Source organism: Mesorhizobium hunchu (genome assembly GCF_040081975.1).
GTDB classification, from domain to species: domain Bacteria; phylum Pseudomonadota; class Alphaproteobacteria; order Rhizobiales; family Rhizobiaceae; genus Mesorhizobium; species Mesorhizobium hunchu.
This window is the reverse complement of sequence record NZ_JBEBMG010000011.1, coordinates 55,804-111,496: the sequence shown is the minus strand read 5'-3', so window position 1 is coordinate 111,496 and position 55,693 is coordinate 55,804. Positions and strand designations below refer to the sequence as shown.

General features: G+C 65.1%; 54 protein-coding genes and 3 pseudogenes (2 of these 57 running past the window's edge). 25 read left to right on the top strand and 32 right to left on the bottom strand.

Annotation, left to right across the window (positions count from 1 at the left end; genetic code table 11):
• The 7 genes from ABMA46_RS17920 to ABMA46_RS17890 all read left to right on the top strand — a co-directional run.
• A protein-coding gene (locus tag ABMA46_RS17920; protein WP_349001359.1) for a HupE/UreJ family protein crosses the window boundary here: on the top strand, positions 1 to 50 show its end. 544 nt of this gene lie to the left of the window's left edge; only the last 50 of its 594 coding nucleotides appear in the window; its start codon lies beyond the left edge, outside the window; the stop codon is at positions 48 to 50.
• A gap of 9 nt (positions 51 to 59) precedes the next feature.
• Complete coding sequence (locus tag ABMA46_RS17915) at positions 60 to 365, top strand: urease subunit beta (protein ID WP_349001358.1); 306 nt, start codon at positions 60 to 62, stop codon at positions 363 to 365.
• Positions 365 to 2,074 carry an urease subunit alpha gene (gene ureC, locus ABMA46_RS17910; RefSeq protein WP_425475767.1) on the top strand — a complete coding sequence of 570 codons (1,710 nt, stop codon included), beginning with the start codon at positions 365 to 367 and terminating at the stop codon, positions 2,072 to 2,074. Before ABMA46_RS17915 ends, ureC begins: the two co-directional genes overlap by 1 nt.
• Positions 2,075 to 2,076: 2 nt before the next feature.
• A complete protein-coding gene (locus tag ABMA46_RS17905) occupies positions 2,077 to 2,574 on the top strand; it encodes an urease accessory protein UreE (protein WP_349001356.1) in 498 nt (165 codons plus the stop codon).
• A complete protein-coding gene (locus tag ABMA46_RS17900) occupies positions 2,567 to 3,232 on the top strand; it encodes an urease accessory protein UreF (protein ID WP_349001355.1) in 666 nt (221 codons plus the stop codon). Before ABMA46_RS17905 ends, ABMA46_RS17900 begins: the two co-directional genes overlap by 8 nt.
• Positions 3,229 to 3,849 carry an urease accessory protein UreG gene (ureG, locus tag ABMA46_RS17895; protein ID WP_349001354.1) on the top strand — a complete coding sequence of 207 codons (621 nt, stop codon included), beginning with the start codon at positions 3,229 to 3,231 and terminating at the stop codon, positions 3,847 to 3,849. Before ABMA46_RS17900 ends, ureG begins: the two co-directional genes overlap by 4 nt.
• A 269-nt stretch (positions 3,850 to 4,118) precedes the next feature.
• Positions 4,119 to 4,601 (top strand): hypothetical protein, encoded by a 483-nt coding sequence (locus tag ABMA46_RS17890; RefSeq protein WP_349001353.1) that lies wholly within the window; start codon positions 4,119 to 4,121, stop codon positions 4,599 to 4,601.
• Between the two features lie 604 nt (positions 4,602 to 5,205).
• On the opposite strand, the gene ABMA46_RS17885 is transcribed toward ABMA46_RS17890, so the two are convergent.
• The 3 genes from ABMA46_RS17885 to ABMA46_RS17875 form a co-directional block, all read right to left on the bottom strand.
• Entirely contained in the window at positions 5,206 to 5,805 is a 600-nt protein-coding gene (locus tag ABMA46_RS17885; protein ID WP_349001352.1) for an NADPH-dependent F420 reductase, read from the bottom strand.
• 28 nt (positions 5,806 to 5,833) lie between these two features.
• Entirely contained in the window at positions 5,834 to 6,601 is a 768-nt protein-coding gene (locus tag ABMA46_RS17880) for an SDR family NAD(P)-dependent oxidoreductase (protein ID WP_349001351.1), read from the bottom strand.
• Positions 6,602 to 6,666: 65 nt separating this feature from the next.
• Complete coding sequence (locus ABMA46_RS17875; RefSeq protein ID WP_349001378.1) at positions 6,667 to 7,401, bottom strand: SDR family NAD(P)-dependent oxidoreductase; 735 nt, start codon at positions 7,399 to 7,401, stop codon at positions 6,667 to 6,669.
• A 269-nt stretch (positions 7,402 to 7,670) separates the two neighbouring features.
• Between ABMA46_RS17875 and ABMA46_RS17870 the strand changes: the two genes are divergently transcribed.
• Entirely contained in the window at positions 7,671 to 8,567 is an 897-nt protein-coding gene (locus tag ABMA46_RS17870) for a LysR family transcriptional regulator (RefSeq protein ID WP_349001350.1), read from the top strand.
• Positions 8,568 to 9,362: 795 nt separating this feature from the next.
• Here ABMA46_RS17870 and ABMA46_RS17865 read toward each other — a convergent pair.
• The gene (locus tag ABMA46_RS17865; protein WP_349001349.1) at positions 9,363 to 9,965 is read right to left on the bottom strand and encodes a TetR/AcrR family transcriptional regulator C-terminal domain-containing protein; all 603 of its coding nucleotides are present in this window, start codon (positions 9,963 to 9,965) and stop codon (positions 9,363 to 9,365) included.
• A gap of 109 nt (positions 9,966 to 10,074) precedes the next feature.
• On the opposite strand from ABMA46_RS17865, the gene ABMA46_RS17860 reads away from it, so the two are divergent.
• Both ABMA46_RS17860 and ABMA46_RS17855 read left to right on the top strand, forming a co-directional pair.
• The gene (locus ABMA46_RS17860) at positions 10,075 to 11,106 is read left to right on the top strand and encodes an HlyD family secretion protein (RefSeq protein WP_349001348.1); all 1,032 of its coding nucleotides are present in this window, start codon (positions 10,075 to 10,077) and stop codon (positions 11,104 to 11,106) included.
• Positions 11,103 to 12,683 (top strand): MFS transporter, encoded by a 1,581-nt coding sequence (locus ABMA46_RS17855; RefSeq protein ID WP_349001347.1) that lies wholly within the window; start codon positions 11,103 to 11,105, stop codon positions 12,681 to 12,683. The genes ABMA46_RS17860 and ABMA46_RS17855 overlap by 4 nt, the downstream gene beginning before the upstream one ends.
• Before the next feature lie 20 nt (positions 12,684 to 12,703).
• Here the strand turns inward: ABMA46_RS17855 and ABMA46_RS17850 are convergent, their stop codons facing one another.
• From ABMA46_RS17850 to ABMA46_RS17790, 14 genes and pseudogenes are all read right to left on the bottom strand, one after another.
• Positions 12,704 to 13,390 (bottom strand): response regulator transcription factor, encoded by a 687-nt coding sequence (locus ABMA46_RS17850; RefSeq protein ID WP_349001346.1) that lies wholly within the window; start codon positions 13,388 to 13,390, stop codon positions 12,704 to 12,706.
• Positions 13,380 to 13,763 (bottom strand): response regulator, encoded by a 384-nt coding sequence (locus ABMA46_RS17845; RefSeq protein WP_349001345.1) that lies wholly within the window; start codon positions 13,761 to 13,763, stop codon positions 13,380 to 13,382. Before ABMA46_RS17845 ends, ABMA46_RS17850 begins: the two co-directional genes overlap by 11 nt.
• Entirely contained in the window at positions 13,753 to 14,403 is a 651-nt protein-coding gene (locus tag ABMA46_RS17840; protein ID WP_349001344.1) for a response regulator transcription factor, read from the bottom strand. Before ABMA46_RS17840 ends, ABMA46_RS17845 begins: the two co-directional genes overlap by 11 nt.
• Positions 14,400 to 16,133: pseudogene (locus ABMA46_RS17835) on the bottom strand (PAS domain-containing protein); the annotation flags it as partial. The pseudogene ABMA46_RS17835 and the gene ABMA46_RS17840, both read right to left, overlap by 4 nt.
• A 285-nt stretch (positions 16,134 to 16,418) precedes the next feature.
• A pseudogene (locus ABMA46_RS21400) lies at positions 16,419 to 17,021 on the bottom strand (PAS domain-containing protein); the annotation flags it as partial.
• A 343-nt stretch (positions 17,022 to 17,364) separates the two neighbouring features.
• Positions 17,365 to 17,802 carry a CBS domain-containing protein gene (locus ABMA46_RS17830; RefSeq protein WP_349001342.1) on the bottom strand — a complete coding sequence of 146 codons (438 nt, stop codon included), beginning with the start codon at positions 17,800 to 17,802 and terminating at the stop codon, positions 17,365 to 17,367.
• 72 nt (positions 17,803 to 17,874) lie between these two features.
• On the bottom strand, positions 17,875 to 18,276 hold the full coding sequence (locus ABMA46_RS17825; RefSeq protein ID WP_349001341.1) for a cupin domain-containing protein: 402 nt from the start codon (positions 18,274 to 18,276) through the stop codon (positions 17,875 to 17,877).
• Between the two features lie 50 nt (positions 18,277 to 18,326).
• Complete coding sequence (locus ABMA46_RS17820; RefSeq protein ID WP_349001340.1) at positions 18,327 to 19,082, bottom strand: SDR family oxidoreductase; 756 nt, start codon at positions 19,080 to 19,082, stop codon at positions 18,327 to 18,329.
• A gap of 65 nt (positions 19,083 to 19,147) precedes the next feature.
• A complete protein-coding gene (locus tag ABMA46_RS21395) occupies positions 19,148 to 19,402 on the bottom strand; it encodes a hypothetical protein (RefSeq protein ID WP_425475766.1) in 255 nt (84 codons plus the stop codon).
• A gap of 61 nt (positions 19,403 to 19,463) precedes the next feature.
• Positions 19,464 to 20,231 (bottom strand): alpha/beta fold hydrolase, encoded by a 768-nt coding sequence (locus ABMA46_RS17810; protein ID WP_425475768.1) that lies wholly within the window; start codon positions 20,229 to 20,231, stop codon positions 19,464 to 19,466.
• A gap of 148 nt (positions 20,232 to 20,379) precedes the next feature.
• Entirely contained in the window at positions 20,380 to 20,868 is a 489-nt protein-coding gene (locus tag ABMA46_RS17805) for a carboxymuconolactone decarboxylase family protein (protein ID WP_349001338.1), read from the bottom strand.
• Between the two features lie 193 nt (positions 20,869 to 21,061).
• Positions 21,062 to 21,358 carry a hypothetical protein gene (locus ABMA46_RS17800; protein ID WP_349001337.1) on the bottom strand — a complete coding sequence of 99 codons (297 nt, stop codon included), beginning with the start codon at positions 21,356 to 21,358 and terminating at the stop codon, positions 21,062 to 21,064.
• 255 nt (positions 21,359 to 21,613) lie between these two features.
• Positions 21,614 to 22,354, bottom strand: a complete 741-nt coding sequence (locus ABMA46_RS17795; protein WP_349001336.1) for a sensor histidine kinase — start codon at positions 22,352 to 22,354, stop codon at positions 21,614 to 21,616.
• A 145-nt stretch (positions 22,355 to 22,499) separates the two neighbouring features.
• Positions 22,500 to 23,120 carry a glutathione binding-like protein gene (locus ABMA46_RS17790; RefSeq protein ID WP_349001335.1) on the bottom strand — a complete coding sequence of 207 codons (621 nt, stop codon included), beginning with the start codon at positions 23,118 to 23,120 and terminating at the stop codon, positions 22,500 to 22,502.
• Positions 23,121 to 23,353: 233 nt separating this feature from the next.
• Between ABMA46_RS17790 and ABMA46_RS17785 the strand changes: the two genes are divergently transcribed.
• Positions 23,354 to 23,818, top strand: coding sequence for a carboxymuconolactone decarboxylase family protein (locus ABMA46_RS17785; protein WP_349001334.1), 465 nt, complete (start codon positions 23,354 to 23,356; stop codon positions 23,816 to 23,818).
• A gap of 143 nt (positions 23,819 to 23,961) precedes the next feature.
• Positions 23,962 to 25,215, top strand: a complete 1,254-nt coding sequence (locus ABMA46_RS17780; RefSeq protein ID WP_349001333.1) for a cytochrome b — start codon at positions 23,962 to 23,964, stop codon at positions 25,213 to 25,215.
• 81 nt (positions 25,216 to 25,296) lie between these two features.
• Here the strand turns inward: ABMA46_RS17780 and ABMA46_RS17775 are convergent, their stop codons facing one another.
• On the bottom strand, positions 25,297 to 26,016 hold the full coding sequence (locus ABMA46_RS17775) for a GNAT family N-acetyltransferase (protein ID WP_349001332.1): 720 nt from the start codon (positions 26,014 to 26,016) through the stop codon (positions 25,297 to 25,299).
• Between the two features lie 34 nt (positions 26,017 to 26,050).
• Between ABMA46_RS17775 and ABMA46_RS17770 the strand changes: the two genes are divergently transcribed.
• A complete protein-coding gene (locus ABMA46_RS17770) occupies positions 26,051 to 26,881 on the top strand; it encodes an alpha/beta fold hydrolase (protein ID WP_349001331.1) in 831 nt (276 codons plus the stop codon).
• A gap of 137 nt (positions 26,882 to 27,018) precedes the next feature.
• Entirely contained in the window at positions 27,019 to 27,771 is a 753-nt protein-coding gene (locus ABMA46_RS17765; protein ID WP_349001330.1) for an SDR family NAD(P)-dependent oxidoreductase, read from the top strand.
• 128 nt (positions 27,772 to 27,899) lie between these two features.
• Here ABMA46_RS17765 and ABMA46_RS17760 read toward each other — a convergent pair whose 3' ends face one another.
• Positions 27,900 to 28,184 carry a hypothetical protein gene (locus ABMA46_RS17760; protein ID WP_349001329.1) on the bottom strand — a complete coding sequence of 95 codons (285 nt, stop codon included), beginning with the start codon at positions 28,182 to 28,184 and terminating at the stop codon, positions 27,900 to 27,902.
• Between the two features lie 122 nt (positions 28,185 to 28,306).
• Positions 28,307 to 29,124: pseudogene (locus tag ABMA46_RS17755) on the bottom strand (tripartite tricarboxylate transporter substrate-binding protein); the annotation flags it as partial.
• 280 nt (positions 29,125 to 29,404) lie between these two features.
• Here ABMA46_RS17755 and ABMA46_RS17745 point away from each other — a divergent pair.
• The 3 genes from ABMA46_RS17745 (at position 29,405) to ABMA46_RS17735 (ending at position 35,209) form a co-directional block, all read left to right on the top strand.
• Positions 29,405 to 30,601 carry an efflux RND transporter periplasmic adaptor subunit gene (locus ABMA46_RS17745; protein WP_349001328.1) on the top strand — a complete coding sequence of 399 codons (1,197 nt, stop codon included), beginning with the start codon at positions 29,405 to 29,407 and terminating at the stop codon, positions 30,599 to 30,601.
• 23 nt (positions 30,602 to 30,624) lie between these two features.
• Complete coding sequence (locus ABMA46_RS17740; protein WP_349001377.1) at positions 30,625 to 33,741, top strand: efflux RND transporter permease subunit; 3,117 nt, start codon at positions 30,625 to 30,627, stop codon at positions 33,739 to 33,741.
• A gap of 130 nt (positions 33,742 to 33,871) precedes the next feature.
• Entirely contained in the window at positions 33,872 to 35,209 is a 1,338-nt protein-coding gene (locus ABMA46_RS17735) for an FAD-binding oxidoreductase (protein ID WP_349001327.1), read from the top strand.
• Between the two features lie 39 nt (positions 35,210 to 35,248).
• On the opposite strand, the gene ABMA46_RS17730 is transcribed toward ABMA46_RS17735, so the two are convergent.
• Genes ABMA46_RS17730 through ABMA46_RS17710 form a run of 5 tightly spaced genes read right to left on the bottom strand, consistent with a single transcriptional unit; the run spans position 35,249 to position 39,790 of the window.
• Complete coding sequence (locus ABMA46_RS17730; RefSeq protein WP_349001326.1) at positions 35,249 to 36,007, bottom strand: ABC transporter ATP-binding protein; 759 nt, start codon at positions 36,005 to 36,007, stop codon at positions 35,249 to 35,251.
• Positions 36,004 to 36,738: an ABC transporter ATP-binding protein gene (locus ABMA46_RS17725; RefSeq protein ID WP_349001325.1), complete on the bottom strand. Its 735-nt coding sequence runs from the start codon at positions 36,736 to 36,738 to the stop codon at positions 36,004 to 36,006. Before ABMA46_RS17725 ends, ABMA46_RS17730 begins: the two co-directional genes overlap by 4 nt.
• Entirely contained in the window at positions 36,735 to 37,682 is a 948-nt protein-coding gene (locus ABMA46_RS17720; protein WP_349001324.1) for a branched-chain amino acid ABC transporter permease, read from the bottom strand. Before ABMA46_RS17720 ends, ABMA46_RS17725 begins: the two co-directional genes overlap by 4 nt.
• Entirely contained in the window at positions 37,679 to 38,542 is an 864-nt protein-coding gene (locus ABMA46_RS17715; RefSeq protein ID WP_349001323.1) for a branched-chain amino acid ABC transporter permease, read from the bottom strand. The genes ABMA46_RS17720 and ABMA46_RS17715 overlap by 4 nt, the downstream gene beginning before the upstream one ends.
• A 39-nt stretch (positions 38,543 to 38,581) precedes the next feature.
• A complete protein-coding gene (locus ABMA46_RS17710; protein WP_349001322.1) occupies positions 38,582 to 39,790 on the bottom strand; it encodes an amino acid ABC transporter substrate-binding protein in 1,209 nt (402 codons plus the stop codon).
• 303 nt (positions 39,791 to 40,093) lie between these two features.
• On the opposite strand from ABMA46_RS17710, the gene ABMA46_RS17705 reads away from it, so the two are divergent.
• The 7 genes from ABMA46_RS17705 (at position 40,094) to ABMA46_RS17675 (ending at position 49,269) form a co-directional block, all read left to right on the top strand.
• Positions 40,094 to 40,339, top strand: a complete 246-nt coding sequence (locus ABMA46_RS17705; protein ID WP_349001321.1) for an acyl carrier protein — start codon at positions 40,094 to 40,096, stop codon at positions 40,337 to 40,339.
• Between the two features lie 4 nt (positions 40,340 to 40,343).
• Positions 40,344 to 41,549, top strand: coding sequence for an acyl-CoA dehydrogenase family protein (locus tag ABMA46_RS17700; RefSeq protein WP_425475765.1), 1,206 nt, complete (start codon positions 40,344 to 40,346; stop codon positions 41,547 to 41,549).
• Between the two features lies 1 nt (position 41,550).
• On the top strand, positions 41,551 to 42,474 hold the full coding sequence (locus ABMA46_RS17695) for an amino acid--[acyl-carrier-protein] ligase (protein WP_349001320.1): 924 nt from the start codon (positions 41,551 to 41,553) through the stop codon (positions 42,472 to 42,474).
• 1 nt (position 42,475) lies between these two features.
• The gene (locus tag ABMA46_RS17690) at positions 42,476 to 43,474 is read left to right on the top strand and encodes a DUF1839 family protein (protein WP_349001319.1); all 999 of its coding nucleotides are present in this window, start codon (positions 42,476 to 42,478) and stop codon (positions 43,472 to 43,474) included.
• A gap of 56 nt (positions 43,475 to 43,530) precedes the next feature.
• Positions 43,531 to 46,074, top strand: a complete 2,544-nt coding sequence (locus ABMA46_RS17685; protein WP_349001318.1) for a glycoside hydrolase family 2 protein — start codon at positions 43,531 to 43,533, stop codon at positions 46,072 to 46,074.
• The gene (locus ABMA46_RS17680) at positions 46,071 to 47,837 is read left to right on the top strand and encodes an alpha/beta fold hydrolase (RefSeq protein WP_349001317.1); all 1,767 of its coding nucleotides are present in this window, start codon (positions 46,071 to 46,073) and stop codon (positions 47,835 to 47,837) included. The genes ABMA46_RS17685 and ABMA46_RS17680 overlap by 4 nt, the downstream gene beginning before the upstream one ends.
• A 190-nt stretch (positions 47,838 to 48,027) precedes the next feature.
• Entirely contained in the window at positions 48,028 to 49,269 is a 1,242-nt protein-coding gene (locus ABMA46_RS17675) for an MFS transporter (RefSeq protein ID WP_349001316.1), read from the top strand.
• Here the strand turns inward: ABMA46_RS17675 and ABMA46_RS17670 are convergent.
• The 6 genes from ABMA46_RS17670 to hemC all read right to left on the bottom strand — a co-directional run bounded on the left by ABMA46_RS17670 (position 49,210) and on the right by hemC (position 55,468).
• On the bottom strand, positions 49,210 to 49,980 hold the full coding sequence (locus ABMA46_RS17670; protein WP_349001315.1) for a glutamine amidotransferase: 771 nt from the start codon (positions 49,978 to 49,980) through the stop codon (positions 49,210 to 49,212). The genes ABMA46_RS17675 and ABMA46_RS17670 overlap by 60 nt on opposite strands.
• Before the next feature lie 37 nt (positions 49,981 to 50,017).
• Entirely contained in the window at positions 50,018 to 50,500 is a 483-nt protein-coding gene (locus ABMA46_RS17665; RefSeq protein WP_349001314.1) for a tellurite resistance TerB family protein, read from the bottom strand.
• 42 nt (positions 50,501 to 50,542) lie between these two features.
• The gene (locus tag ABMA46_RS17660) at positions 50,543 to 52,204 is read right to left on the bottom strand and encodes a heme biosynthesis protein HemY (RefSeq protein WP_349001313.1); all 1,662 of its coding nucleotides are present in this window, start codon (positions 52,202 to 52,204) and stop codon (positions 50,543 to 50,545) included.
• 7 nt (positions 52,205 to 52,211) lie between these two features.
• Complete coding sequence (locus tag ABMA46_RS17655; protein WP_349001312.1) at positions 52,212 to 53,708, bottom strand: COG4223 family protein; 1,497 nt, start codon at positions 53,706 to 53,708, stop codon at positions 52,212 to 52,214.
• A gap of 119 nt (positions 53,709 to 53,827) precedes the next feature.
• On the bottom strand, positions 53,828 to 54,541 hold the full coding sequence (locus tag ABMA46_RS17650) for a uroporphyrinogen-III synthase (RefSeq protein ID WP_349001311.1): 714 nt from the start codon (positions 54,539 to 54,541) through the stop codon (positions 53,828 to 53,830).
• A complete protein-coding gene (hemC, locus tag ABMA46_RS17645; RefSeq protein WP_349001310.1) occupies positions 54,542 to 55,468 on the bottom strand; it encodes a hydroxymethylbilane synthase in 927 nt (308 codons plus the stop codon).
• A 102-nt stretch (positions 55,469 to 55,570) separates the two neighbouring features.
• On the opposite strand from hemC, the gene tsaD reads away from it, so the two are divergent.
• Positions 55,571 to 55,693: the beginning of a tRNA (adenosine(37)-N6)-threonylcarbamoyltransferase complex transferase subunit TsaD gene (tsaD, locus tag ABMA46_RS17640; protein ID WP_349001309.1), read on the top strand. It continues 981 nt past the right edge of the window; 123 of the gene's 1,104 nt are visible here — the first part of the coding sequence; it begins with the start codon at positions 55,571 to 55,573; the stop codon falls past the right edge of the window.

The window sequence follows — 55,693 nt, the reverse complement described above, 5'->3', positions numbered from 1 at the left end:
GCGCGCTCTGCGCCGCGATCGGCGTAGGCCTCGCGTTCGGCGCGTTCTGAGGCGCCGTCATGATCCCCGGAGAAATCATAACCGCCGATGGCGACATCGAACTGAACGCCGGCAAGGAAGCCTTCACGCTGATCGTCGCCAATCGCGGCGACCGACCGGTGCAGGTCGGCTCGCACTATCATTTCTTCGAGACCAACGCCGCGCTCGACTTCGACCGCGACGCGGCGCGCGGCATGCGGCTCGACATCGCCGCTGGCACCGCCGTGCGTTTCGAGCCCGGCCAGAAGCGGGAAGTGCGGCTGGTGCCTTATGGCGGGACCCGCAGGGTCTACGGCTTCAACGGCAAGGTGATGGGAGAGCTTTGATGGCAACACTGTCCCGCTCTTCCTATGCCCAGATGTACGGTCCGACTGTGGGCGACCGCGTCCGGCTTGCCGATACCGAGCTTTTCATCGAGGTTGAAAAGGACCTCACCGTTTATGGCGAGGAGGTCAAGTTCGGCGGCGGCAAGGTCATCCGCGACGGTATGGGGCAAAGCCAAGCCGCACGCAGCGAAGGCGCGATGGACACCGTCATCACCAATGCGCTCGTCCTCGATTCGACCGGCATCTACAAGGCCGATATCGGGCTGAAGGACGGCCGCATCGCCGCCATCGGCAAGGCCGGTAACCCGGACACCCAATCTGGGGTCGACATCCTCGTCGGACCGGGCACGGAGGCGATTGCCGGCGAAGGCAGGATCCTGACCGCCGGCGGCTTCGACGCGCATATCCATTTCATCTGCCCGCAGCAGATCGAGGAAGCGCTGATGTCGGGCATCACCACCATGCTCGGCGGCGGCACCGGCCCTGCGCACGGCACGCTGGCGACGACGTGCACGCCCGGCCCGTGGCATCTCGGCCGGATGATCCAGTCCTTCGACGCCTTTCCCATGAATATCGGCCTTTCCGGCAAGGGCAACGCCTCGCTGCCGGGCGCGCTGGTCGAAATGGTCAGAGGCGGCGCCTGCGCGCTGAAACTGCACGAGGATTGGGGAACGACCCCGGCGGCGATCGACAACTGCCTGTCCGTCGCCGACGAGTACGACGTGCAGGTCATGATCCATACCGACACTCTGAACGAAAGCGGTTTCGTCGAGGATACGGTCGCTGCCTTCAAAGGCCGCACCATCCATGCCTTCCATACCGAAGGCGCCGGCGGCGGCCATGCGCCCGACATCATCAAGGTCGCCGGCCTGCCGAACGTCATACCCTCCTCGACCAATCCGACCCGGCCCTACACCAGGAACACGATCGCCGAGCATCTCGACATGCTGATGGTCTGCCATCACCTGTCGCCGTCGATTCCCGAAGACATCGCCTTCGCCGAAAGCCGCATCCGCAAGGAGACCATCGCGGCGGAGGATATCCTCCACGACATGGGCGCATTCTCGATCATCTCCTCCGACAGCCAGGCGATGGGCCGCGTCGGCGAGGTGATCATCCGCACCTGGCAGACGGCCGACAAGATGAAGCGCCAGCGCGGTCGGCTTTCGGAAGAGAGGGGTGGGAACGACAATCTGCGCGTTCGCCGCTATGTCTCGAAATACACGATCAACCCGGCCATCGCCCACGGCCTCTCCAAGGAGATCGGTTCCATAGAGGTCGGCAAGCGCGCCGACCTCGTCCTGTGGAGCCCGGCCTTCTTCGGCGTGAAGCCGGACATGGTGCTGCTCGGCGGGTCGATCGCCGCAGCCCCGATGGGCGATCCCAACGCCTCGATTCCGACGCCGCAGCCGGTGCACTACCGGCCGATGTTCGGCGCCTACGGCAGGGCGGTCGCCAATTCCTCGGTGACCTTCGTGTCGAAGGCAGCGCTCGACGGCGGGCTGAAGGAGAAACTCGGCGTCGACAAGGAGATGCTCGCCGTGGAGAATACGCGCGGCGGCATCGGAAAAGCCTCCATGGTCCTCAACGACGCCACGCCGCATATCGAAGTCGACCCGGAAACCTATGAGGTGCGGGCCGATGGCGAGTTGCTGACCTGCGAGCCGGCGGAGATATTGCCCATGGCCCAACGCTATTTTCTGTTCTGATCATGCTGCGAGCCACATCCCACGCCCACCGCATCGAAGCGGAGCCGTTCGGCACGCTGACACTGGATTCCAATGACCGGCACCTGCGCCGCAAGCTGGTCACCACCGATCAGGATGTTCAGGTGATGGTCGATCTTCCGGCGCCAGTTCTGCTGGCCGACGGCGACGCGCTCATCCTCGAGGATGGCGGCGCCATTCGAATCCTCGCGGCGACGGAAGAACTCTACCAGGTCAGGCCGGGCAGGGTGCCGCTACGGCATCTGGCCTGGCATATCGGCAACCGTCATCTTGCCGCGCAGATCGACGAGGACCGGATCCTCGTCCGCCGCGACCATGTCATCCGCGACATGCTGGAAGGGCTGGGCGCCACCGTGGAGGAGGTGGCGGAGCGCTTCCAGCCCGTGCACGGCGCCTATCACAGTCACGACCATGGACACGCGCAGGGCCACGATCATGGACATTCGCATGCGCGCGGGGCGCATGGCCATCACCATGACTGAAGCATCCGGGCATACGCTGCTGCGGCTGATGACATGGCTGTCCCCGGCTTTCCCGGTCGGCGCCTTTTCCTACAGTCACGGGATCGAGCGCGCCATCGAGGAAGGCGTCATAGGAGACCGCGCCGGCCTGGTCGGCTGGCTTGGCGAACTGCTTGTGCGCGGGTCGGGCTGGAACGACGCCGTTCTCCTGGCGGAAAGCTGGCGGCAGGCGAAAGCCGGAGGCGCCAGTCAGGCAGCGGAACTGGCGGAGGCGCTGGTCGGTTCCCGCGAACGGCACATGGAAACCACGCTGCAGGGCGAAGCCTTCATCGCGGGCCTGGCTTCCTGGTCGAATAAAGCCCGCCCCGCCGTCCCGGAGGGCGCGCCTTATCCCGTTGCGGTTGGGGCGGCGGCGGCACAAAATGGTATTGCGGTGGAAGCGGCGCTTACCGCCTATCTTCACGCCTTCGACTCCAATCTGGTGCAGGCGGCGGTGCGTCTGGTGCCGCTCGGCCAGAAGGACGGGGTCGCCGCGCTGGCGGCGCTGGAGGAGACAGTGCTCGCAACCGCCGCGCGGGCCGCCGGTTCGACGCTTGACGATCTGGGGTCGTCCGCCTTCATGTCCGAGATCATGGCCATGCGGCACGAAACGCAATATTCGAGGGTTTTCCGCTCATGAGTTCTGCCAACGGACCGCTTCGCGTCGGCATCGGAGGGCCGGTCGGCGTCGGCAAGACGACGCTGACGGAGATGTTGTGCAAGGCGATGCGCGACCGCTATTCGGTCGCCGTCGTCACCAACGATATCTTCACGAAGGAAGACCAGATCATCCTGAACCGGGTGCAGGCGCTGCCGGAGGAGCGCATTCTCGGCGTCGAGACGGGCGGCTGCCCGCATACGGCAATTCGCGAGGACGCCTCGATCAATCTGGCCGCGATCGCCGAGATGCACCGCCGCTTTCCCGACCTCGACGTGATTTTCATCGAGTCGGGCGGCGACAATCTGGCCGCGACCTTCTCGCCGGATCTTGCCGACCTGACCATCTATATGATCGACGTCGCCGCCGGGGAGAAGATTCCGCGCAAGGGTGGCCCGGGCATCACGCGATCGGACCTCCTGGTCGTCAACAAGACGGACCTCGCGCCCTATGTCGGCGCCGATCTCGACGTGATGCGCTCCGATACCGAAAGGCAGCGCGGCGACAGACCGTTCGTATTCACCGATATGCGTCGCCGCCAGGGGCTCGACCGGATCATCGAGTTCATCGAGATGCATGGCGGCCTCAAGGCTGAGTAGGGGAATATTGCAACCGCATGACCTTTTGGGGCTAAAGAGTTGATGCGGCCCGTTTCCTTCAATGTGGTACGACGGCTGTCGTGCGGCGAAAATCGCAATCAGTTTTCAATGATAGGATGATCACCTTTTACACACCTGCCACCGCAGATAGGGCCACCGCCGATGTCTGCTTTTGGAAGGCCGCGAAGCAGGGTCTCTATGGCTGATTTGCGGGCGTGAAGCCGCCGTCGTGTCCTGTTGCGCGGCCTGCTTTCGGCCAGGGTCAAGGTTTGGCCAAACGTCTATTTTTAAGGCGCATAGCGGCCTTCCGCTTTATGGAGAATTTAGAGTTTCACGTCTTCCTGCGTCCACCTTTCAAGGGGCGCAGTGGTCCTGCATTCTCCGGCACATCACGGGCGCTGGCTGAGCAGGACAAGAACGGCGCGTGGTGGCTGGAGGCGAAGTACTACGACAAGGACGAGTTTCGCGATGCATGGCACCGGCTGTTGCCTGAGGTTGTAGGGGAGAAGGCGACACAGCGCGAGGGGAGGCCGATTCAGAACGGAGTGCGTCGGCCGAAGCCAGACAGTCTATGTGGCCGTGCCTGGGCGGTCTTCGACGAGTTGTCACAGGAGGGCGATGGCCGGGTATCGATCCGACAATCTCTGGAAATCGCGAAGACACGCGGCCTGAATGAAGGCAATGTGCGCTCCGAGTTCTACCTCTGGCGCAAGTTCAATGGGATCAGCGGGCGCTCAAAGCCGGCCCACTGACATTTCCTGCCGCCGGATACCGTCGAATATTGTTCCGGCTGACACTCGACTACCACCAGAACGCAGGTTCCCGGAATGAGAAGCCGGGCGGCGATAGGGCCGCGGCGGGCTCCGCTTCCATCGTCACTTTCGCCGCACGCTTCATCTCGGTCAACTCTGATAGCGTCCTTTAGGGATCCTGTGGGTTGGTATTGTCATGCTCCAACATGTCCGTCCCAGAGAGTAGCGCAGAGAACTCTACAAGAGACAAAATTGGTCAACGGTATCATTGACGGCGAGGCACCTATCGGATCTGGAACCATGATTGCCATACCTGCTCGATGCATGCGCTCACGCAAGTCACGAAGGTTTTGCATTAGCTCATTCGCGCCTTGCTCCGCCTCAATGTTTCTTGTTTCACTATATTCGCGAATTGCCTGTTCGATGAGCTCATCTACTTCTTTTTGTAATCGACCTATCGAGCTTTTCTTCTCGCCTGTGCGCCCAGAATAATTTTAAATGATCCTGAATCGCCTTTGGCTGCTTTTGACGTATGAAGCTTGGCGATCAATTCTCTTTTATTAAGCACTCTCCCGTCGTCGAGGTGGACACGGTCATACATTGTTCACGACGCCCTCTTGAACAGATCCTGGAAGATGAGAGGCGCCCAGCTATTTCCGCGCGCCTGGACCAGCAGCCCACCTTCCGAAAGCCCGCCAACATTGATCGGCGCGAAACCGAGCTTTTCCGCAAGCGCACCAATCTCCGCTGCGGCGGCGTCATTGTCGCTCGCCAGGAAGACGGCTCTCCTGCCGCCATGCACCGCTGGGTCCTGGTCTAGGACGGCAGCGACCAGATGGTTGAAGCCTTTCACCAGCTTGGCTCCGGTGAACGCCTTCGCGACGACGGCAGAGGACGGGAGACCGTCCAGTTCCTCAGGTGGGGCCTGTGTGTTCATCGCGTCGATGATGGTCTTTCCCTGCCAGGTGGGCAGCGCCCTCGCGACCTCCGGGTGCGACTCGAAACGAACAGCCAAAAAGATGATGTCCGCCTTGACCGCCTCCGCTAGAGTTCTGGGAATGATCGTGGGCCCGATCGCGGCTGCATCGGATGCAAAGCTCCCCGGGTCGCGCGTGGTTGCAACGGATACTTCGATGCCTTTGCGGGCGAACGCCTTGGCTAGGGCCCGGCCGATGTTACCGAAGCCGATGATTGCGTAGCTCATGATAGTCTCCTTTGGCTTTTCGGCGCGGTCAGAGCTTGTAGCCGCCGCTCGCCTCAATCGTCTGGCCGGTCACCCAGTGGCCGGCATCGGAAGCCAGGAACGCTACGACGGCGGCGATTTCCGAAGGCTGGCCAAAGCGTCCCAGTGCGATGTCGGCCTCGACCGCCTTTACGAGTTCGGGATTCTCCCGGAAGGCCGCGTTCGCGTCGGTTCGCGTGTAGCCCGGCGCTACAGCGTTCGCGGTAATTCCGCGCGACCCCAGCTCGGACGCAAGCGCATGGGTCAGGTTGTTGATGGCCGCTTTGGCCATCGAGTAGATCGGCGCGGCGGTCACTGGCTTCGTCGCTGCTGCGGAAGAGATGTTGATAATGCGTCCGCCATCGGCGAGACGATCCAGGGCGGCCTGAACGATGAAGAAGGGCGCGCGGGCGTAGACTGCGATCAGGGTGTCCCAACTGTCCGGCGTCGCGTCCCTGAAACCAACAAAGCCGAAATTGCCGGCGTTGTTGACCAGAATGTTGAGGGCTTTGCTTCCGTTTCGCTTGGTGAACTCGGCGTCCAGTTTCTCGAACAGGGTTGGGACGGTCGCCGGGTCAACGAGGTCCGCATGGATCGCGAACGCAGAGCCTCCAGCTTTCTCGATGGCCGCCATCGCCTCGTCTGCGCCGGATTTGCTGGCGTTGTAAGTCAGCGCGACCGTCGCTCCATCCTTTGCAAGACATTCGGCTATGGCACGGCCAATGCCCCGCGATGCACCGGTAACGAGAGCAGTTTTTCCTTTGAGAGGTTGTTCCATCTGATTTTCTTCCGTGAATGTGTGCATGATCGGATTGAGGGAGTGACTGGCCGTCCGTAGCGCGGTCAGATTTGCGCCAGGCCGCCGTCGACGGCGAGTTCGCTGGCGGTCATGAAGCTGCTGTCCGAAGATGCAAGAAAGGCCGCCGCTGCCCCGATCTCCACCGGATCGGCCATGCGCTGGAGCGGATTCATTGAGGCGAAGACCTTCTGGCCTTCCTCGCCCAGCGCTTCCTTCGCGAGTTCGGTAGCCGTCGGCCCGGGCGACAGCACGTTCACCCGGATGCCGGTGCCCTTGAGGTCTTCCGCCCAGGTCTTCGCGAGGTTGCGCACGGCCGCCTTGCTTGCGCTATAGGCGGTGAATCCCGCGGCACCCGTGGTGCCGGCGCTCGATCCGGTCAGGATGATCGAACCGCCTTCGCCCATCAGCGGGAGTGCCTTCTGGACCGTGAAGATCGTGCCCTTCACATTGGTGTCGAAGGTTTCGTCAATGTGCTCGGCGGTGATCTTCCCGAGCGGGAGCGGATTTCCAGCCCCGGCATTGGCGAAGACGATGTCCAGGGTTCCGCGCTCCGCCTTCACCGCCGCGTAGAGCCGGTCGAGGTCGGCCACATCGGACACCGAGCCCTTCACCGCTCGGGCATCGGGTCCGAGGTCGGCTACCGCCGCGTCGAGCGCTTCCTGCCGGCGGCCGAAGATGAAGACGAAGGCGCCTTCTTCGATGAAGCGCCTTGCCGCGGCGAGGCCGATGCCGGTGGCACCGCCTGTGATGACCGCAACTTTCCCCTCAAGCTTTCCCATGACTTTCCCTTTCGTGGTGTCGGGACAGCATCTGCCCCGAGAACCTCGAAATGGGCCCGTCGGCATCAGTTGTTCAGTGCGGAAAAGCGCATATCGGTGGTGCGAAATCGATCCGGCTAGACGATTGACGTCGGCCATGACGATCGGTGTCCGTCATTCGGGATTGGGTCGCGGTCGCCGGCATAGGCAAATGATACCCCGTCCGTATCGCTGTTCGATGTGTTAGACACAGGCTTGGGAAGGCGCACCGCGTGGTGCGGGATTGCACCATGATCGATTGGGACGACGTTCGCTATTTTCTTGCCGTCGCGCGCGGAGGTTCGGTCCGTGCCGCCGCCGAGCGCCTCGGCGTGAATCACTCGACCGTGCTGCGACGCATCGCCCAACTCGAGGAGCGGCTGGGGGCGCAGATGTTCGAAAGGCTGCCCTCGGGCTACCGCCTGACTTCTGCGGGAGAGGAGGTTCTCGAGTTCGCGGAGCAGATGGAGGCGTCGTCGCATCTGCTGGAGACGCGCGTCTTCGGTCGCGACCAGAGCGCGCGCGGGCTTTTGCGGGTGACGCTTCCACCGTTTCTCGCCACACACCTGCTCATGCCGGATCTCGCCGACTTCGCGCGCCTGCATCCGGATATCGAGATGGAAATCCAGTCCTCAGGCGAGGTGGCGAATCTGACCAACCGGGAGGCCGACGTCGCGATCCGCATCGTCGCCGACCGCAAGAACCTGCCGCTCAATCTTTATGGCGTGAAGGGACCGGAGCTGTTCAGCGGCGTCTACATCTCTCGTGAGCGACTGGCAGCGTGGCGTGCGGGTGCGACAGATCCCATCAGGTGGATCGTCATAGACAATCATGGCATTCCGGTCTGGGCGCGCGAGGGTGAGGTTCACACCACGGGGGTTCCGTTCAGGACCCCCGACGCCGAGACGCAGATCGCAGCGGCGCAGCAAGGAATCGGGATGACGAAACTGCCATGCTTCGTCGGAGATGCCGACCCCCTGCTGGCGAGAGTGCCGGGCACCGACCCGCCCATGCATGGAACGCTCTGGCTTCTGACGCAGGGGGAGACGCGCAAGACGAAGCGCGTGCGGCTCTTCACTGAGTTCGTCTCCCGCAGGCTCGCGGCGTACGCTCCGCTTCTTGCGGGACTGTCCGTATCGCGCGACTGATGCGCGGCAGTTTAGCCGGTGGCGCTTGCAGCGCATAAGAAATGACTTGCCTACAGTGCTCCACAAACAGGCCACTTGCTCCAATCGCAGAAGCCGACACAGAACTCACATTGGCATCGCCGTTGGCGAAAGTGCAGCCGTCGCCGGCCAGATGATCGGATGTCATTTTGCAGGAACAAGGAACCTCGGCTCGAATGACCGAATGGGGCGCGTTGCCGCCGAAGCCCGTTGACCAGATGAAGGACAGCTTTCCCAGCGTAGTCACTCGAAACTTGCCGGACCGCAAACCACCCCAATCCAGTCCTACGCGTCCGGTCGGTCCCCGGATCGGAAAGGATTCAACGAGGCTGTTTTGGAGCCGTTTGCAGTCTGACCGTGAAGCTTACCGTTCTCTAGCGCGACGGACACATTGACCGAGGCCGGAGGCGGCATAGAGCTTCCAGGGAATTTCACAGCCGATGCCCATTCCTCAACTGACTTCGGGCGGCAGGGCTCATCGAGCGTATAGGTATCCTGCACTTTTGTATCGCTTGATGAATTCTCGGGTCGAATAGTCAAGCGCAGGAGTTTTCTGCATCCTTCGTCGAGCTGGTGAATTCACCGCCGCGCAGTACGAAAGGAATGGGCATGACCTGCGAAGGATTGGGGTCGGTCAGTTTGACTATGTCTGAAGGCAGGATTGTTACCGATCTTCCTTCGGCAGCAAACCATGTCTTCGCTCCGTTAGGCTCGCTGGGATGCTCGCAAATTCCATCGGGCGGAATCCGACCCATGGAAAGTCGGATGCCCGATCTGCTATGTGTGTCGGCTGATCCGTACGCCGTTGAGAAACAAGTCGACAGCGGACCTGACCGCTTCGTCGGCCTCCTTCTCGGACGGCGGCGGCCGCAATCCGAGCACCACCTGCAGATGCAGATTGTCGCGGATCATGCCCATGAAGCGGTCGGCGAGGTGTCGGCAATCTCCCATCCGAATTTCGTCTCGCTTCTGCGCCTCCTCAAGGATCTGCGCCAGCCTGATTGTCGTGCGGCCGGGTCCCTGTTCGTAGAATGCCTTGGCAAGATCAGGAAAGCGATTGGCCTCCGTGACCGCAAGCCGATAGATGCCGATCACCGTCGGCGACATGTAGATGCGCAGAAGATGACGGCCGAAGACGGTCAGCGTTTCGGCGAGATCGCGCTTCTCGACGTTGTCGATCGGCAGGCTCGAGAGCGCCTTGTCGGCATTCCCCGTGACGATCGCTGCGAACAGACCCTGCTTGTTGCCGAATTCGCTGTAGATGTTTCGCTTCGATCCGCCGGCACGCTCGATGATCGCATCGATGCTTGCGGCCGCATAACCCTGCTCGAAGAAAACTTCGGCTGCAGCCTTGAGAAGGGATTCCCGGCGCCGGCTCATTCGTCCTGACCTGACACCGCCCATTGTATTCCATTCCTTCCAGACGCGCTTGACTGGTAACACTCATTACCATAAGCGTCAATGGTAACGACTATTACCGGAGGCCGTCATGGCGCAGTCTCGAAAGAAGAAGCTCTTCGGCCTGCTGTTGTGCCTGGGAGCCGTCGTCATAATGGCGGCAGGCTGGGCGGTGTTGCGCTTCGACGCGGAGACCTCCACGGACAACGCATATGTTCGCGGTAACGTCACCGCGATCGCCCCCAAGGTCGCGGGCTACGTCAACGCCGTGGCGATCGACGACAACCAGGTCGTGCGGGCAGGCGACATCCTGTTCAGGATCGACGACCGGGATTATCGCGCCAGGCTCGCGCAGGCCGCAGCCACCGTCGCGGCCGCGCTGGCCCGGCTGACCAATGTGGATGCGCAGATCGAGCTTCAGCATGCCTTGGTAAGGCAGGCTCAGGCGCAGAAACTGTCGGCCATGGCTGAACTGACGCTGGCGTCGAAGGCTTACGACCGGCGCCGCGAGCTTGTACGCAGCCGGACGATTAGCCAGGCCGAGGTCGATGAAAGCGACGCCGCGAGATCGCGGGCGGAAGCCGCTGTGGCCGCTGCGGTGGCGGCGACCGATGCCCAGCAGGAGCGCATCGCCGTCCTATCCACCGAGCGCGAAGCGGCCGTAGCCGCCGTCGATCAGGCGCGGGCGGCCCACGACCTGGCACAGATCGACCTCGATAATACCGTGGTCCGTGCCCCGGTCGACGGCGTTGTCGGAAACCGCCAGATCCGCGTCGGCCGGCTGGTAGCGCCAGGCGCTGCGCTGCTTGATCTCGTTCCTGTCGACGACGTCTGGATCGTCGCCAATTTCAAAGAGACTCAAGTCGGGCGTATCCGACCCGGCCAGCGTGTGCGTATCACGGTCGATGCCTATCCGGACGAAACGCTCGAGGGCGAAGTCGACAGTTTTGCGCCCGGCAGCGGCTCCGCCTTCAGCCTGCTCCCGGCGGACAACGCGACTGGAAACTTCGTCCGCGTCGTTCAGCGGGTTCCGGTCAAAATACGGTTCGTCGACAACCCCTTGCCCGGCCGCCTCGTACCCGGCCTTTCGGCACGCGTCGAGGTTGACGGTGGCAGTTCATGACCACCGCCCTCGTCAGCGCGCCGGGCCACGATCGCTCCGAGGCGGGGACTTTTCTGTTGGCGGGCATTGTGCTCGCCACTCTGACCGAGGCGATCGCCAGCACGGTCCTGTCGCTTGGGCGCGGCGACATTATCGGTGACACTTACGCGACGCCGGACGAATTCGCCTGGCTCGACATCAGCTATACATCGCTGAAACTGATGGCGTTCCTGGCCGCGCCCTGGCTGATTGGCCGCTTCGATCCACGCCGCCTGATCGTTGGATCGACCCTTGTCATGGGCGCCACATGCGCGCTTGCCGCGATCACGACGCGGCTGGACCTGCTGATTGCGCTTCGTGCCGTGCAAGGCCTATCTGGCGGCATTCTGCTTGTCGGCGGCCAGGCGCTTATCTTTCTCACTTGGCCGCGCCGTCGCCAGCCGCTTCTTCAGGCGCTGTTCGCGATGGGCTCGGTCGTGGCCCCGGCCACAATCGCTCCGGCTCTTCAGGGCTGGCTGCTCGACAGCAAATCCTGGACCTGGATATTCTTCAGCGTCGTTCCGTTGGCGCTGGCGGCAACCGGCCTCATGCTGCTCGCCGATGCCCCCGCGTCCGTCAGGACCGCACGCCGTGCGTTCGACTGGATCAGCTTTTCGCTCGTTTCCACGGCGCTGTTCTGCTTCACCTATGTCCTGAGCCAAGGCAGCCGGTGGGACTGGTTCGAGGAACCGCGCATCGTGTGGCTGACATTGGCAGGCACGGTTTCCTTGATGGCATTCGCCGGCCGGGAGACGAGCGCTGGGCGCCACGGCCTGCTCGATCTCAGCGTGTTCCTGTCGGCCGACTTCTCCTTTGCCTTCATCGTCAGCTTCGTCGCTGGCGCGGCCTTGTTCGGCAGCGCCTATCTGATTCCCTCGTTCGCCGTGTCGGTCCTTATGTTCACGCCGACAGACGCCGGGCTGCTTCTGTTGCCGAGCGGCGGACTTTTCGTCGCCTCGCTCCTGGTTTGTGCCTTCCTCATGCAGGCGCGCCGCGTTCCGCCGATCGCCACTGTGCCATTCGGGATACTGATGATCATGGTTTCAATGTGGATGCTCTCTGGCTCGACCAGCGAAAGCGGCGCGGACAACATGATGGCGGCCATCCTGTTGCGTGGCTTCAGCCTCGGCTTTCTCTTCCTATCGATCATTCTGATCGCCTTCGACAAGCTCGATAGCCGCGACCTCGCGTCCGGCATCGGTCTCTTCAATGCGGGCCGCCAGCTTGGTGGGCTGATGGGAGTGGCGGCTCTCCAGACACTGATCCAGGACAATGTCGCCACCAACGCGACGGTGCTCACCGCCCACGTCACAGGCGGCATCCCCGCGGTCGTCGAGCGGCTTGCAGCGATGGCTGCCGCGCTCGCTGCAAAGGGAATGGACGCCGCGGAGGCCAACCGGACGGCGTTTAGCTTGCTGGGCAAAGCCGTGATCGGCCAGTCCACGGTGATCGCCTTTGACACCGCGTTCAACGCAGTCGCCCTGCTGTTTATCGCCGCCGCGCCGGTGCTGATCACGATCAGGATCGTGCTGGCCAGACTGGCCAAGGCGCGCGCCTGATCACGGTCGCATAGCGGTCGTCACGTAGGTTGGCGCATCGACTCCGGCAGCGTTTCCCACATGCGGATAAGCTCGCCGATGGAGGCAGCCTGCATCTTGCGCATGACGTTGCCGCGATGCAGTTTCACCGTCACCTCGCTGATGCCGAGGTCGTAGGCGATCTGCTTGTTGAGTCTCCCCCGCGCCACTTCATGCAACACCTCGCGCTCGCGCGGGGTGAGTGTCTCCAGACGCTTGACGTTGCGCCCGACCACTTCGGCGTCGGCTCTGCGTCGGGCGTCGGCAGCGATGGCTGCGATCACCGCGTCGAGCAATGTCTGGTCGCGCACCGGCTTGGTCAGGAAGTCGATGGCGCCGGCCTTCATCGCCTGCACGGTCATGGGGATGTCGCCATGCCCGGTCAGGAAGATGATCGGTTTTGGATTGCCGTTCCGCGCCAGATAGTGCTGGAGGTCGAGCCCGCTGACGCCAGGCATGCGCACATCCAGGATCAGGCATCCGGGCCGATCGATCACATCCGCCTCGAGAAGCTCCTTGGTCGATGCGAAAGACGCCGGCTGGAAGCCGGCCGAAAGGATGAGTTCGTAGAGCCCCTCGCGCACGGCTTCGTCGTCATCCACGACAATGACGAGCGGTTTGTCCGATTCACCCTTCCCTTGCAGGTATTGCGGTGCCGATCTCCGCATGAGCGGCTGTTCAAGTCTCATCTTCACCCTCTTGGTTATGTAACGCTTCAGCCACTGCCGCGAGCAGTCCTTGAGCGTCGAAAGGCTTGCGGAAGAAGCCGCTGTTGTCCCTGGTACGGCCCTGATCCGCGATCTCGTGGCGGCCCGTTATCAGAAACACGGGCAGATCGGGGCGCTCTTTCGTCACCATGTCTCGAAGCTCGAAACCATCCGTTCCCGGCATGCCGATATCGGTGATGAGCAGGTCCAGATCCAGGAGTCCGCCGGCGAGCAGCGTACCTGCCGAAGAGAAAGTACGCGCCTCGTAGCCGGCGGATTCCAGCAGGTCCGCCAGCGACTCCAGCAGCCTCGGGTCGTCATCGACAATGGCAATGGTATTTCTTCTATTCGACACTAGAACCTCCGGCGCGGCGCGAATGGGTGACCGGAATCTCCAGCCGCTCGGCGATGCGCACGAGATCGGCGAGAGAAGCGGCTGCCATCTTCTGCATGACGTTGCGCCTGTGGAGTTGCAGCGTGACTTCGCTGATACCTAGTTCAGCAGCCGCCTGCTTGTTCAGAAGCCCGCTGACGACGAGGGGCATGACCTCGCGTTCACGGGGCGTCAGCCGGGCGTAGCGCTGCCTGAGCAGGTCGAGGTCGGCCCGCTGCGAGCGCTTCTGCCGATCCTGGTCAAGGGCGACGCGGATCGCCTCCATCAATTCGTCGTCGCTGAACGGCTTGGTCAGGAAATCAACCGCGCCCTGCTTGATGGCGCTGACAGAGGACGGAATGTCTCCATGGCCTGTTATGAACACGATGGGTGGATGATCGCCTTTGGCGATCTGGCGCTGGAGGTCGAGGCCGTTGATGTCGGGGAGTTCGATGTCGAGGACGAGGCAGGAGGCGACGTCCGGCTTTTCGGCGTCGATGTATTCGCCTGCCGATCCGAAGACGACGGCATGGATGCCGTGGGAAGCCAGCAGTTCCTCGAGCGCTTCCTGGATGCGGATATCGTCGTCGATAACGAATACGATGTGGTCGTGCACGATCATGGCGTCGCGTCCGGCTCGATCGGCAAGGTGAAGACGAACTTCGCCCCCCGCGGCTCATTCTTCTCCGCCCAAAGCCGCCCGCCATGCGATTCGACAATGGAGCGGCAGATCGCCAGCCCCATGCCCATTCCGTCTCCTTTCGTGGTGAAGAACGGCTCGAATATTCTTTCGGGAAACGCCACACCCGGGCCCCGGTCGCAAATCTCGATGCGGATCATCCGGTCCGATCGGCGCGCTCGGATGCTGACGATCCTGGGGCTGGCCGAGGAATTCATGGCGTCCAGGCCGTTGCGGATCAGATTGACCAGAACCTGCTGGATCTGGACGCGGTCGAGTTGAACCGCGGGCAGACCGCTCGCAACGGTCACGTCGATGCGGACGCCCCGCCGCGACGCCTCTTCGGCCAGGACCTCGTGGGCTTCTGCAATGACGCCGGTAATCGAGGCGTCCGTGCGGGCTTCGGCCGATTGCCTGAACAGAGCGCGGATACGATTGACCACATCGGCCGCGGAATTCGCGTCGCGCGTGATGCGCTCGACCGTCTTCTGCGCCCGTTCAAGGTTTGGCGGCTCTGCGTTCAGCCAGCGCTGGCAGGCGTGCGAGTTGGCGACAACGGCTGCCAATGGCTGGTTCACCTCGTGGGCGATGGAGGCAGACAGTTCCGCGAGGCTCGCCGCCTGGCTGGCCCGCGCAAGCCTCTCCTGGGCAAGGCGCAACTCTTCCTGCGCCTGCACCTGATCCTCGATGTCGAAACAGACGCCGTTCCACTGCACGATTGCGCCTTCGGCGTTGCGCATCGCCGCGGTCCGCGTCTCGACCCAGCGATATTCGCCGTCGGAACGGCGCAGGCGATGCCGCATGGCGTAGGGTTCGCCGGTGTCGAGGGAGTGGCCGTACCGCTCCTTTACAACCGTCAGATCATCGGGGTGGATGATCGCATCCAGCGTGCCGACCAGCCGCGACCTTGCCCCTTGGTCCTTGTCTTCCAGGTTGAAACCGAGGAATTCGCGAAGCTGTTGACTGCGATAGATCGGCTTGCCATCGGGGGCGGCGCAGTAGATCAGGGCGGGCAGCGTTTCTATGAGTTGGCGGAGCGAGCGTTCGCTTTCCCGCAACGCGTCCTCGGCATGTACCTGATCGTCAATGTCGTGGCACAGGCCATACCATTGAACGATCCGACCCTCCTCGTTGCGCAACGGTTCCGCACGGCTCGACATCCAGTGATAGACACCGTCGGCGCGCCGCAAGCGATAGCGCATGGCAAACCGTTCGCCACCGGCGAGAGAACGGTTGAGAGCATTGCGGAATTCGGCAGCATCGTCCGGATGAATCGTTGCGATGAGCCTGTCCAGCCGGCTCATGCCGGGGCTGTCCATGTCCGCCACATCCATGCCGAGAAAATCGGCCATGCGCTTGTTGAAGAAGGTCGGCTCGCCATCCGGACTCAACCGCCACAGATGGCTGGGCACCATGTCGATGAGCTGAGAGAGCTCCCGTTCTCTCTCGCGTAGCGCCGCCTCTGTCTTCTTGTAGACGTCGATGTCTATGCCGACGCCGTACCATCCGGTGATGCGTCCCTGGGTATCGTAAGTCGGCCGGACGGCGAACCGATGCCAGACCCATTGACCTGTGGTGCGCAGCACGCGCCATTCATGATGGAACTGTTCGCCTGTGCGCAAGCAGCGGCGCAAGGCAACGGCGGCATCTTCATAGTCGTCAGGATGCACGCTCCTTTTCCAGCCGAGATCGCCCCCATCGAGGAAGCTGCTTGCGCTCAGCGGCTCGTTGAGGTCCTCCAGAGTGAGAGAGATGGAAGTCTGTGCGATCGGCGTGGTGTAGGTGAAGATACCGGACGTGTCGAACGCGAAGGCAGCGCCGAACAGACCCTCGACAGCCTTGGCCGCGCGCACGGCCTCGACCGTTTCGCCGAGCGTAGTGGACTTGGTCCATCTTTCGGTTGGCTGCGACACCATGGGGTCGACATCGACGCTGACTGCGTATCCCGGCTCGGCGCGCAGTTCCGCCCAGCGATAGCTGCCGTCAGCCTGGCGCCGCCGGTAGCTGACAACCTGGGGAATGCCGTGCCAGAACGCGCGCGCCATCGCCTGTTCCGTGGCAGGCCTGTCGTGGGGATGGATGAGGTTGAGCGGCGGATTTTCGGAAGCGGCGTCGTGCACTGGGACATCGAGAGCCTGGGGTGACGGCCGGTCATCAGCGCTCGTCGAAACGCCACCGTCGATCACCGTGCCGTACCATCCCAATGTCCGTCCTTCACTGTCATACAGAGGCTGGCCCGTGCTTCGGCCCCAGCCGTATGTGCCGTTCGCACGCATCATTCGATGCTCGACATTGTAGGAATCGCCGGTGCGAAGGCTGTGACGCCACGCCACCGCCGCATCCTCGTAATCTTCCGGATGGATCACCCGCTTCCATCCCAGGGATCCTTCTTCCGGAGGGGTGTTGAGATCGTCCAGGGTCAGGTTCAGGAACGTGAGAGCGTCGGGCGTCACATAGATGAATCTGCCGTCGGCGTCGGTCGCCCAGGCGTTGCCGACGACGCTTTCGACGATTTTCGCGGCCCGCAGGATTTCGGCGGCCGATCCGGACGCTGTCGTCATTGGCTGGTCCTCCTTGCGGCCGTGCCAGACGGCGGCCGCGTCAGGATCCAGCGTATCATTTCTCGCCGGTTTCAGGTTTTGCCAGTTCATCGTCGTAGGCTACAGCCGATACCGCGTCAGGACATCCTATGGAAATCCATGTATCCGCCTAGCCGACCATGGCAGGGTCGGGAGCGAGCCGGACAGGTTGGATGCTCGCCTGCCTCTTCGTCGGCCGTGGGGAGAAACCGGAAAAACCCCCACGTTCATCATCCCTGTCGCGTCCGGTTAACACGGCCCGCCCGTTCAATTTCGCGTCTTTCGCCACCACGCACATCTGTCCTCGGGAATAGGACGGACGAGCTTATTGGTAGCCTATTCCGGCGATGTAGTTTGCCAGAAGCTTCTCCTGGAGCTCCTCCTGCTCGAACAGCGCTTTCATCGCATCGCGGATATCGAGCACCCCGATAGGTCTTGCGCTCGTATCAAGCACAGGCACGTTCTGGAGGCTCCGCGCAGACATGGTTTCCCAAATGGCGTGGAGATCGTCGTCGGGCGTGCAGGAGAAGAAGGGGCTGCTCATCAATGCCGATACATTGGCCAGGCCGACCTGCGCGGCAGCCATATGGCGCACGAGATCCGACTTGCTCAGAACGCCGGCAGCCAAACCGTTTCCACGGCAGGCGACGACCAGTCCGATGCCGGGTTTCAGGAAGGAGACCGCCGCCTCGTGCAGCGGTGCGTCGACACCGACGACCGTCAGGCGAACCGACGTCTTTGGGCTGAGTTGTCCGACAAGCATGGAAACCTCCTCGATAGGGGATGAGCGGCGCCGCATGGCGACGCCGCCCGCTTCGCAACGACCAATCGCGGATCACCGCGCGTAGGTCGTCAATTCCGTTTCATCCGTGTCGACCACGAAGACGGCGAGCAGGCGCGCGCGTTCGGTCTTGCTGGCATTCTCGCTCACGCCATGGCGGTCGCCGGGAAACTCCGAAAAGTTTTCACCTGCATGATAGGTGATGACGGGACCGTCATTGACCTGGCTGCGGATCGCTCCTTCCAGGACGGTGGCGTAGATGAAGGCGGAGTCAGGATGGGTATGGGCCGGCGATGAGCCGCCGGGCTCATACTCGACGATCACGCCCTTCATGCTCTTGCCGGGAACGTTGGGCAGCGGTTGGTCGTAGACGACGGCAACCTTGTCGTCATGAGCCGATGCCGGCGTGGCCGCCATGGCCGCCAGCAGCGGCAGGGCAAGCAATTTCCTGATCATAGCTTTTTCCTTCGTTTGGGAAGACTGCGCATCTGGCGGCGTCTCCGCCGTCACGGCTTGCGGGCGGAAGTCCGAAGCCAGTCGTCGAAGCGGATCTGGCCGATGCGCGGGTTGACGCCCGGCACCAGCGAACCGTCGTCGAGTTCGACACCGAAATAGAGAGCGTGCGGATCAGCAATCACTTCGCGCGGGTCGTCGAACTTCTTCAGGTAGCGTTGCACGAGTTCATTGAGCGGAACGCGCTCCGGCCCGGCGATTTCCATCATGCCATTCAGCGGATCCGATACGGCGACCTGCGCCATCACGTCGGCGACATCGTCCGAAGCGATCGGCTGCACGAAGGCCGTGGAGACGAGCGCTTTGCCGCCAACCGTCCCGGACTGGGCGATCGAACCCATGAACTCGAAGAACTGGGTGGAATGGACGATGGTGTAGGCAATGCCGGACCCACGGATCAGGTCTTCCTGAGCCTTCTTGGCGCGGAAATAGCCGCTACCCTGCAACCGCTCCGTGCCGACCACGGAAAGTGCGATGTGATGTTTCACGCCAGCCGTCTTTTCGGCGCCCAGCAGGTTGCGTCCGGACGTCTGGAAGAAGTCCATCACCGCCTTGTCCTCGAAGGACGGCGAATTGGCCAGATCAACGACAACCTGCGCTCCGGCGAGTGCCTCGGCCAACCCTTCGCCGGTGATGGTGTTGACGCCGGAATTGGGCGAGGCGGCAACAACCTCGTGCCCCTTGGCGCGCAGCCTTTCGACTGTCTTTGAACCGATAAGGCCGGTTCCGCCTATGACGACGATCTTCATGACTATCTCCTGTTCTGCTTTGGAATTGTTCGATCGGTAGGTGCCTTCGCCGGCGTGGCGTGTGGCTAGCGGCGCGCCCGGCGGTCTCCGGCCTCAAGCCGCTGCAGGTTGACCCACAGATCGCTCAGCAGCGCGAAGGCTCTCTCCAGGACGTGCCTCAGATGCCGGCCTGCATAGCCAGGATCACGAGGCGCTTCGGTGTGCGAGCCGACATGGCGCCTTGGTGGCGATGCCGGCATCGCTTCATGCCCCTTTTCGCGCAACCTCTCGACGGTTTGCGAGCGGATGCTGGCGGTCGCGCCGATGACCAGGATTTTCATGCTGAATATCCCTGCACTTGTGGAAGGACCCGGACGTACGAAGCCGAAGGGTGTCGGCGCCTTATTGTCTCGTCGCAGCCGTCTCGATGAGGTCGGCGACGTCGTGAGGGTGGGAAACCATCAGGGCGTGCGAGGCGCCGTCGATCACGACCGTCTTCACCGAACGGGCGCGCTCGGCCATGAAGCGCATCACCGCCGGCGGGATGTTGCGATCCTGTGAACCGTAGATCCAATACGATGGCAGCTTGCGCCATGCAGGCTCACCAGACGGCTCCGCCAGTGCGGTCTCCGTCACCGGTCGCTGGGTTGCCGCCATCAGGTCGGCCTGTTCCTTCGGAACGTCCGCAGCAAACTGCGCATGGAACTTGCTGCGCTCGATGAAGAGATCGCGTACGCCATCAGGGCGCTCAACCGGGACGATTGCATTCCCCAGCGTGCTTCCGGGAAACTTCGCCGAAAGCGAAAGGCTGGACTCGCCGCGATCGGGAGCGAAGGCCGCGACATAAACCAACGCTTTTACGTTGGAGTTGCCGTTGGCGGCTTCGGTGACGACCGGCCCGCCATAGGAATGGCCGACCAGGACGACCGGGCCGGGTATAGAGCGGACGACGGCAGCGACGGCGGCGGCGTCGGAGGCGACGCTGCGAAGCGGGTTGGCGGCGGCGACGGCCGCATAGCCGTCCCGCTCCAGTTCGGCGATGACGCCGTTCCAGCTCGAGGATTCGGCGAAGGCGCCATGGACCAGAACGATGGTCGGTTTGGGCTGTGCGGCGGAGGGCTGCGCCGTGATGCTGGCCGATGCCGCGATGGCTGTGGCCAGCGCCAGGATTTTTGTGATCTTCTTCATCGGTATCTCCGTGAGTGAGCGACGGTTGCCACGACGGAGAATGCGCCAGCCCGCATCTTGCTGCTATCGAACCTACGGATCGCCGGTGCCGTACCAAGGTCTAGGGTCGATAAGACCCAGTATGTCGGACTCAAGCCGGAAGAGGCAGCGCTGCTATCAATCGCAGCCGGCTGCACAAGTTGACCGAGGCGATGACGAGACTCAGATCGGAGATGTCTTTCGAGGAGAGCCCGGCATCGATCAAATTATCGACCAGTTCCGGGGTGATCGACGCTGGTGGTATTGCCATGCTCTCGGCCCATTCGAAAACGGCGCGTTCGCGCGGGCCGAACAGGTTTGAATCGCGCCAGGCCGTGAGATGGCAGAGCCGCATCGGATGCTCGCCCTGAAACTTCGCCAGTTCGACATGTGTAGCAAGGCTAAGGGCGCAACGGTTCAATTGCGCGGCTCGTGCCGCCGCGAGATTCAGCATCGGATCGCCAGCGGCGAGTGAGCGAAGCGCGATCAGCAGGGTCTTGATCGCTGCATGGACATCAGGATCTCGCCCGGAGAATCCGCCACATTGAAAGTCCTGGCATCCAGGTGTCGGAAGAACTTGCGACGAGACTGCGGTTCTCATGTTCGATACTCCCGGACGGACGATCGATCCCAGACGTTTCCGGCGACAGCCATTGCAAGCGTTCGGCAACTGGCGGCCCGCTGCTTTCGATCAATGCGTCGACAATTGCCAGGGTCCGGCCTCGATCTTGGCTGCGAAGGCAGAGCTTTCGACCGGCTCTGCCTTCGTATAGGCATCTTCGATCGGGCGGTAATCAGTTCACGCCGCTGATGCCTGTCGCCTTCAGTTCGAAGATCGTCTTGCGAGGCCCGATTCTGACTGAACCGGGATTTTGCGTATCCCATGTGATCTTGACCACTTGGCCGACGCTGAAACTCGAGAGATCGACGTCGGTCGGAAGCCTGAACGAGTCGCCGTTGACCAGGCGTACTGTGTTCGCCCTGGAATTCAGGTTCTCGATCTTGCCGTACGTGGTGAAACCGGCAGCGAACGTAGCTGCTGGCATCGTCATGATGGAAGATACTATGGTTGCAAGGATCAGGTTGCGCATTTTTTCAGCTCCAATTTTTTTGAACTTGTCGACATAATTGCAATATCAAATAAAATGTTGTCTTCGATATTGCTGTATCTATATTTAAATTATTGACGAATACGATAAACTGTACAAACAGATATGATATGATATATTAAGGTAAGAAAACCTATATTGATGATCATAGGGAATTCGTCCCTGTGGCGCCGCTCCGCAAACCGGGCGGTGCGACAGGAAGGGCAGGTCTTTACCGAAGCGAATCGTATGGGGCCGCTATCGACGAACTGCCGGCAGGAAGAGCGTCACGGTAGTGCCGGCGCCCGGCATGCTGGACAGCCTGATCTGGCCGCCCGCGCCCTCGACGAAACGCTTCACCATGGGCAGGCCGACACCGCCGAGCCCACCGCTCTTGGTCGTGAAGAATGGATCGAAGGCACGCTTCATGGTTTCGTCGGTCATGCCGATTCCGCAGTCCGCGACACTCAGTTCGACCAGCGTCTTGTCGTCATCCGGAAAAAGCATGGCCGCCGTGATCGTGATGGTGCCCCCGTTCGGCATCGAATCGCGCGCGTTGAGCGCCAGATTCAGAATCGCGCTCTGTAACCCGAGAGGCTCGCATTTCACCGCGGGCAGAACAGCGCCAACGTCCAAAGCGATACGATGCGTCGGCGCCCATGTGGGCCGGATCAGATCCGCGATCTCTGCAACGGCCTGTGCGACATCGATATGCCCGACATCGGAAGGGTCGCGCTCTGCACGATGGAGGGACTGCCTGACGAGGATGCCAGCGCGTTCGAGAGAGGTTCTTGCGCCCGAAATCACCGGCTCCAGCGTCGGCGTCACGTCGAACCGCGAGCTGCGCGCAATGATGTTCACCGCAGACGAGGCGATCTGGATCAGATTGCCCAGTTCGTGAGCCACGGCGGCGCTCTCCAGAAGACTGCGGCGCTTCAAGGCAGTCGCCTCTTCGGCATAGGCTGAGAGAAATGGTTTGGTCGGTTCCAGTTGTGGCATGGCGCAGTCCTTGTTCCTTCGTTTGCCTGGCATGCAGGTGATGCAGCAAAACGCTACGGGTGAGCGGAACCATGGTCGATTGGATCAAGGGGTCGGGTCTGCCATACCGCAGTACAGGTCGTCGCGACGGCCGCATGGATGGAATTCACCCGGCATCCGCCCGGCTGGCTTCTCTCAGGGACTGGAAAAGCCCTTCGTGCTCCATAGCCGCACGCACGGCCGGCCGGGTTGCAATTTTAATCCGGAGCGCTTCGAGCGGCTTGGGAATGGAAACGCGGAAGCGCCTGGCCCACAGGAGCATGACGAAAAGGTAGAAATCCGCGACGCCGGGCGCGTCGCCGAACAGGTAGTCGGTCTCCAGGTCGGCGGCGAACAGGCCCAGCAATACGGCGATAGAACGGCTCGCCTTGGCTTTGTCCTCTTCCGTACCTTGATGCCACATGGGTTTGAAGGCTCGATGGATCTCGGTGGAAATATAGGTCAGGGCCTCGAGCGTCCGCGTACGGCCGAGCGGGCCGTCTGCGCGCAGAGCGGGATATTGCGAGGCAATCCAGTCGAGGATGGCTATGTTCTCCGTCAGGATTTCGCCGCCGTCCAGCACAAGGGCCGGCACGTATCCCTTGCGCGTGATGGTGGCGAAGTCGGCTCCGGACGCCGTGTGCTTGGTCTTGAGGTCGACCGCCTCGCGCTCGAACGGAACACCGGCTTCCAGAAGCGCGATGTGGTCTGCCAGGCTGCATGCCAGGGGGCTGTAGTAGAGTTTCATGGAATATCTCCTCACTTCCTACGGACAGTGGATCAGACGCGATATGCGCGTCGCTTCTGATTCTGCATGGGAGGCGCAACGAACCATGTGGCTTGGGGGCGAACCGCCCTGCGCTGTCGGTGGAGATCGTCCTGAACCAAGGTATGGGGGAAGGCAGCCTCGGGCACGATAGCGGGCGCCCGGAGAAGGCGGACATAGTCGGTCCGTCTTCACTCCAACCAAGGAACCAGCAAATGACGCCTCGTTTCGCTCCCTTCAAGATCGCCCCCGACCTCGCCAAGACCCTGCTCGACGTCGAGAAGGCGCTCGGCGCCGGCGGGATCGAGCACGGCCTTGGCGAACTTGTCCGGCTGCGCGCGTCGCAGATCAACGGCTGCGCCATGTGCATCCACATGCACGCGAGCGATGCCCGCAAGAACGGCGAAAGCGACATGCGCATCATCATGCTCGACGCTTGGCGAGAATCGCCGCTCTATACCGACCGTGAACGTGCAGCGCTCGCCTGGACGGAATCGCTCACGAACATCAAGGAGACCGGTGCCGCAGATGCCGATTACGAACTGGTCAGGAGCCAGTTCAACGAGGCCGAGATCGTCAACCTGACGGTCATGGTCGGCGCGATCAATCTCTGGAACCGGCTGCAGATCGCGGCCCGCGCCGTCCACCCGGTACAGCAGACAGACAGAGCGGCCGCCTGATTTGCCGCCTCAGGCCCGAAACGGCCCGTCCTCCCCCGTTTCGTGCCGCTCTGCTTGCGGGCCGCCCCGTTTGCCCCCCAACGAGGGCGGCCCGTAATGCTTCCCTGCATGAACGGAAGAGCGTTTCAACGAGGAACGATCCGATGAGCGGTGTCCATTCACCCTATACGCCGAAGGCCGCATGGGAACGCTGGCTCGATCAGCGGCTGCCGCTGCCGAGATTCGTGCACGGCTCCTTCATCGCCTATCCCGTCCCGCGCAACCTGAACTACGCCTATACGTTCGGCGGCATCCTCACCATGATGCTGGCGGCTCAGATCGTCACCGGCGTCGCCATGGCCATGCACTATGCGCCGGATACCGCGCTCGCCTTCCTGTCCGTCGAAAAGATCATGCGCGACGTCAATCACGGCTGGCTGTTGCGCTATCTGCATTCCAACGGCGCCTCGTTCTTCTTCATCGCCGTCTACATCCACATGGCACGCGGCCTCTATTACGGCTCCTACAAGGCGCCGCGCGAGCTGCTGTGGGTACTCGGCTGCATCAATTTCCTGCTGCTGATGGCGATCGGCTTCATGGGCTACGTGCTGCCCTGGGGGCAGATGTCGTTCTGGGGCGCCACGGTCATCACCGGCTTCTTCTCGGCCATTCCACTGGTCGGCGACTGGATCCAGCAGCTTCTGCTCGGCGGCTTCGCGGTGGACAATCCGACGCTGAACCGCTTCTTCGCTCTGCACTACCTGCTGCCGTTCATGCTCACGGGTGTGGTTGCGTTGCACATATGGACGCTGCATGTGGTGGGCCAGAACAATCCGACCGGCATCGAGGTGAAATCGAAGACCGACGTGGTGCCGTTCACGCCGCACGCCACTGTGAAGGATCTGTTCGGCGCTTCCGCCTTCCTCGTCGTGTTCGCCTATTTCGTCTTCTACATCCCGAATTATCTCGGCCATCCGGACAACTACACGGTCGCCAACCCGCTGAAGACTCCGGCGCATATCGTGCCTGAATGGTACTTCCTGCCGTTCTACGCGATCCTGCGCGCCATCACCTTCAATGTCGGGCCGATCAATTCCAAGCTGGGCGGCGTGCTGTGCATGTTCGGCGCCATCGTCATGCTGTTCCTGGTGCCCTGGCTCGACACCTCCAAGGTCCGTTCGGCCGTCTACCGGCCGTGGTACAAGCTGTTCTTCTGGCTGTTCGCCGCCGACTGCATCCTGCTGGGCTGGCTTGGCTCGCAGCCGGCGGAAGGATCGTTCGTGCTGATGGCGCAGATTGCGACGCTGTTCTATTTCGCCTTCTTCCTGATCGTCATGCCGGTTCTCGGCCTGATCGAGACGCCGCGCCGCCTGCCCAATTCGATCACCGAAGCGGTGCTTGGCGAGAAACATGGATAGGGTGTCTGGGCTCAGGTGAAGAGACGCAGATCGTGTTCATCGGTTACGTCTGACCGCAGGTTGCGAATGTGTCATGGGCGGCTACCCGGCGATCACGTCCAGATAGTCCAGGTGGTTGGCAAGGAACCGGCTCATAAAGGGGCATCTCAGGACCGCCTTACGCCCGGACGCGCGAAGCAGGTCGAAGATGTCACGCGCCAGGCGCGAGCCGATGCCCAAACCAGCGAATTCCGAGGGAACTTCCGTATGGAACAACACGATGCTGTTGCCTTCCAGGCGATAGTAGGCGGCGGCGACCAGCCCGTGTGAGATCGGCAACTCGAAACGATGAAGTTGCCTGTTTTCCCGAACCTTCGCGTCCATTCCCGGCCTCGCTTTCCTGACGTCCCGGCCGCCGGCGATCAGCCAATGCCGGGCGGATTGTGCTGTCGAGGACGCTAGAACCGCATGGATGCGCGCGCGACTGGACGGAAGATCAGGGCGAACCGGACAATTGGAGTGTCCTCCTGACCCCTCCAAAGCCAGGTCATAGACCTTCGCATTATCCGACAGATACCTGCGACGAATGGTTTGACGGGCGCCCTCGGCGCATCCTTTCGCCGTCGGCCGTTGAACAGACCGATGGGCGTCGGCCAATCCAGCCTTTCGCCCCGCGCCATCCAGGACAAGGACCAGGTCAATGCGAAACAACGTCTTTTCGTCCGTCCGCCCGTCGCGCCGCGATGTTCTGGTCGGCGCGGTCACGACGACGCTGGCAGGCGTGATGCCCACACTCGCCCAACCGCGAAGCGAACGAACCATCTCCTCTCACGAGCCAAACCAGGGATCGACATCCATGAGCACCATCACCACCAAGGACGGCACCGAGATCTTCTACAAGGACTGGGGACCGAAGGACGCCCAGCCGATCGTCTTCCACCACGGTTGGCCGCTGTGCGGCGATGACTGGGACGCGCAGATGCTGTTCTTCCTCGGCAAGGGCTACCGCGTCATCGCGCACGACCGTCGCGGCCATGGCCGCTCGGCACAGGTCAGCGACGGCCACGACATGGACCACTACGCCGCCGATGTCGCAGCCGTGATCGAGCACCTCGACCTCAGGAACACCATCCATGTCGGGCATTCCACCGGCGGCGGCGAAGCCGTCCGCTACGTGGCCCGCCACGGCAGGGAGCGAGCTGCCAGGCTCGTCATAATCGGCGCCGTGCCGCCGATCATGGTGAAAACGCCCGCCAACCCCGGCGGGCTGCCGATCGAGGTGCTGGACGGGCTGCGCCAATCTCTCGCGACGAACCGCGCGCAGTTCTACATCGATTTTCCCTCGGGTCCTTTCTACGGCTTCAACCGGCCGGGGGCGGAAGCGGTGCCCGGCATCATCCGCAACTGGTGGCGGCAAGGCATGATGGGCAGCGCCAAGGCCCATTACGAAGGCATCAAGGCGTTCTCGGAAACCGATTTCACCGAGGATCTCAAGCTCATCGAAACGCCAACGCTGGTCATGCACAGCAAGGACGACCAGATCGTGCCCTTCGCCGATTCAGGCCCGCTTTCGGCCGGGTTGCTGAAGAACGGAACGCTCAAGGTGTATGAAGACCTGCCGCATGGCATGTGTACCACGCACGCCGAACTGGTGAACCGCGATATCCTTGCCTTCATCCGCCCCTAGGCTGCCGGCGCTTTCCCTGAGCCCGGTCGCCAGCCGCCCTGCTTCTTCGGCTGGCGACCGCCCCAATTCTCGAATTTCGGACGATCCGGTCGCCCCATCCGCTCCTCGATCGCGCCGAGCAAATCAAGGAACACGTCATGTCGACATTCAAGGACAGGGTCGCTCTCGTTACGGGCGCAGGTTCGGGTATCGGACGCGCCGTGGCGCTGGCCCTGGCCGATCAGGGGGCGCGAGTCGTCATTACCGGGCGCCGCTCCGAGCCGCTGGAGCGCGTGGCCGCGGGTCAGGAAAATATCGTCGGGCTGGTTGCCGACGTCGCCGAACCGAAGGATGCGGCCAAGAGCGTGGCCCTGGCCGTGGAGACCTGGGGCCGCCTCGACGTCCTCGTCAACAATGCCGGAGCCGGCGCGCTGGCGCCGCTGGCCGATGCCAGCGCCGAGCAGATCAGGGAAATCCTCGCCGTCAATGTCGTGGGGCCGAGCCTTCTTGCCCGGGAAGCCCTGCCGCACCTTTCCAAAACGGCGGGGACGATCGTCAACGTGTCGAGCACCTTCGGCCACAAACCGGGGGCGGACCTGTCCCACTATGCCGCGAGCAAGGCTGCCCTGGAGCACCTGACCCGCTGCTGGGCGCTCGAACTGGCATCGCAAGGTATCCGCGTCAATGCCGTCGCCGCGGGTCCGACCGCGTCGGGAGCGCTGACCGGCATGATGGGGCTTTCACCCGAGCAGGCCGCGCTTGTCGAGGAAGCGGAGCGCGAACAGATTCCTCTCAAGCGACGCGGCATGCCCGACGACATCGCGCGCTGGATCGTCCACCTCTCGGACCCGGCTTCGAACTGGATCACCGGACAGGTGATCGCGGTCGATGGAGGCCTCGGCCTGACGTGAGCGAAGGACGGGCTGCGCCGGCTTGCCGTGCCGCACGGACCTTCAGGGCAGCGGCAGTTGCAGCAGCCTGGCGAAGACGAAATAGGCGATCGCCCAGAAGCCGACACCGGTCGCCACGGCGCGCAGGATCAGCTTTCGCCGTGGAACAGAAGCGTGGCCAGGTCGGCGGCGAGGCCGAGCGACGGCGCCAGGCCGATCCAGGCGGCACTCGCAGCAGCAACCGTGAAGACCGCGACCAGACCGGCGACGCGCGGCACTTCGAAGGCGCCGTCGGTGCCTTCCAGGCCGACGCCGCGCAGCGCCTGCACCAGATAGATGACTGAGACCACGAGGCCCAGCGCCGCGATTTCGAGCGGCACCATGCCGGGGCCGACATCGCCGCGCGAATGGCCCGCCGGCAGTTCAAGGCTCATGACCAGGAAGGTCGCGTTTCAGGCGGTGCAGACGAGGCCGGCGACGACGTTCTTCCACAGATGCGGCCTGGCCCCTCCCGTCGGGAGAGGCTCGACCACCGGTTCCGTCGCGGCGGAACTGGTCATTTGAGATAGCCGGCGGCTTTCAGGAACTCGGTCTGCTGGTCGAGGTCGGCCTGAGCGCGCCTGGTGAATTCCTCCTCCTTCCAGTCCGGGCCGTCCTGGAACTGGTCGGCCTGGAACTTCTTCCAGTCGGCGGAAGCGGTCACCTTGTCGATCGCCGCTTGGATGTTGTTGACGGGCGTGCCTGCCTTGACGGCGATGCCGCGCCACACCGCACCCTCGACGTCATAGTCCTGCTCCTTGAAGGTCGGAACGTCCGGCAGGAATTCGCTGCGCTTGTCCATGGAGATGCCGAGCAACTTGATCTCGCCGCTCTTGACCTGCGCCAGGTCGGTCGAGGGCGTCATCATGGCCGCGTCGAGATGCTTGCCGAGAAGGCCAAGCGCCACCTTGCCGGAGGCGTCGTGCGGGATCCAGCCACTCTCGAAACCACCGGCCTTCATGAACTGATAGAGCATGTACTGGTGGAAGCCGCCCGGCGCGTGGCCGCCGACCTTGAGGCCGTTCGGGTGCTCCTTCATGTATTTCACGAAGTCGTCGACAGTTTTGAACTGGCTGTCGGCCAACACGGCCAGCGACGAGGGCTCGGACTGCATAGCCCTCAGCAGGCGCAGATCCGGCGATTTGAAGGGGATCAGGCCTTGCGCAATGCCGAGGTGATCGTTCCGGTCAGCACCAGTAGGGCGGAGCCTGTCCGGGCTTTGTCCCGAAGGCCTCCAGGTTCATGCCAAGCCGGTTCAGCCGTTCTGCAGCCTCGGCCGCCGCCTCTCCAGCCACTAGGATCGGAACCTTCTCGGCATAGGGCGGCACCCGCGCCATCACCGCGCCTTCGACGAAACGGCCGGTGCCGCCGGCAATCTCTTGTGCCGCGAGCGCCTTCGTTTCCGGCCCAACCGAATTGAGGTCGAGATAGATGGGCAGCCGGCGTGATGGCGACGAGGCCGACGACTATTTGCTGGTGGCCGTTTGGCGGCATGGCGACTGAGCCTCGCCTTCGCGTGGGCGAGGCGCTTTCGGTGCCTTGGCGCAACGCAGGCTTGCGTTTTTTCGAACCCATGCCGATGCTGTCCATCCCTTCATCAATACAGGCATCGAAGATGAGATACTGCCGTCTCGCAGCGACACTGCTGCTCCTCGCGCTTGCGGCATGCAACGATCGGAGTGACCAGGCAGGCCCGCCGCCGTCGGCCGGTCCGGTCGAGGTCGGTGTGATCGCTCTCAAGCGCCAGGACGTGCCGCGCAGCATCGAGCTGCCGGGGCGGGTCGTCGCCTATGCCACGGCCGAGGTCCGTCCGCAGGTCGACGGCATCATCCGCAGGATCGCCTTCAAGGAGACGCGCGCCGTTGCCGCGGGCGACGTTCTCTACGAGCTGGACAACCGCAAGTATCAGGCCGCCCTGGACGCTGCCGCCGCGGCCGTCAAGAAGGCGGAAGCAGCGACCGCCAGCGCCCAAGCCAGCTATGATCGCACCGCCAGGCTGGCGCAGACGAACGCCGTCAGCGCGCAGGCGCTGGACGACGCCCAGTCAACCTTGCTGCAAGCCAAGGCGAGCGAGGAAGCGGCGCGCGCCGATCTCGAAAGCGCTCAGATCAACCTGGACGACACGACCATCAAAGCGCCCATCGCCGGGACGATCGGCGTCTCGGCCGTCAGCGTCGGCGCGCTCGTCACGGCCAACCAGACCGATGCGCTGGCCACCATCCGCCAGACCGATCCGATCTATGTGGATCTGGTCGATTCCAGCACCAACCTGCTGCGCATCGGCGAGGAGGTCAAATCAGGGAAGCTGGGGCGTCAGCCGGGCATCGCGGCGGATGTCGCGCTGACGCTCGACGACGACAAGGCCTACGCCCAGCAGGGCAAGCTGACCCTGGCCGAGATGGTCGTCAGCCAGACCAGCGGAACCTTCTCCTTGCGCTCCACCTTCCCGAACCCGAACCGGATGCTGATCCCGGGCATGTTCGTGCGGGCGAAGGTCGACCTCGGCACCATGCCGAACGCGTTCCTCATCCCGCAGCGGGCGGTCACGCGCGACAATTCGGGCGCAGCCACACTCTATGTCGTTTCCTCCGACGGCAAGGCAGAGCTGCGCAAGATCACCACTTCCGGCTCGCAAGGCAACGACTGGATCGTCGTCGACGGCGTTGCCGACGGCGACAGGCTGATTGTGGACGGTTTCCAGAAAATATCCGACGGAACGGCGGTAAAACCCGTGGAGGCCACCATCGACGAAGACGGCGTGGTCAAGCAGGCCATTTCCGCAGTGCAGGCCGAAGGCAAGGCAAAGCCATGAGCGCCGCAGCTCCGCGCAACGCCATCGCGAATTTCTTCATCGCTCGGCCGGTCTTCGCCATCGTGCTCGCCATCGCGACGCTGCTCGCCGGCGTGATGGGCATCTATTCGCTGTCGATCTCGCAATATCCCGACATCGCGCCGACGACGATCCGCATCGGCGCCACCTACAGCGGCGCGACGGCGGATGCGGTGGAGAACTCCGTCACCAGGAAGATCGAGAGCGCCATGACCGGCCTCGAAGGCCTGCTCTACATGGAATCGACGTCCAGCACCGGCTCGGCCTCGATCTCGCTGACCTTCGAGAACGGCACGGACCCTGAGCTCGCCCAGGTCCAGGTCCAGAACAAGCTGTCGCGGGTGCAGTCGCAACTGCCGGAATCGGTGCAGAGCCAGGGCGTCACCGTGAACCGTTCGCCGTCCGGGATCCTGATGATCGGCAACATCGTCTCGCGCGACGGCCGCTACACGTCCGACGAGCTGTCCGACATCATGTCGAGCCAGATCGAGGACCGCATCGAGCGGCTCGACGGCGTCGGTTCCGTGCAATCGTTCGGTTCAGGCTACGCCATGCGCATCTGGCTCGACCCGGCGCTGATGCAGAAATACCAGCTCGTGCCGAGCGACGTGACTTCGGCGATCGGCGCGCAGAACGTGCAGGTGGCCGCGGGATCGATCGGCGCGACGCCGGTGGTCAGGGGCCAGCAACTGCGCGCCTCGATCGTCGCGCGCACGCAGATGACGTCTGCCGACGAGTTCAAGCGCATCATCCTCAAGACCGCCAGCGACGGCTCGACGGTGCGGCTCGCCGATGTCGCGCGCGTCGAGATAGGGCTGGAGAAATACGGCCAGCGCTCGACCTACAACGGCATGCCGGCGGCGGGCTTCGGCGTGCAACTCGCGTCGGGGGCGAACGCCATCACCACGGCCCAACTGGTGCATGCCGAGCTCGACGGACTGGCAAACTCCCTGCCTGCCGGCGTCGAGATCGCCTATTCCTACGAGACGACGCCGTTCGTGCAGCTCTCGATCCAGAAGGTGATCGAGACGCTGATCGAGGCGATCGTGCTCGTCTTCGTCGTGCTGCTGCTGTTCCTGCAGAATCTGCGCGCCACGCTGATCCCGATGATTGCGGTCCCGGTCGTGCTTCTGGGCACTTTCGGCGTGCTGGCCGCGCTCGGCTACTCCATCAACATGCTCACCATGTTCGCCATGGTGCTGGCCATCGGCCTGCTGGTCGACGACGCCATCGTCGTGGTGGAGAACGTCGAGCGCATCATGCGCACCGAAAACCTGCCGGCGCGCGAGGCGACGGAGAAATCCATGGGCGAGATCACCGGCGCGCTGCTCGGCATCGCCTTGGTGCTGACGGCGGTCTTCATCCCCATGGCGTTCTTCTCGGGGTCCGTCGGGGTCATCTACCGGCAGTTCTCCGTCACCATCGCCAGCGCCATGCTGCTCTCGGTGCTGGTCGCGGTGGTGCTGACGCCGGCGCTGTGCGCGCTCATGCTCAAGCCCTCGCATGGCGGCCCGCTGGCGCGCTGGCTGGGCTGGTTCGAACGCGGGCTGGAAAGGATGACGGGCCGCTACGGCGACGCGGTCCACGGCCTGGTGCTGCGACCGCTGCGCTTCCTGCTGATCTTCGCCGTGCTGGTTGTCGGCGCCTACGGCCTGTTCACGCGACTGCCTTCCTCTTTTCTTCCCGAGGAGGACCAGGGCGTGCTGATGACGCAGATCACGCTGCCGGCCGGCGCCAACGCCGCGCGGACCCAGGCCGCCATAGATACTGTCCAGAATTACTACCTGACCCAGGAGAAGGATGCCGTTCAGAGCGTGTTCATGACGCTCGGCTTCGGTTTCAGCGGAAGCGGCGAGAACGCCGCGATGGGATTCGTGAGGCTCAAGGACTTCGACCAGCGCACCGACGCGAAGCTTTCGGCATCCGCCGTGGCGCAGCGCGCCTCGGCCTATTTCCGCCAGATCCGCGACGCCGAGGTCTTCGTGCTGGCGCCGCCGGCGATCCAGGGTCTCGGCCAATCCAGCGGCTTCTCCATGTATCTGGAGGATACCGCCAACAAGGGGCGCGAGGCGCTGAACGCCGCCAGCAACACGCTTGCCGATGAAGCCGGCGGCAGCTCCGTCATCCAGAACATTCGCGGCAACACGAAAACCCTGGAGGCGCAGCTCAAGATCGACATCGACGAGGAAAAGGCGGGCGCCTTCGGCATCGATCTTTCGGCGATCAACAATCTGATCACGACGGCCTTCTCCGGCACGAACGTCAACGATTTCGTCTACAAGGGCGAGATCAAGCCTGTCTATGTCGAGGCTGACGCGCCCTTTCGCATGCAGCCGGACGACATCAACCGCTGGTATGCGCGCAACGACAGCGGCGAGATGGTGCCGTTCTCGGCCTTTGCGTCGACGAAATGGGTGCAGGGCACGCCGACCCTGGCGCGCTTCAACGGAACGGCGGCCATCGCCATCAACGGCTCGGCGGCGCCCGGCTCCAGTTCCGGCGAGGCGATGACCGAGGCCGAACGGCTGGTCGCCGAATTGCCGGGCGGCTACAGCGCCGCCTGGTCCGGGCTTTCCTACCAGGAGCGTCTGGCCGGCTCGCAGGCGATGCTGCTCTATGCGGTTTCGCTTTTGGTCGTGTTCCTGTGCCTGGCGGCGCTTTACGAAAGCTGGTCCATCCCTTTCTCGGTCATTCTCGCTGTGCCCGTCGGCGTGTTCGGCGCGCTATCGGCGGCCGGGCTGTTCGACCAGTCCAACGACGTCTATTTCAAGGTCGGCCTGCTCACCACGATCGGCCTGACAGCGAAGAACGCCATCCTCATCGTCGAGTTCGCACGCGAACTGATGGCCCAAGGTCGCAACGCGGTCGATGCTGTCGTCGAGGCATGCAGGCAGCGTCTTCGTCCCATTCTGATGACCTCGCTTGCCTTCATTCTCGGCGTGCTGCCGCTGGCGCGGGCGACAGGCGCCGGTTCGGCCGCGCAGAACGCCATCGGTATTGGCGTCATGGGCGGCATGATCGCGGCGACCGTGCTCGGCGTGTTCTTCGTGCCGCTCTTCTTTACCGGCATTGCCAGAATGAGCAGAAAGCGCAACCACCACGACGAGGTTTCAGGCGCCTGATCCGGAGTTTCGATCTCGCGCGAGCTTTCTTTCGTCTCGCACACGACGTTCGCCGCGTGGTTGCCTTGCGCCGCGCGAAAGCGTGGCTTAGCGATGGCCCGACCGCTGACTCGATCATGGGAGCGCCGGAATGGACGCCGTCTCCGAACTGCAGGCCGCTCTCGGTCCACAAACCGTGCTGACAGGCGCTGCGCTGGCGGGGGTCGCCCAGCGCTCGGATGCGAGCGGCACGGGCCGCGACCTGCCGCTCGCCCTGCTGCGGCCGGGCTCGGTCGCCGACGTGTCGACGGCGCTTTCCATCTGCCATCGCCATCGGCAGCCGGTGGTGCCGCAGGGCGGCATGACCGGGCTTGCCGGCGGCGCCAATTGCCGGCCCGGCGACATCGCCCTGTCGCTGGCGCGGCTGCAGGGCGTGGAGGAGATCGATCCGGTCGCCGGGGCGATGGTGGTCAGGGCCGGAACGGTGCTGGAAACGGCGCAGAACGCCGCCGAGGCAGCCGGCTTCCTGCTGCCCGTCGATCTCGGCGCGCGCGGGTCCTGCCAGATCGGCGGCAACATCGCCACCAACGCCGGCGGGCTGCGGGTGATCCGCTACGGCACGGTGCGCGAGAATCTTTTGGGGTTGGAGGCGGTGCAGGCGGACGGCACGGTGCTATCGCATCTTTCGCGCATGCAGAAAGACAACACCGGCTACGATTTACGCAACCTCATCGCCGGTTCGGAAGGAACGCTCGCCGTCGTCACCCGCGCGGTGCTGCGGTTGAGGCCGCTGCCCGAAGGGATCGAGACGGCTGTCTGCGCGCTGGACAGCTACGCCGCTGTGCTGGCGCTCATGGCCTTGGCGCGCAAGCGCGTGATGCTTTCGGCGTTCGAGGTGATGTGGGCCGACTATTTCGAGGTCTGCGGCGGGCGCCGCCTGTTTGCCGACATCCCGCCCTTCGCCGTGATCGTGGAGACGGAGGGCGGGCAACTGGAACCTTTCCTGGAAACGGCGCTGGAGGAAGGCATCGTTTCGGACGCGCTGGTTGCACAGTCGCGCGCCGACGCACGGCGGTTCTGGGAGGTGCGCGAGGGCGCGCTGCCCGAGGCGCAACTGCCCGACATCGCCAATTTCGATCTCAGCCTGCCGGTGGCGCTGACCGACGACTATGTGCGCGCCTGCCGCGCGCGCATCGCGGCGGCCCTGCCGTCGGCGCGCAGCTTCTTCTTCGGCCATGTCGGCGACAGCAACCTGCACATCATGGTGGAACTGCCCGGCCTGCCGGAAGCGGACGTCCATGCGCTGGACCGCATCGCCTACGATCTTGTGCGCGACATGGGCGGCGTCGTTTCGGCTGAGCACGGGATCGGCACGCTGAAGCGCGACTGGCTCGGCCACAGCCGCAGCACAGGCGAGCTTGCCGCCATGCGGGCCATCAAGGCGGCGCTGGACCCCGCCGGGATCCTCAACCCAGGCAAGGTCCTGTGAGGCGTCCGCCGCGCGGCCAGCGGCCCGGCCGGCGGGGCCTCAGAAGCCGAGATAGGCGCGGCGCACTTCCGGATCGTCGATGAGGTCGGCGGCCGCGCCTTCGTGGACAATGCGGCCGGTTTCCATGACATAGCCGCGGTCGGCGCCCGACAGCGCCAAGTGCACGTCCTGCTCCACCAGAAGCACGGTCACGCCCTCGTCGCGGATGGCGCCGAGCACCTGCATGAGTTGGTCGACCACGACGGGGGCGAGGCCGAGGCTCATCTCGTCGATCATCAGCAGGACGGGTTTCGCCATCAGCCCGCGCGCCATGGCGCACATCTGCTGCTCGCCTCCGGACATGGAGCCGGCCAGCTGGCGGCGACGCTCGCCGAGGCGCGGGAACATCGCATACATGCGCTCTAGGTCGCGCGCGACCTCGCCCTTGTCGTTGCGGCGGAAGGCGCCCATCAGAAGGTTGTCCTCGACCGTCATGCGGTCGAAGAGCTGGCGGCCTTCGGGAACCTGGACCAGGCCGATGCCGAACACGTCCTCCGGCGACATGGCGCTGGTGGTCCTGCCGTCGAAGGTCACCGTGCCCGTCGAGCCGATGACGCGCGAGAGCGCCCTGAGCGTCGTCGTCTTGCCGGCGCCGTTCGAGCCGACGAGCGCCACGATCTCGGCGCGGCGCACCTCGAAGGAAATCTCACGCAGCACCTGCTCGCCGCCGTAGCCGGCCGACAGATTCTCGACCGTCATGAGCGGTTTTCCGGCGTTCCCGGTCTTTCCCTTGCCCTGCATCTTCGCGTCCGCGCTCATGCCCGCCTCTTGCCGAGATAGGCTTCGACCACGCGGCTGTCGGACAGCACGGCGTCGGGCAGGTCGTCGGCGATCTTCTCGCCGTGATGGATGACCAGCAGCCGGTCCGACAGGCTCTTGATCGCCTTGATGACGTGCTCGATCACCAGAACGGTGATGCCGGCGTCGCGCACCTTGCGGATGACCTCGATCACCTCGTCGATCTCGACATGGTTGAGGCCGGCCATCACCTCGTCGCATAAAAGCAATTTGGGCTGCATGGCCAGCGCCTTGGCGAGCTCCAGCCGCTTACGGCCGGGGCCGCCGAGTTCGTCGGCGCGCTGGTCGGCGAAGCGGCCGAGGCCGACGAAATCGAGCTGCGCGCGCGCCTTCTCGCGCGCTTTTGCAAGGTCGGCCTCGCCGTCGCCGTGGCCGAACAGCGCGCCGACGGCGACGTTGTCCAGCACCGACAGGCCGGGGAAGGGGCGCATGATCTGGAAGGTGCGACCGATGCCGAGTCGGGCGCGCCGGAAGGCGGGCAGGGCGGCGATCGACTTGCCCTCGAACAGGATGTCGCCGGAACTCGGCGCCAGCGTACCGCTGATCAGGCTGATCAGCGTCGTCTTGCCGGCGCCGTTGGGGCCGATGATGCCGAGGATCTCGCCCTGCCTGATCGAGAAGGAAACGTCGTTGACGGCCACGAGGCCGGCGAAGCGGCGTGTCAGGTTGACGGTTTCGAGCAGCGCGCTCATAGCTTGTGCGCCCTGATGTTCTCGGCGAAATAGTGCCAGCCGCTCTTGCGGAAGCGGCGCACCACGTCGGCCAGCCCGCGCGGCATCAGCACGACGGCCGCGACCACCACGACGCCGAAGAACAGGCTCGCCACCGAGGTGATCTCACTCGACAGCACCTCGGAGATGGCCGACAGCACGAAGGCGCCGACGATCGGTCCGAGCACCGTGCCGGGGCCGCCGAACACGGTCATGATGATCATCTTGACGTTGAGGCTGATGTCGAAGGCGCTGGCCGGGTCGAGGAAGGTGATCCAGTAGGCCTGGATGCCGCCGGCAAGTGCCGAGAAAAGACCGGACAGCGCAAAGGCCAGAACCTTGTAGGCCGTCGTGTTGACGCCCATGACGGCCGCGCCTTCCTCGTTCTCGCGGATGGCGATCAGACCGAAGCCGAAGCGGCTTCGTGTCAGCCACCAGACGGTGAGCGTGGCGGCCACCAGAAGCGCCAGCGCCATCTCGTAGAACATGGCGTCGTTGTTGAGCGGCGGCAGCACCAGCCCGATGTTCTCGCCGAACAGCGGGATGTTGGAGACGATCGCGGCCACGACCTGCGCCAGCGCCAGGGTGGCGATGGCGAAATAGTGACCTTTCAGCCGCAGCACCGGCAGGCCGAGCAGGATGGCGAAGGCCACCGCCATCACCGCGCCGAAGACCATGCCGACCCAGAAGGGCATGTTCCACTGCACCATGGCGATGGCGACGCCGTAGGCGCCGAGGCCGAAGAAGGTGGAGTTGCCGAAGGAGGCGTAGCCGGCGTAACCGCCGATGATGTTCCAGCCCTGCGCCAGCACGGCCAACAGCAGGGTGGAGATGCCGAACTGAACGACGACGTCGGAGCCGAACCAGGGCACGCACGCCAGCACGGCGACGGCGATGACGGCGAGGATCCAGCGCATGCCGTTCATGTCGTTTTCCCCAGCAGGCCGCTCGGTCTCAGGATGAGGACGAGAACCAGCACGCCGAAGCTCGCCACGTCGCCGAAGGTCGCGCCGACATAGAGGATGGCCAGCGATTCGATGAGGCCGAGCACGATGCCGCCGACGATGACGCCGAGCGGGCTGTCGAGGCCGCCGATGATGGCGATGGCGAAGCACTTCGCCGTCAGCGTCGCGCCGATATAGGGGTTGATCTGCGAGACGGTGCCGTAGAGGCCGCCCGCGACGCCGGCCAGGCCGATGCCGATGCCGAAGGTCACGGCATAGAGGTGGCGCGGATCGACGCCGTAGAGGCGCGCCGCCACCAGGTTCTGCGCGGTGGCGCGGATGGCGCGGCCGAGCCGCGTCCTGAGCAGGAAGATCCACATGGCCACGGTGAGCAGGATGGCGATGCCGAAGGCCATCAGGCGCGCCTGCGGAATCACGATCGGGCCGAAGGGGATGGAATTGCCCGCATAGGAGGGGTTGATGGTGCGGAAGTCGGCCGAGAAGGCGAGCTGTGCCAGATAGGTCAGCACGACCTCGAGGCCGAAGGTGATCAACAGCGTGTTGAACATCGGCCCGCGCACGACGAAGTTCAGCAGGCCGCGCTGGACGGCGTAGCCGAGGCAGAACATGAGCACCGCCGTGATCGGCAGGCCGAGGAACGGGTCGATGCCGGCCCAGCTGTAGAGATACCAGGACAGGTAGGCGCCCAGCATGATGAAGGCGCCGTGGGACAGGTTGACGATGTTCAGCACGCCCCAGACGAGGGCGAGCCCGAGCGCCATGATGGCGTAGAGCCCGCCCAGCAGGATGCCGTTGATGAGGATTTGCGCGAGCAGATCCAAGCCGTCCCCCTCTCCCTGTCCGCTGCCGGGCCGCTCAGGTCAGCGCGCGTTCCAGGCGGGCATCGGATATTTCGGCTTGTTGATCACGCCGTTGGCCCCGTAGACGTCGACGACCTTGCCGTCCTGGACCTGGATCACCGTCTGGGGCAGGTCGATCTGGCCGTTCTCGGCGAAGGCGATCTTGCCGTAGAGGCTGTCGAAGGAGAGCTTGGCGATGGCGTCGCGCACCTTGGCGGGATCGGTGCCGCCGGCGTCCTCGATCGCCTGGGCGAAGGCCTCGACATCGGCCGCGCCGGAGGCCGCGTGGTAATCCGGATCATAGCCGAACTTCTTCTTGTAGGCGTCGGCGAACTGGGCAGCATCGCCGAACCATTTGTCCTTGTTGTCGGCCGAAGGCAGCCAGGCGGTCATGCCGTATGCGTAGTCGGCGTCGGCGCCGAGCGCCTTGCGGAAGTCCTCGGACGGCACGCCGACGGTGAAGGAATACATCTTCGGCGCGACGGCGAGGCTCTTGGCCTGGCGCACGAAGTTGAGGATTTCGGTCTCGTGGCCCGCGACCAGCACCGCTTCGGCGCCGTTGCTCTTGATCTGCGACAGCAGCGAGTTGAAGTCGCTGGCGTTGGAGCTGTACTTCTCGTCCATGACGGTCTTGAGACCGGCGTCGTCGAGCAGCTTGCGGGTGCCGTCCGCCACCGACACGTCGAAGGCGTCGTCGGCATAAAGCAGCGCGACCGATTGCGGCGCCGGATCCAGCCCCTTCAGCATCTCGACGGTCGAGCCAAAATAGTTGCTGGCAGGCGCGAGCGTGCCGAATATGTATTTGAAGTTGCGCGAGAAGATCTGGTCGGACGCGCCGCCGCCCTGGATCATCGGGATCTGGTACTTCTCCGAGATGGCCGAATCGGCCAGCGCGAAGTTGGAGGCGAACGGCCCGAGCAGGAAGTCGACCTTGTCCTGCGAGACGAGCTGCGTGTACTGGCGCACGCTCAGGTTCACGTCGGACTGGTTGTCATAGATCTTGAGGGCGAGCTTGACCTGCTCGCCACCGACCTTGACGCCGCCGGCCTCATTGATCTTCTCGACCGCGAACTCGTAGGCGTCCTTGTAGTAGCGTCCGGTATTGGCGGACGAGCCGGTGAGCTGGACCGAGGCGCCGAGCACTATGTCCTTGGCCGAAGCCGGCGTGATGGCGAGCGCCAGAGCCACGCCGGCCAGCAGGCCGGAAAAGGAGATCGCTTTGCTTGGCATGAATTATCCTCCCTGAGCATGTCTTCGATCGCGGGTTGCCGCGTCGATTTTGTTTTACGCTGGCCCGCGCGGCCGTGGTTGTCAACGTTCGCGGGTTCGGCGGAGCCTAGTCACTTCGTCGAGTAATGGCTCGTAGTGGCTGACCGGCCGGGAGTCCAGTTGTCTTTGCTTAAACTTTCGGTATTCGCGCTTACCGATCATTAGCCTTCGCCGAAACTGCCTTTCCGCCGTTAACGCCGCGGTTGCCATGCCTCGGCGATAGTGCCCGCCTGAACAAGCATGACAACGCCAGGGTGGGCTTCCATGATCGACCGTATCCGTACGCTGCTCGCGCAGCATCCTATGATTCCGCTGGACTTCAGCGCCATCGCCGACGACGAAAACCTCTACGACGCGGGCCTGACCTCCTTCGCTTCGGTGCAGATGATGCTGGCGCTCGAGGAGGAGTTCGACATCGAGTTCCCCGAGGCGATGCTGACGCGGCGCACCTTCTCCTCGCTCGAGAACGTCGCCGAGGCGGTGTCGCAGCTTACGCGGCAGGCGGCCTGAGATCATGAACGTCGTCAGCAAGATCGAAGCCGGGTCGGAGACAGTCGACCGGACGCCGGCGGAGCGCATGAAGCGCGTGGCGGAGGTCGCCGCCCAGCATGTCGATACGGTCGACAGAGAAGGCCGCTTTCCGGCCGAAACCATCGAAGCCCTGAAGCGCGAGCGCTTGCTCGGCATCGCGATCCCGGCCGAACACGGCGGCGAGGGACTCGGCACGATGCAGATCGCCGACCTGATCGTCCAGCTCGCCCAGGCCTGCGGCTCCAGCGCGATGATCTACGCGATGCACCAGATCAAGACGTCGAGCTTCGTCACCCATGGCGGCGCGAGCGACTGGCACCTGGCCTATATGCGCCGTATCGCCGCCGAGCAGCTCCTGATGGCCTCCGCCACGACGGAAGCCGGCATCGGCGGCAATCTGCGCAACTCGATCTGCGCGGTCGAGGTGGCGGACGGCCGTTTCGCGCTGACCAAGGAAGCCACCGTCATCTCCTACGGCAACTATGCCGACGCCATCCTCGCCACGGCGCGGCGGGCGCCCGACGCGGCAAGCTCGGATCAGGTGATGGTGGTGATCCCGGCAGACGAAAACCGCACGATCGAGCGCACCTCCGTCTGGGACACGCTCGGCATGCGCGGCACTTGTTCGGACGGATTCCATCTGGTCGCCAAGGGCGACGCGGCGCAGATCTTCCCGAAGCCGTTCTCGGAGATCGCGGCGCAGTCGATGCTGGCGTCGTCGCACATCTTCTGGGCGGCGACCTGGTTCGGCATCGCCGCCGACGCCTTCAACCGGGCGCAGGCCTTCGTCAAGGCGGCGGCGCGCAAGCAGGCCGATGGTTCCCTGCCGCCCGGCGCGCTGCGGCTCGCAGAGGGCGCGGCGCTGCTGCAGGAGATGAAGGGCCACCTCACCGCCGCCATCCACCGCTTCGATGCGGCGAAGGGCGACGACGACGCGCTGTCTTCGATCGGCTTCGCCGCCGAGATCAACGCGCTCAAGGTCGCGGCCAGCGAGAAGGCAGGCGCGGTGGTGCGCATCGCCATGCTGGTCAACGGCATCCTCGGCTACAAGAACGGCACCCCGTTCTCGGTCGGGCGGCACCTGCGCGACGTGACGTCGGCGCCGGTGATGATCTCCAACGACCGCATCCTTTCCAACACCGCGACGCTCATGCTGATGAGCCGCTTCGACACCGGCCTGGGAGGCTGAGATGGACGCAAAGACTTTCGACGCAAAGAGCCTGCTCGACAATCTGTTCGACAACGGCATCCTGTTCGAGACCGGCGTGGACGGCCTCTACGGCCGCTCCGGCGTCTTCGAGGAGGTGATCGAGCGTTTCGAGAAGCTGGTGACGCGCCTCGGCGCGCCGGACAAGGCGACCCGCATCCATTTCCCGCCGGGCATGAGCCGCGCGACGCTGGAAAAGAGCGGCTACATGAAGAGCTTCCCGCAGCTTGCCGGCTGCGTGCATTCCTTCATGGGCGGCGAGCGCGAGCACGCGCAGCTTCTCGGCATGATGGCGGACGGCGGCGACTGGACCGAATTGCAGAAGGCGACGAACGTCGCGCTGACGCCGGCGGCCTGCTATCCGCTCTATCCGACCGTGGCGGCGCGCGGCCCGGTGCAGCCGGAGGGCGAACTGTTCGAGCTGTCCTCCTACTGCTTCCGCCACGAGCCGTCCAAGGACCCGGCGCGCATGCAGCTTTTCCGTATGCGCGAATTCGTGCGCATCGGCACGGCCGATCAGGTGCGCGCCTTCCGCCAGAGCTGGCTCGATCGCGGCAAGGCGATGATCGAATCGCTCGACCTGCCCTGCGAGGTCGATCTCGCCAACGACCCGTTCTTTGGGCGCGGCGGCAAGATGATGGCCAACAACCAGCGCGACCAGGGGCTGAAGTTCGAGCTGCTGATCCCGGTGACCAGCATCGAGAAGCCGACGGCCTGCTTGTCCTTCAACTATCACCAGGACCATTTCGGCCAGACCTGGGGCCTGCAGTTCGCCGACGGCGAGCTTTGCCATTCGGCCTGCGTCGGCTTCGGGCTGGAGCGCGTGGCGCTGGCGCTGTTCCGCCATCACGGTCCCGACGTCGAGGCATGGCCGGCCTCGGTGCGGAACGTGCTGTGGGGCGATTGAGATGAAGTGCGCCATCGCCGGGCTCGACCCGGCAGCCTATCGCCCGCACCGGCTGCATCATCCGGAGCGGCGCTGGCCGCAGACCAATTGCTATGTCGATCTGCTGATCGAGGTGCTGCACGCGACGGGGCACGATCCCGTCGCGGCGCTCGGCTTCACGGTGGCGCAGGATTTCGAGGGCGACCAGTTCACCTTCTTCAAGCTCCCGACGGCCGATCTCCAGCAACTGGCCGGGCTGGACATCCAGGAGCTGGCGGTGTTCGACCGGCTGGATGTGCATGTCGCCGCCCAGATCGAACGCGGCCGGCTGCCGTTGATCGAGATCGACTCATTCTACCTGCCCGACACGAAGGGCATCACCTACCGCAGCGGCCATTCCAAGACGACGGTCGGCATCAACATGCTCGATCCGGCGTCGCGCCGGATGGCCTACTTCCACAATGACGGCTATTTCGCGCTGGACGGCGAGGATTACGACGGCATCTTCGGCCAATGGGACGGCGTGCCGGCCGGCGGCCTGCCGCTGTTTCCCTATTCCGAATTCGTCAAGTTCGACGCCACGCGCCCGGTCCACGATCCGGTCGCGACGGCGGTGGGGTTGCTTTCGCATCATCTCGGTCGGCGGCCGCAGCGCAATCCGCTGGAGGCCTATGCCGCCGTTTTCGCCAGCCATGCCGAAGCCCTGGCTCAGCGGTCGCCGGACTATTTCCATACCTACGCCTTCAATACGCTCAGGCAGGTCGGCGCGAATTTCGAGCTTCTCGCTAGCCATCTCGATTGGCTGGGCGAGAGCGGCGTCACCGCGCTGGGCGAAGCCGTCGAGGCGGCGGAAGCGATCGCCGAGGGCGCCAAGGTCATGCAGTTCAAGCTGGCGCGCGCCATGGCCCGCCGGCGCTTCGACGGCCTGGCCGACGCCATCGCGCCAATGGCCGGTGCCTGGAAAACGGTGATGGACGTGCTGGACGACCGCATGGCGGGCGTCGCGTCCAGGGCGGCGTAGGCCGCCTCAAGATGCTTCAACGTGAGCGCGTTGCGCGCATGAGCATGGGTGGGTGAATGGACGCCACGGTGTCGATGGCCGACAGTGTGGAACTGCTGGACCGGGGCTGGCGCATGGCCGTCTGCGAGGCCGGCGCGTGGGCCTCCCCGTCGGCCCTGGACGGAGATGGCGAATGGCTGGAGGCGGCATGCCCCGGCACGGCGGCCGCGACGCTGGAAGCGCATGGCCGCTGGGATCGCAGCGATCCGATGCCGCTGCACGACCGCGATGTCTGGTATCGCTGCCGGCTCGACGCCGCCGGGCCGGTGCGGCTGGTGTTCGAGGGGCTGGCGACGGTCGCCGAAGTCTGGCTGGACGACAGGCTGTTGTTTTCCTCAACCTCGATGTTCGAACGCCACGAGGCGAGCGTGACGCTTGCAGGCGGCGAGCAACTGGCCATCGCCTTCCGCAGCCTCGACCGTCATCTGGAAACCGTGACCGGCCAGCGCGCGCGCTGGAAGCCGCGCATGATCGACGACCAGCGGCTGAGACTGGTGCGCACCACGCTGATCGGCCACATGCCGGGCTGGTGTCCGCGCTTCGACGTCGTCGGCCCGTGGCGGCCGGTGAAACTGATCCGCGACAGCGGCGGGCAGCGCGTGATCGATGCCGCCTTGCGCGCCGACCTCGACGGCACGACGGGGCGTCTTTCGGTCGCGGTCACGCTGGCCGAGCCGTTGGAGGGGCCGGCCATCGTCTCGTGCGCTGGCGCAAGCGCCGGCCTGACGGCCGAGACGCCGACGCGTCTGATGGCCGAGACGCCGACGCGTCTGACGGCCGAACTGGACATCGCCGATGTCGCGCCCTGGTGGCCGAACAGCCACGGCGAACCGGCGCTGCACGACGTGTTCTTGACACTGGGCGCGGTGCGGACCCGGCTCGGCCGCGTCGGCTTCCGCCGCATCGAGGCGGATCGCGGCGCCGACGGGCGCGATTTCCGGCTGCTGGTCAACGGCGTGCCGGTGTTCTGCCGCGGCGCGGTGTGGACGCCGTCTGATCCGGTGCGGCTGCCGTGCGCGCGCGGCGATATCGAGCGGGATCTGGAGCAGGTCCGGCGGGCCGGCGTCAACATGCTGCGCGTCGGCGGCACGTTCGTCTATGAGGGCGACGCCTTCCACGACCTCTGCGACGAGATGGGCATCCTGGTCTGGCAGGACCTGATGCTGGCCAATTTCGATTATCCGGCGAAGGACGAGGCGTGGCGCGCCTCGCTGGCGCGTGAGGTCGAGGGCCTGCTCGGGCGGCTGCGGCATTCGCCGTCGCTGGCCGTGCTGTGCGGCGGCTCGGAAGTGGCGCAGCAGGCGGCGATGATGGGCATGCCCGTGTCGATGGACGCCACGCCTTGGTTCGATACGGTGGTGCGGCCGGCGGCGGAGGCGGTGCGGCCCGATCTCGTCCTCGTCCCGTCGTCGCCGTCCGGCGGCAGCCTGCCCTTCGCGGCGGATGGCGGGCCGACGCATTATTATGGCGTCGGCGCCTATTGCCGACCGCTGGAGGACGCACGCCGCGCCGAGGTGAGCTTCGCCAGTGAGTGCCTCGCCTTCGCCAACGTGCCGGAGCAGGCGACGCTGGACGCGCATCTGCCGGTTCCGCCGGTGCACGATCCGCGCTGGAAGGCGGGCGTGCCGCGCGACGCCGGCGTGTCGTGGGATTTCGAGGACGTGCGCGAGCACTATCTGGAGGCGCTGTTTTCTGTCGACGCGCGCCGGCTGCGCACCGAGGATCCGACGCGCTATCTCGACCTGTCGCGCGCCGTCACGGCCGAGGTGGTGGAGCGCACGATCGACGAATGGCGCAGGCCGGGTTCGCCGACTGCCGGTGCGCTGATGTTCTTCTGGAAGGATATCAGGCCCGGCGCCGGCTGGGGCGCGGTCGATTCCACCGGAAGGCCGAAATCGGTCTGGCATGCGATGAAGCGCGCCTTCGCGCCGCTCAGGCTCGTCCTGTCGGACGAGGGCGTCAACGGGCTGGACGTGCATGTCGTCAACGATACGCCGAACACGGTTGAGGCAACGCTGTCGCTGACCTGCCTGCGCGATGGCGTCACCCCGGTCGTGGCGGCGCGCCGGCCGGTTAGCGTCGCCGCGCATGGCGGCTTGTCGCTGTCGGCCTTCTCGCTGCTCGGCGCCTTCTTCGACATTTCCTACGCCTACCGCTTCGGGCCGGCGGGGCATGAGGTGAGCGTGGCGCGGCTGGAAGGCGGCGACGGCGAGATCCTGGCCGAGGCTTTCCACGTGCTGCCCGGCGCGATCACGGCGCGACGCGACATCGGCCTGACGGCAGAGCCGGTGCGCCGCCGTGACGGCTGGCACCTTCGGCTGTCCTGCAAGCGCGCGGCGTACCATGTGTCCGTCCGGGACGACCGGTTCGCTCCGGAGGAGACCAATTTCCACCTGATGCCGGGCACCGGAAAGGAAATCCGCCTTTCCGGCCCGCTGTCGGCGCGGCCTTCCGGCGTGGTGACGGCGCTGAACGGTGACCGCGATGCGGTCTACGAGGCGCGGCAGGTGGAGGAAGCGGAAGGCGCGCAGGTATTAGACCCTGTTGGGAGCGTGGCATGAAGCCCGTCGTCTTCGCTGATACGATCGGCTGGCTGAACGAAGCGGTCGGCAAGCGCGGCGTCGTCATCGCCGGCGCGCATGGCCACGAGGATCTGTGCAGCCGCCGCTTCCTGCGGCTGCTGTCGGACCGGGCGGCCGCGGCGGGCCTGCCGGCCCTGCTGTTCGACTATCCGGGTTGCGGCAACGCCGCCGGCGATCATTCGACGACGGGCCAGGTTGAGAGCTGGATCGCCAGCATCGGCGCGGCGATCGACCGGCTGAAGCGGGACAGCGGCGTGGCCGATGTCGTGCTCGTCGGCTTCCGGCTGGGCGCGCTGCTGGCGCCTCTGGCCGCCGCAGGGCGCAATGACGTTGCGGGCCTGGCGCTGCTGGCGCCGCCCGCTTCCGGCAAGGCCTATGTGCGCGAGATGACGGTGATGTCGCGGATGATCGATGCACCGCTTGTCAGCGGTGAAACGGGTTTCGCCGAGGGGCGCGAGGTCGCCGGTTTCCGCCTGTCGGACGAGACGCTGGCCGACCTGGCGGCGCTGGACCGGCGGCAGTCGATCGCAGCCCTGCCGTCCCTGCCGATGCTGGTGGCAACGAACGGCAAGCCTTTGATGGTCGCCGAAATCAGGGGCGACGGCGCCGGGGAGGTGAGCGTCACGGCGTTCCAGGACTATCACCTGCTGATGTGCGACCCGACCGCCAATCGCATCCCGGTGGCCATGCTCGAACGCTGCGCCGGCTGGCTGTCGACCCTGTCGATCGCCGGCGCCGGCGGAACCACGCTCGGCAACGGCCGGCGCGAAGCCCTGTGCGGTCCGCACTACATCGAGGAGCCCGTGGCGATCGGCCCGGCGCCGCTCATCTGCGGGGTCCTGTGCCGGCCGCTCGGCCGCACCGGCGCGGCCGACCCCGTGATCTTACTCAATGCCGGCGGCGTGCCGCATGTCGGGTGGGCGCGCGGCACGGTGGAGGCGGCGCGCGAACTGGCGGCCGCAGGCGTGGCTTCGCTGCGCATCGACCTGCCGGGACTGGGTCTCAGCGGCGATCCGCAGGAAGAGCGTCTTTTTCTCTACGACATGCGCGCCGGGGCCGATATCATCCGCGCGATCGACTGGATGGAGAAGGCCGGGTTCCCGTCGGTCGGCCTCGTCGGCACCTGTTCCGGCGCCTTCCAGGCTTTCCATGCCGCGCGCGCGGATCGGCGCGTGTGCAGGCTGACGATGATCAACCCGCTCTGCTTCGCCTGGAACAGTTCCTATGCGCTGGAGCTTGCGGTCTGGAAGGCTTACGGGACCTCCAGGGCCGGCATGGGCAGGAACCGGCAGGCCGATGGCGCGGAGGGGACCGCCGCAGAGACTGACTGGGGTTGGAAATCGCTCGCGGCGCGGGGTGCCAGAGCGCTGGTTCGGCGCGCACTGGAGGCCGTGAAGTCGGCGCTGTCGCTGCTCAATCCGGCGTCTCTTTCCGGTCGTGGCAGGGTCGAACGCTGGATGCGCGACCTGTGCGGCCGCGGCGTGCCTGTGCTCATGGTGACGTCGGAAGGCGATCTGAGCCTTGAGGAAATCGCCCGCCATTTCGGCCCGGATGGCGCGCGGCTTGCCGCCATGCCCGGCGTGACGCGGGTCATGCTGCCGAATGCGGATCACACGCTCACGTCCCATCATGCCAGGCGCACCGTCATCGCGCGGCTGATCGAGCATGGCGGCGGGAGGGGAGGCGCGGCTCGTCGCGGCGCGGCGCGGGCGACTGCAAAGCCGTCGCTGCTTGCCTCGTGATCGGCTCGCCGTCGGCGGGACGGGCGCTTCGCCCGCCGTTCCGTGACCCGTCCACCGACGTCCGAGGCCGAAAATGATTGCACCAGCGGATTTTTTGCAAGCGCGACGCGAGAATATGCGCTAAGGCCTGCCTCGCTCGGACCAGCGCCACTATGGAAGTGCCCCGCCGATCGCCGCCGGGGCCGATTTCATGACAGACGAATCCCAGACTTCATCCGATAGCCGTTTCACCGCCTTCCGCCATCGCCCGTTCCTCAACTACTGGGCGTCGCGGTTCCTCATCACGTTCGCGGCGCAGATCGTCTCCGTGGCGGTCGGCTGGCAGATGTACGACCTGACCCGCGATCCCTTCGATCTCGGCCTCGTCGGCATCGTGCAGTTCCTGCCGTCATTGCTGCTGGTGCTGGTCACCGGCGTCGTCGCCGACCGTTTCGGCAGGCGCCTGGTGATGTGGCTCGCCACCCTGCTCGAGGCGCTGTGCGCGCTGGCGCTGCTGGCGCTGACGCTGCACGGGCTCGCCAGCCCTTTGCCGATCTTCGCCGTGCTCGGCGTCTTCGGCATCGCGCGCGCCTTCTTCGGCCCGGCCTCGTCCTCGCTGGTCGCCAATCTGGTGCCGCCTGAGGATTTTGCCAACGCCATCGCCTGGAATTCGTCCGCCTGGCAGACCGCGACGATCGTCGGGCCGGTCGCCGGCGGCCTGCTCTACGGCCTGTCGTCCGAGATCGCCTATGGCACGGCGGCGGTGCTGATGCTGGGCGCGGCCCTGCTCATCTTCGCCATTCCGCAGCCGAAGCAACGCACCGGGACCGACCGGCCGACGCTGGAGACGCTGTTCGCCGGCTTCCGCTACATCTGGGGCGAGAAGATCGTGCTCGGCGCCATCTCGCTCGACCTCTTCGCCGTGCTGCTTTCGGGCGCCACGGCGCTGCTGCCGGTCTATGCGCGCGACATCCTGGTGCTCGGCCCCTGGGGGCTCGGCATGCTGCGCTCGGCGCCCGGCGTCGGCGCGATCTGCGTGGCGCTGTGGCTCGCCGGGCATCCGATCCGCGACCATGCCGGCATCCTCATGCTCGTCGCCGTCGTATTGTGGGGCGCGCTGACGATTGTCTTCGGCGTCTCGGCCATTCCGTGGCTGTCGATCGTCATGCTGGCGCTGATGGGCGCCGCCGACATGATCAGCGTCTATGTGCGCGAAACCCTGATCCAGTTGTGGACGCCGGATGCCGTGCGCGGAAGGGTCAACGCGGTCAACCAGGTGTTCGTCGGCGCCTCCAACGAGGTCGGCGAATTCCGCGCCGGCACCATGGCGGCATTGATCGGTACCGTGCCGGCGGTGGTGGTGGGCGGCGTCGGCGCGGTCTGCGTCGCCGGCCTATGGGCGGTGCTGTTCCCGCACCTGCGCAAGGTGCGGCACCTGAACGGACGCGTCTGACCAGACCGTCTCCGGCCTGCCGAAAACGGTGGCGAGGAACTCGCCCAGCCAGCGCTTCAGGTGCATGTCCCAGATCAGCCGGCCGCCGAGATGATCGCGGCCGGGCTGCGCGCCCGGCAGTTCGAAGCGGTGCGCACCCCGCACCACCCAGCGGTGCATCATCACCCGCGTCAGCTCGGCATGGAACTGGATGCCCCAGGCATTGCCGCCGTAGCGGAACGCCTGGTTCGGATAGGTCTCCGAAGTGGCCAGCAGGGTCGCGTCGCGCGGCAGCGAAAAGCCCTCGCGATGGAACTGGTACACCATCTCTGGCCAGTGCATGAGCTTGCGGCCTTCCTCGGTCGCCTTGAGCGGATACCAGCCGATCTCGACCAGCCCCTGGCCATGCCCCTCGACCCTGCCGCCGAGATGATTGACCAGCATCTGCGCGCCGAGGCAGATGCCGAGGAACGGCCGGTTCTCCTTCAGCGGCACCGCCAGCCAGTCGGTCTCGCGCCGTACGAATTCCTCCTCGTCGTTGGCGCTCATCGGGCCGCCGAACATGACGGCACCGGCATGGTCGTCCAGCGTATCCGGCAGGGCGTCGCCAAGAGGCGGGCGCCTGATGTCGAGCGCGAACCCTTCCTCGACCAGAAGCTGGCCGACGCGACCGGGACTGGAGTTTTCCTGGTGCAGGACGACGAGAATCTTCGGCTTCTGATTCGAGGACATGTGAAAATTCGGGGACATATGAAAAAAAGTAGACGGCCTATTCGTCGTCCGCAACGCCGCGCGCGCCGGGAGCATGGGAAGCGGCGAGTTGGCGCGCCTCGACGCGGTCGCGGCGCTCGACGCCGATCAGCTCCGCCACGCGCCAGACGACGTTGTCTTCCATCTCGTTGAGCTCGCCGTCGGCATAGACGATCTCCCACATCAGACCGATGAAGGCCTTGCGGGCATCGGCGTCGAGATGGCGCTTGAGCACGCTGGTGAAGGCGTAGAGATCGATCGCCTCGTTGTCGGCCTTCTCGCCGGCCTGCGCCAATTGCTCGAGATCGGCGCCCGACACGCCGTAGGTCTCGCCGAGGATGGCCTTGAAGCGCTCCCATTCCGCGTCCTGGCGGACGCCGTCGGCATTCATGACATGGTAGAGCAGGGCGGACGCCGCAACGCGCGGATCGTCGTCGCCGGAGCGGTGCGCCGGGCCGCCACTCGGCAGGTCCTTGAGGAAGGAGAGAACGCGGTCGAACATAGAGGCTGCTTTCGGTTTCAGGGGGATCGTCCCGTAGAGGCGTTAGAAAAGACGGAAACGGCGCGGCGTCGTTTCGGTTTCCTCATCCTGCGGCTCGACGCCGGGATCGTCGGGCAGGGGCGGGCGCTTGTCCGTTTCGTCCGGCAGGTCCTCGACCGGGAGATCGAGCGGCACGGAGTCCGTCGCTTTTTCGGAAGCGGGGGCGGTGACCGCGTCGGCCTCGACGATTTTCGCCGGCGTGTCGGCGTCGGCCTGTCCCGCCACGACGATAGGAGCCGGGGGCCGGGTGTCGGGCTTCTTCGGGCCGGAAACAATGGTTTCGGTCTTTTCGCCGCTGCGGATGTCCGGCGCCGGGCCGGGCAAGGCCGGCTTCGCCGGCTCGTCGCCGTCCCCTGCGTTTTCGATCAGGTTGCCGACACGCTCCACCGGCGCGCGCCATTCGAAGGCGTCCAGTCGTCCGGTGACGGGCGAGGTCGGCGCCCAGCGCTCGGAGACGACGCCGTCCGCTACCCAGGCCGGGTCGCGCGGCGCGCGCACCGCCTTCGACAGAAGCTGGCGCACCTTGCCCTCGTCTCCTGTATCGGCCTCTTCGATGTCGGCGAGCAGGAGGTAGGCGCCCTCGCGGCGGTCCATGCGGATCGCCGCCTCGGCCTCGCGGCGGGCCAGCGCGAAGTCATGCGCGTCGAGCGCCGCGCGCGCCACCGCAAGTGAGGATTCGGCGTGGTTCTTCTTCATGTCCTGCAGCTTGCGGGCGCGCGCCAGCCGGTCGCGCACGGCGTCGCCCGGCCGGGCATGAACATAAAGCTCGGCGATCTCGGGATGCGGCTCGGCCCGCCATGCCGTTTCGAGGATCTTGGCGCCCTTGCGCACGTCGTTGTTGTCGAACAGCGCCTTCGCCGCGACAACCGCGGCCGGCGCGAAATCCGGTTCGAGCCTGTTGGCTTCGAGCGCTGCCGCGCGGGCGCCGCTTGGATCGGTCCGGGCGAGTGCTTCGGCCTTGGCGGTCAAAAGCACGGCGCGGCGCCGGTTCGCGACGGGGCGCTCGATCTGCTTTGTCGATTTCTGCGCCTCGACGAGCTTCAGCGCTCCGTCCCAGTCGCCACGCTCCGCCAGTTCGTCGATGGTCGAATCGGCGGCCCAGGCAAGCTGGGGCGCGGCGGCGGCCGCGCGGCCGGCGTAATGGCGGGCGGCATTGCGGTCGCCGAGCCGCTCGGCCTCGAGATAGAGACCGCGCAGGCCGAGCAGCCGCATCTCGGGATCGTCGAGCATGGCCTCGAACTTGGCGCGCGCCGTCTCGTGGTCGCCCTCCAGCAGCGAGGCCTGGGCGTCGAGCAGGTTGATCAGCGGCTCCTGGTCGGAGCTGATCAGCTTGGCGGCCTCCTTGCTCTTCCTGCGCGCCAGCGCCGCGTCGCCGGCGCCGGCGGCGATCATGCCGGTCGACAGCGCCTGATAGCCGCGGTCACGCCGGCGGGTCCTGAAATGGCGGGCGATGGCGTAGGGGCTGTTCCAGATCGATTTCACCAGCCACCAGACGATCATCACGGCGGCGACGACCGCCACGACGGCGACGGCGGCCACCATGAGGCTGACCTCGTACTGGTAGCCGCTGAAGGTGACGACCATGTCGCCTGGGCGGTCGGCCAGCCAGGAGAAACCGAGGCCGAGCGCGAAGACGACGAGAAGGAAGAGCAGGATGCGGATCATGTCGTCCTCAACCCTTCATCGCGCCGGAGATCAGCGCATCGATCCGAGACTCGACATCGAGCCGCGCCTTGAGCTTTTCGGCGAAACCGGCGCCGGCCGCCTTCACGGCATCCGGGAGCGTGTCGTATTCGGCCAGCGCCCTGGTGTAATCACCCTGCCTGACGGCCGCTTCCATGCGCGCCACCGTCTCGGGAACGCCCTTGCCTTCGACCGCGCCGATCGGGCGCACCTTGACCAGCGATTCGGCGCTGGAAAGCAGGCGCTGGAACACCCCCGCATTTGCGTCCACCGGCTCGGCGGCCGCCACCATCGCGTTCGCCGCCTCGCTCATCCGGCCGGCGATCTCCGCGCGCGTCGGCACGCCCTTGTCGGCATAGGGACGCAGCGCGGCGATTTCAGGCGCGTCTGGCGTGATGGCCGCGAAAGTGTCGAGCTCGGCAGCGAAAGGACCGCCGCGATCGAGCGCGGACTTGAGCGCCGAAGCGGCGATGGCCAGCGCGATCTTGGGTTGCGAGGCCTGCGCGTCCACCTTGGCCGAAAGCTGCGAGACCGATTGTTCGAGTGCCGACAGCTTGCTCTCCTGCGCGGTCGAGGCCGCGCCGGCGGACTTCACCAGCGCGTCCAGCGCGGCGAGCTTTTCGTTGACGGGGCCGAGATCGGCGGGTGCGCCCGCGCCGTTCTGGCCGGCAGCTTCGACCGCCTTTTCAAGGTCCGCGACCTTGTCGGAGAGCGCCGATACGGTCTGGTTGTCACCGCCGGACCCGCCGGACCCACTCGCCGACTGCAGTGCGGCGACATCCGTCTTCACCTGGTCGAGGGCTGTGGACAGATTGTCGACCTTCATGCCGAGGCCGCCGTCGCCGGCATTTTTCAGCGCGGTCAACTGGCCGCGCAGGTCGGCGATCTGGTCGTCGATGCCGGTGGTATTCGTGGCCACGGCGCCCGGCGCGCCGATCACGCCGGCATATTGCAGCACGCCGGCGCCCGCCAGGGCGACGGCGCCGCCGATCAGGCCGGCCGCGACAGTGCCGATGCCGCCGCCTTTGCGCCGGGGAGGCTGTGATGCGGTCGCGGCAGCGTCGGTGTCATGACTGCTTGCGGGGGACTCGCTCTCGGGTGCGCTCGAGGCGGGGGAGGGCGGCGGCGTGTCGTCGAAACCGTAACCGGACGCGTGGGGCGAAGCGGCGCGGGCGTGGGCTTCGCCGCCGCTCCTTTCGGCCTGCGCTTCTTCATGTTCTGCGGCGACGCGCGCGGCTTCGTCGTGCTCCCAGGGCTCGAAATCTGCCTCTTCGGCGCGCATGGCTTCCTGCGCGGGAGAATCCTCCACCGCCTCCGGCGGTTGCTTCCCGGTCTCGGCAGTTGCCGCGGTCGAAGCCTGCGCATCAGACGAAGCCTGCGCCTGTGCGCCTGTCTCGTCGATGCGCGAGACCTCGCCGGGCTCCAGTTCGATGGTCACCGGATCCCGGCGGTTCTTCGAATGCCGCGTCTTCGGCGTCTTGACCATGCTTGGCTCCGCTTCTCGTCCCGGCCGCCGATGGAAGGCGCCGGGCTCGGGTCGTTCAGGGGCTTCCTAGGCAATAGCACACCACCAAGCTGTGAAAAGGGGCGGCGTGATGGCGCGGCCTATTCGCTTTTTTGTGTGCTCTTGCGCAGCAGCGCCAGCAGGTCGTTCTCGTCCGGGCGTGACGGCGTGACGGCGGCAGGGCCGAAAGCCGCGCCGATCCGCTGCGAAAGCGCAAGGATACGGGCGTTTTCGAACAGGCCGGCGAGCGCGGGCCTTGCGATCAGGTCGCGCGCGACTTCTGCGGCCTTGACGGAATAGAGCAGCACCGCGTCGACCGGGCCGCCGGAAAGTCGGGTGCGGACCTTTTCATCGGAATAAACAACGGCGAGGGTGTCGTAGGTCTCGATCGGGCAAACCGTCACGCCTGCCTTTGAAAGACGGTCCTCGAAGCCGGGAAATCGAACACGCCCGCACAGATAGGCAAGCTTCCGGCCTGCCAGGCCCGCTGCGATCGACCGGGCCAGCCCGGCGGCGTCGCCGGGACCCTCGGTCACGGTGCGGAAGCCTGCGGCGCGGGCGGCTTCTGCGGTCCGTTTCCCTACCGCATGGCAGGGCAGCGCGGCGAGCCGCGCGATCAGGGCCGGCGGCGCGTGACGCAGCGCGTTGGCGCTGGTGACGGCGACCGCGGCCGTGTCAGGCGCCGCCGCATCGGGATCGACCGATAGCGGTCGGGTTTCCGACAGAGGCAGCAGGATCGCGTCGAGGCCGAGAGCGCGAAGCCGCGCGGCGGTGCGGGCCGCGCCCGGTTCGGGCCGCGTCACCAGGACGCGCACTCAGCGCCACCCCTCGAAGAATTCCTCCCCGGCCCTGGCGCGGATCTCGGCGCCGGCCCTTGCGCCGATCGCTGCGGCGTCGGCGGCCGCGCCCGACGCCGAGATCTCATGCGTCTTCGTCCCGTCCGGGGTCAGGATCAGTCCGCTGAAGGACAGGGCTTCGCCGGCGATCGACGCATAGCCGGCGATCGGGGTGCGGCAGGAGCCGTCGAGCGCCGCCAGGAAGGCGCGTTCGCAAGCCAGCGCCCGGCCGGTCGCGGTGTCGTGGATCGGCGCCAGCAGGCGCTCCGTCGCGGTGTCGCCGATACGGGATTCGATGGCGATCGCTCCCTGGCCGGGACAGGGCGGAAAGGCGTCGAGCGGCATGATGTCGGTGGCGACCTGATCGAGGCCGACGCGCTTCAAGCCGGCCAGCGCCAGGATAGTGCCGTCGGCGACGCCTTCCTCCAGCTTGCGCAGCCGGGTCTGCACATTGCCGCGGAACAGCACGACGTCGAGGTCGGGGCGCATGCGCCGGATCAGCGCCTGCCGCCGCAGCGACGACGAGCCCACCCGCGCGCCGTGCGGCAGGTCGGCGATGCGCGCCGCCGCCTTGCCGATGAAGGCGTCGCGCGCGTCCTCGCGCGGCAGGAAGGCAGAGAGTTCCAGTCCATCCGGCAGCACGGTCGGCATGTCCTTGGAGGAATGGACCGCGATGTCGATGCGGCGGTCGAGCAGCGCCTCCTCGATCTCCTTGGTGAACAGGCCCTTGCCGCCGGCGTCCGCCAGCGCCCGGTCCTGGATGCGGTCGCCGCTGGTCGTGATGACGACGATCTCGAAGGCCGCTTCCGGCAGGCCGTGCGCCGCCATCAGCCGGGCGCGCGCCTCGTGCGCCTGCGCCAGCGCCAGCGGGCTGCCGCGTGTTCCGATCCTCAATTCTGTTCGCATGGGCCTGTTTGCATGGCGCGCGGTCCGTGATAACCCCGATTTGCTCCGGCACACTCCTATCGGGGAACGGAACACCGGGCAACAATCGAGGTTTGCGGCGATTTGATCCGGGTCCTGGGCATCGAGACGAGTTGCGACGAGACGGCGGCGTCGGTCGTCGGTCTCGACGCGGACGGATCGTGCGTCCTCTCCCCGCGCATTCTTTCCAATGTCGTGTTGTCCCAG

Excerpts from the sequence above, each read along its gene's own strand:
- ABMA46_RS17915 (WP_349001358.1), top strand. The coding sequence starts at position 60 with ATGATCCCCGGAGAAATCATAACCGCCGATGGCGACATCGAACTGAAC.
- ureC (WP_425475767.1), top strand. The coding sequence starts at position 365 with ATGGCAACACTGTCCCGCTCTTCCTATGCCCAGATGTACGGTCCGACT.
- ABMA46_RS17905 (WP_349001356.1), top strand. The coding sequence starts at position 2,077 with ATGCTGCGAGCCACATCCCACGCCCACCGCATCGAAGCGGAGCCGTTC.
- ABMA46_RS17900 (WP_349001355.1), top strand. The coding sequence starts at position 2,567 with ATGACTGAAGCATCCGGGCATACGCTGCTGCGGCTGATGACATGGCTG.
- ureG (WP_349001354.1), top strand. The coding sequence starts at position 3,229 with ATGAGTTCTGCCAACGGACCGCTTCGCGTCGGCATCGGAGGGCCGGTC.
- ABMA46_RS17885 (WP_349001352.1), bottom strand. The coding sequence starts at position 5,805 with ATGAGCTACGCAATCATCGGCTTCGGTAACATCGGCCGGGCCCTAGCC.
- ABMA46_RS17880 (WP_349001351.1), bottom strand. The coding sequence starts at position 6,601 with ATGGAACAACCTCTCAAAGGAAAAACTGCTCTCGTTACCGGTGCATCG.
- ABMA46_RS17875 (WP_349001378.1), bottom strand. The coding sequence starts at position 7,401 with ATGGGAAAGCTTGAGGGGAAAGTTGCGGTCATCACAGGCGGTGCCACC.
- ABMA46_RS17870 (WP_349001350.1), top strand. The coding sequence starts at position 7,671 with ATGATCGATTGGGACGACGTTCGCTATTTTCTTGCCGTCGCGCGCGGA.
- ABMA46_RS17865 (WP_349001349.1), bottom strand. The coding sequence starts at position 9,965 with ATGAGCCGGCGCCGGGAATCCCTTCTCAAGGCTGCAGCCGAAGTTTTC.
- ABMA46_RS17860 (WP_349001348.1), top strand. The coding sequence starts at position 10,075 with ATGGCGCAGTCTCGAAAGAAGAAGCTCTTCGGCCTGCTGTTGTGCCTG.
- ABMA46_RS17855 (WP_349001347.1), top strand. The coding sequence starts at position 11,103 with ATGACCACCGCCCTCGTCAGCGCGCCGGGCCACGATCGCTCCGAGGCG.
- ABMA46_RS17850 (WP_349001346.1), bottom strand. The coding sequence starts at position 13,390 with ATGAGACTTGAACAGCCGCTCATGCGGAGATCGGCACCGCAATACCTG.
- ABMA46_RS17840 (WP_349001344.1), bottom strand. The coding sequence starts at position 14,403 with ATGATCGTGCACGACCACATCGTATTCGTTATCGACGACGATATCCGC.
- ABMA46_RS17830 (WP_349001342.1), bottom strand. The coding sequence starts at position 17,802 with ATGCTTGTCGGACAACTCAGCCCAAAGACGTCGGTTCGCCTGACGGTC.
- ABMA46_RS17825 (WP_349001341.1), bottom strand. The coding sequence starts at position 18,276 with ATGATCAGGAAATTGCTTGCCCTGCCGCTGCTGGCGGCCATGGCGGCC.
- ABMA46_RS17820 (WP_349001340.1), bottom strand. The coding sequence starts at position 19,082 with ATGAAGATCGTCGTCATAGGCGGAACCGGCCTTATCGGTTCAAAGACA.
- ABMA46_RS21395 (WP_425475766.1), bottom strand. The coding sequence starts at position 19,402 with ATGAAAATCCTGGTCATCGGCGCGACCGCCAGCATCCGCTCGCAAACC.
- ABMA46_RS17805 (WP_349001338.1), bottom strand. The coding sequence starts at position 20,868 with ATGAGAACCGCAGTCTCGTCGCAAGTTCTTCCGACACCTGGATGCCAG.
- ABMA46_RS17800 (WP_349001337.1), bottom strand. The coding sequence starts at position 21,358 with ATGCGCAACCTGATCCTTGCAACCATAGTATCTTCCATCATGACGATG.
- ABMA46_RS17795 (WP_349001336.1), bottom strand. The coding sequence starts at position 22,354 with ATGCCACAACTGGAACCGACCAAACCATTTCTCTCAGCCTATGCCGAA.
- ABMA46_RS17790 (WP_349001335.1), bottom strand. The coding sequence starts at position 23,120 with ATGAAACTCTACTACAGCCCCCTGGCATGCAGCCTGGCAGACCACATC.
- ABMA46_RS17785 (WP_349001334.1), top strand. The coding sequence starts at position 23,354 with ATGACGCCTCGTTTCGCTCCCTTCAAGATCGCCCCCGACCTCGCCAAG.
- ABMA46_RS17780 (WP_349001333.1), top strand. The coding sequence starts at position 23,962 with ATGAGCGGTGTCCATTCACCCTATACGCCGAAGGCCGCATGGGAACGC.
- ABMA46_RS17775 (WP_349001332.1), bottom strand. The coding sequence starts at position 26,016 with ATGGTTCGTTCGCTTCGCGGTTGGGCGAGTGTGGGCATCACGCCTGCC.
- ABMA46_RS17770 (WP_349001331.1), top strand. The coding sequence starts at position 26,051 with ATGAGCACCATCACCACCAAGGACGGCACCGAGATCTTCTACAAGGAC.
- ABMA46_RS17765 (WP_349001330.1), top strand. The coding sequence starts at position 27,019 with ATGTCGACATTCAAGGACAGGGTCGCTCTCGTTACGGGCGCAGGTTCG.
- ABMA46_RS17760 (WP_349001329.1), bottom strand. The coding sequence starts at position 28,184 with ATGAGCCTTGAACTGCCGGCGGGCCATTCGCGCGGCGATGTCGGCCCC.
- ABMA46_RS17745 (WP_349001328.1), top strand. The coding sequence starts at position 29,405 with ATGAGATACTGCCGTCTCGCAGCGACACTGCTGCTCCTCGCGCTTGCG.
- ABMA46_RS17735 (WP_349001327.1), top strand. The coding sequence starts at position 33,872 with ATGGACGCCGTCTCCGAACTGCAGGCCGCTCTCGGTCCACAAACCGTG.
- ABMA46_RS17730 (WP_349001326.1), bottom strand. The coding sequence starts at position 36,007 with ATGAGCGCGGACGCGAAGATGCAGGGCAAGGGAAAGACCGGGAACGCC.
- ABMA46_RS17725 (WP_349001325.1), bottom strand. The coding sequence starts at position 36,738 with ATGAGCGCGCTGCTCGAAACCGTCAACCTGACACGCCGCTTCGCCGGC.
- ABMA46_RS17720 (WP_349001324.1), bottom strand. The coding sequence starts at position 37,682 with ATGAACGGCATGCGCTGGATCCTCGCCGTCATCGCCGTCGCCGTGCTG.
- ABMA46_RS17710 (WP_349001322.1), bottom strand. The coding sequence starts at position 39,790 with ATGCCAAGCAAAGCGATCTCCTTTTCCGGCCTGCTGGCCGGCGTGGCT.
- ABMA46_RS17705 (WP_349001321.1), top strand. The coding sequence starts at position 40,094 with ATGATCGACCGTATCCGTACGCTGCTCGCGCAGCATCCTATGATTCCG.
- ABMA46_RS17700 (WP_425475765.1), top strand. The coding sequence starts at position 40,344 with ATGAACGTCGTCAGCAAGATCGAAGCCGGGTCGGAGACAGTCGACCGG.
- ABMA46_RS17695 (WP_349001320.1), top strand. The coding sequence starts at position 41,551 with ATGGACGCAAAGACTTTCGACGCAAAGAGCCTGCTCGACAATCTGTTC.
- ABMA46_RS17690 (WP_349001319.1), top strand. The coding sequence starts at position 42,476 with ATGAAGTGCGCCATCGCCGGGCTCGACCCGGCAGCCTATCGCCCGCAC.
- ABMA46_RS17685 (WP_349001318.1), top strand. The coding sequence starts at position 43,531 with ATGGACGCCACGGTGTCGATGGCCGACAGTGTGGAACTGCTGGACCGG.
- ABMA46_RS17680 (WP_349001317.1), top strand. The coding sequence starts at position 46,071 with ATGAAGCCCGTCGTCTTCGCTGATACGATCGGCTGGCTGAACGAAGCG.
- ABMA46_RS17675 (WP_349001316.1), top strand. The coding sequence starts at position 48,028 with ATGACAGACGAATCCCAGACTTCATCCGATAGCCGTTTCACCGCCTTC.
- ABMA46_RS17670 (WP_349001315.1), bottom strand. The coding sequence starts at position 49,980 with ATGTCCTCGAATCAGAAGCCGAAGATTCTCGTCGTCCTGCACCAGGAA.
- ABMA46_RS17665 (WP_349001314.1), bottom strand. The coding sequence starts at position 50,500 with ATGTTCGACCGCGTTCTCTCCTTCCTCAAGGACCTGCCGAGTGGCGGC.
- ABMA46_RS17660 (WP_349001313.1), bottom strand. The coding sequence starts at position 52,204 with ATGATCCGCATCCTGCTCTTCCTTCTCGTCGTCTTCGCGCTCGGCCTC.
- ABMA46_RS17655 (WP_349001312.1), bottom strand. The coding sequence starts at position 53,708 with ATGGTCAAGACGCCGAAGACGCGGCATTCGAAGAACCGCCGGGATCCG.
- hemC (WP_349001310.1), bottom strand. The coding sequence starts at position 55,468 with ATGCGAACAGAATTGAGGATCGGAACACGCGGCAGCCCGCTGGCGCTG.